The organism is Colwellia sp. MB3u-8 (assembly GCF_014076985.1).
GTDB lineage: Bacteria > Pseudomonadota > Gammaproteobacteria > Enterobacterales > Alteromonadaceae > Cognaticolwellia.
On record NZ_JACGVA010000068.1, the window covers coordinates 403,700 to 461,370 of the forward strand.

The 57,671-nt window shown below is 40.6% G+C and carries 42 protein-coding genes (2 of these 42 running past the window's edge); 20 read left to right on the forward strand and 22 right to left on the reverse strand.

The features are described from left to right. The 6 genes from H4J54_RS14250 to H4J54_RS14275 form a co-directional block, all read right to left on the reverse strand. Window positions 1–719, reverse strand: the 5' portion of a protein-coding gene (locus H4J54_RS14250; protein WP_404851909.1) for a prepilin peptidase. It extends 163 nt beyond the left edge of the window; only the first 719 of its 882 coding nucleotides appear in the window; it begins with the start codon at window positions 717–719; its stop codon lies beyond the left edge, outside the window. A gap of 140 nt (window positions 720–859) precedes the next feature. Further along, complete coding sequence (locus H4J54_RS14255) at window positions 860–2,116, reverse strand: type II secretion system F family protein (RefSeq protein WP_182191646.1); 1,257 nt, start codon at window positions 2,114–2,116, stop codon at window positions 860–862. A gap of 249 nt (window positions 2,117–2,365) precedes the next feature. Beyond that, window positions 2,366–4,072, reverse strand: a complete 1,707-nt coding sequence (gene pilB / locus H4J54_RS14260) for a type IV-A pilus assembly ATPase PilB (RefSeq protein WP_182191647.1) — start codon at window positions 4,070–4,072, stop codon at window positions 2,366–2,368. 130 nt (window positions 4,073–4,202) lie between these two features. Beyond that, window positions 4,203–4,649 (reverse strand): prepilin-type N-terminal cleavage/methylation domain-containing protein, encoded by a 447-nt coding sequence (locus H4J54_RS14265; RefSeq protein ID WP_220464249.1) that lies wholly within the window; start codon window positions 4,647–4,649, stop codon window positions 4,203–4,205. A 253-nt stretch (window positions 4,650–4,902) separates the two neighbouring features. After that, window positions 4,903–5,790 carry a carboxylating nicotinate-nucleotide diphosphorylase gene (gene nadC, locus H4J54_RS14270; RefSeq protein ID WP_182191648.1) on the reverse strand — a complete coding sequence of 296 codons (888 nt, stop codon included), beginning with the start codon at window positions 5,788–5,790 and terminating at the stop codon, window positions 4,903–4,905. Continuing rightward, window positions 5,791–6,312 (reverse strand): TIGR02281 family clan AA aspartic protease, encoded by a 522-nt coding sequence (locus tag H4J54_RS14275; protein ID WP_182191649.1) that lies wholly within the window; start codon window positions 6,310–6,312, stop codon window positions 5,791–5,793. It abuts the gene before it with no gap. A 98-nt stretch (window positions 6,313–6,410) separates the two neighbouring features. Between H4J54_RS14275 and ampD the strand changes: the two genes are divergently transcribed. The 7 genes from ampD (at window position 6,411) to H4J54_RS14310 (ending at window position 16,109) form a co-directional block, all read left to right on the forward strand. Next, window positions 6,411–6,992, forward strand: a complete 582-nt coding sequence (gene ampD, locus H4J54_RS14280; RefSeq protein WP_220464268.1) for a 1,6-anhydro-N-acetylmuramyl-L-alanine amidase AmpD — start codon at window positions 6,411–6,413, stop codon at window positions 6,990–6,992. A gap of 149 nt (window positions 6,993–7,141) precedes the next feature. Continuing rightward, window positions 7,142–8,023, forward strand: coding sequence for a beta-lactamase regulator AmpE (gene ampE / locus H4J54_RS14285; protein ID WP_182191650.1), 882 nt, complete (start codon window positions 7,142–7,144; stop codon window positions 8,021–8,023). 396 nt (window positions 8,024–8,419) lie between these two features. Further along, on the forward strand, window positions 8,420–9,190 hold the full coding sequence (gene pdhR, locus H4J54_RS14290) for a pyruvate dehydrogenase complex transcriptional repressor PdhR (RefSeq protein ID WP_182191725.1): 771 nt from the start codon (window positions 8,420–8,422) through the stop codon (window positions 9,188–9,190). Window positions 9,191–9,339: 149 nt separating this feature from the next. Further along, on the forward strand, window positions 9,340–12,015 hold the full coding sequence (gene aceE, locus H4J54_RS14295; protein ID WP_182191651.1) for a pyruvate dehydrogenase (acetyl-transferring), homodimeric type: 2,676 nt from the start codon (window positions 9,340–9,342) through the stop codon (window positions 12,013–12,015). Between the two features lie 25 nt (window positions 12,016–12,040). Continuing rightward, complete coding sequence (gene aceF / locus H4J54_RS14300; RefSeq protein WP_182191652.1) at window positions 12,041–13,714, forward strand: dihydrolipoyllysine-residue acetyltransferase; 1,674 nt, start codon at window positions 12,041–12,043, stop codon at window positions 13,712–13,714. A 241-nt stretch (window positions 13,715–13,955) separates the two neighbouring features. Further along, complete coding sequence (lpdA, locus tag H4J54_RS14305) at window positions 13,956–15,386, forward strand: dihydrolipoyl dehydrogenase (protein WP_182191653.1); 1,431 nt, start codon at window positions 13,956–13,958, stop codon at window positions 15,384–15,386. A gap of 378 nt (window positions 15,387–15,764) precedes the next feature. Next, window positions 15,765–16,109, forward strand: coding sequence for a hypothetical protein (locus tag H4J54_RS14310; protein ID WP_182191654.1), 345 nt, complete (start codon window positions 15,765–15,767; stop codon window positions 16,107–16,109). Window positions 16,110–16,395: 286 nt separating this feature from the next. Here H4J54_RS14310 and H4J54_RS14315 read toward each other — a convergent pair whose 3' ends face one another. After that, window positions 16,396–19,200 carry a bifunctional aconitate hydratase 2/2-methylisocitrate dehydratase gene (locus H4J54_RS14315; protein ID WP_182191655.1) on the reverse strand — a complete coding sequence of 935 codons (2,805 nt, stop codon included), beginning with the start codon at window positions 19,198–19,200 and terminating at the stop codon, window positions 16,396–16,398. A gap of 464 nt (window positions 19,201–19,664) precedes the next feature. Between H4J54_RS14315 and acnB the strand changes: the two genes are divergently transcribed. Beyond that, complete coding sequence (acnB, locus tag H4J54_RS14320; protein WP_182191656.1) at window positions 19,665–22,256, forward strand: bifunctional aconitate hydratase 2/2-methylisocitrate dehydratase; 2,592 nt, start codon at window positions 19,665–19,667, stop codon at window positions 22,254–22,256. A gap of 216 nt (window positions 22,257–22,472) precedes the next feature. Here the strand turns inward: acnB and H4J54_RS14325 are convergent, their stop codons facing one another. From H4J54_RS14325 to H4J54_RS14340, 4 genes are all read right to left on the reverse strand, one after another. After that, window positions 22,473–23,618, reverse strand: a complete 1,146-nt coding sequence (locus H4J54_RS14325) for an ABC transporter permease (protein ID WP_182191657.1) — start codon at window positions 23,616–23,618, stop codon at window positions 22,473–22,475. Further along, window positions 23,615–24,571: an ABC transporter ATP-binding protein gene (locus H4J54_RS14330; protein ID WP_182191658.1), complete on the reverse strand. Its 957-nt coding sequence runs from the start codon at window positions 24,569–24,571 to the stop codon at window positions 23,615–23,617. Before H4J54_RS14330 ends, H4J54_RS14325 begins: the two co-directional genes overlap by 4 nt. Then, window positions 24,571–25,554 (reverse strand): HlyD family secretion protein, encoded by a 984-nt coding sequence (locus H4J54_RS14335; RefSeq protein WP_182191659.1) that lies wholly within the window; start codon window positions 25,552–25,554, stop codon window positions 24,571–24,573. The genes H4J54_RS14330 and H4J54_RS14335 overlap by 1 nt, the downstream gene beginning before the upstream one ends. Before the next feature lie 298 nt (window positions 25,555–25,852). Then, window positions 25,853–26,578, reverse strand: a complete 726-nt coding sequence (locus H4J54_RS14340; RefSeq protein WP_182191660.1) for a hypothetical protein — start codon at window positions 26,576–26,578, stop codon at window positions 25,853–25,855. Window positions 26,579–27,213: 635 nt separating this feature from the next. Between H4J54_RS14340 and H4J54_RS14345 the strand changes: the two genes are divergently transcribed. The 3 genes from H4J54_RS14345 to H4J54_RS14355 all read left to right on the forward strand — a co-directional run bounded on the left by H4J54_RS14345 (window position 27,214) and on the right by H4J54_RS14355 (window position 32,137). After that, entirely contained in the window at window positions 27,214–27,591 is a 378-nt protein-coding gene (locus H4J54_RS14345) for a YacL family protein (protein ID WP_182191661.1), read from the forward strand. Window positions 27,592–27,719: 128 nt separating this feature from the next. Beyond that, a complete protein-coding gene (locus tag H4J54_RS14350) occupies window positions 27,720–28,985 on the forward strand; it encodes an efflux RND transporter periplasmic adaptor subunit (RefSeq protein ID WP_182191662.1) in 1,266 nt (421 codons plus the stop codon). Continuing rightward, the gene (locus H4J54_RS14355) at window positions 28,982–32,137 is read left to right on the forward strand and encodes an efflux RND transporter permease subunit (protein WP_182191663.1); all 3,156 of its coding nucleotides are present in this window, start codon (window positions 28,982–28,984) and stop codon (window positions 32,135–32,137) included. Before H4J54_RS14350 ends, H4J54_RS14355 begins: the two co-directional genes overlap by 4 nt. A gap of 199 nt (window positions 32,138–32,336) precedes the next feature. On the opposite strand, the gene H4J54_RS14360 is transcribed toward H4J54_RS14355, so the two are convergent. The 3 genes from H4J54_RS14360 to rapA form a co-directional block, all read right to left on the reverse strand. After that, window positions 32,337–33,314, reverse strand: coding sequence for a DUF3530 family protein (locus tag H4J54_RS14360; protein WP_182191664.1), 978 nt, complete (start codon window positions 33,312–33,314; stop codon window positions 32,337–32,339). A 195-nt stretch (window positions 33,315–33,509) separates the two neighbouring features. Continuing rightward, on the reverse strand, window positions 33,510–34,193 hold the full coding sequence (locus H4J54_RS14365) for a pseudouridine synthase (RefSeq protein WP_182191665.1): 684 nt from the start codon (window positions 34,191–34,193) through the stop codon (window positions 33,510–33,512). A 121-nt stretch (window positions 34,194–34,314) separates the two neighbouring features. After that, window positions 34,315–37,227, reverse strand: coding sequence for an RNA polymerase-associated protein RapA (gene rapA / locus H4J54_RS14370; RefSeq protein ID WP_182191726.1), 2,913 nt, complete (start codon window positions 37,225–37,227; stop codon window positions 34,315–34,317). Window positions 37,228–37,661: 434 nt separating this feature from the next. Between rapA and H4J54_RS14375 the strand changes: the two genes are divergently transcribed. Both H4J54_RS14375 and H4J54_RS19725 read left to right on the forward strand, forming a co-directional pair. Continuing rightward, complete coding sequence (locus H4J54_RS14375) at window positions 37,662–39,041, forward strand: PhoH family protein (protein WP_182191666.1); 1,380 nt, start codon at window positions 37,662–37,664, stop codon at window positions 39,039–39,041. A gap of 170 nt (window positions 39,042–39,211) precedes the next feature. Continuing rightward, the gene (locus tag H4J54_RS19725; RefSeq protein WP_182191667.1) at window positions 39,212–42,541 is read left to right on the forward strand and encodes a response regulator; all 3,330 of its coding nucleotides are present in this window, start codon (window positions 39,212–39,214) and stop codon (window positions 42,539–42,541) included. Window positions 42,542–42,552: 11 nt separating this feature from the next. On the opposite strand, the gene H4J54_RS14385 is transcribed toward H4J54_RS19725, so the two are convergent. Continuing rightward, complete coding sequence (locus tag H4J54_RS14385) at window positions 42,553–43,512, reverse strand: hypothetical protein (RefSeq protein WP_182191668.1); 960 nt, start codon at window positions 43,510–43,512, stop codon at window positions 42,553–42,555. A gap of 315 nt (window positions 43,513–43,827) precedes the next feature. Here H4J54_RS14385 and H4J54_RS14390 point away from each other — a divergent pair, with 315 nt between their 5' ends. The 6 genes from H4J54_RS14390 to H4J54_RS14415 all read left to right on the forward strand — a co-directional run bounded on the left by H4J54_RS14390 (window position 43,828) and on the right by H4J54_RS14415 (window position 49,516). Next, window positions 43,828–45,606 carry an acyl-CoA dehydrogenase C-terminal domain-containing protein gene (locus tag H4J54_RS14390; protein ID WP_182191669.1) on the forward strand — a complete coding sequence of 593 codons (1,779 nt, stop codon included), beginning with the start codon at window positions 43,828–43,830 and terminating at the stop codon, window positions 45,604–45,606. Window positions 45,607–46,015: 409 nt separating this feature from the next. Then, window positions 46,016–47,311: an alpha/beta hydrolase gene (locus H4J54_RS14395; protein WP_182191670.1), complete on the forward strand. Its 1,296-nt coding sequence runs from the start codon at window positions 46,016–46,018 to the stop codon at window positions 47,309–47,311. Further along, window positions 47,311–48,066: a VacJ family lipoprotein gene (locus tag H4J54_RS14400; protein WP_182191671.1), complete on the forward strand. Its 756-nt coding sequence runs from the start codon at window positions 47,311–47,313 to the stop codon at window positions 48,064–48,066. Before H4J54_RS14395 ends, H4J54_RS14400 begins: the two co-directional genes overlap by 1 nt. 153 nt (window positions 48,067–48,219) lie before the next feature. Beyond that, on the forward strand, window positions 48,220–48,993 hold the full coding sequence (locus tag H4J54_RS14405) for a 1-acylglycerol-3-phosphate O-acyltransferase (protein WP_182191672.1): 774 nt from the start codon (window positions 48,220–48,222) through the stop codon (window positions 48,991–48,993). Further along, window positions 48,993–49,343, forward strand: a complete 351-nt coding sequence (rraB, locus tag H4J54_RS14410; protein WP_182191673.1) for a ribonuclease E inhibitor RraB — start codon at window positions 48,993–48,995, stop codon at window positions 49,341–49,343. The genes H4J54_RS14405 and rraB overlap by 1 nt, the downstream gene beginning before the upstream one ends. Window positions 49,344–49,369: 26 nt before the next feature. Continuing rightward, window positions 49,370–49,516, forward strand: coding sequence for a hypothetical protein (locus tag H4J54_RS14415; protein WP_182191674.1), 147 nt, complete (start codon window positions 49,370–49,372; stop codon window positions 49,514–49,516). Between the two features lie 115 nt (window positions 49,517–49,631). Here the strand turns inward: H4J54_RS14415 and H4J54_RS14420 are convergent, their stop codons facing one another. After that, window positions 49,632–52,721, reverse strand: a complete 3,090-nt coding sequence (locus H4J54_RS14420; protein ID WP_182191675.1) for an efflux RND transporter permease subunit — start codon at window positions 52,719–52,721, stop codon at window positions 49,632–49,634. Then, window positions 52,718–53,884 (reverse strand): efflux RND transporter periplasmic adaptor subunit, encoded by a 1,167-nt coding sequence (locus H4J54_RS14425; RefSeq protein ID WP_182191676.1) that lies wholly within the window; start codon window positions 53,882–53,884, stop codon window positions 52,718–52,720. The genes H4J54_RS14420 and H4J54_RS14425 overlap by 4 nt, the downstream gene beginning before the upstream one ends. 316 nt (window positions 53,885–54,200) lie before the next feature. On the opposite strand from H4J54_RS14425, the gene H4J54_RS14430 reads away from it, so the two are divergent. Then, window positions 54,201–54,809, forward strand: a complete 609-nt coding sequence (locus H4J54_RS14430) for a TetR/AcrR family transcriptional regulator (protein ID WP_182191677.1) — start codon at window positions 54,201–54,203, stop codon at window positions 54,807–54,809. Between the two features lie 180 nt (window positions 54,810–54,989). On the opposite strand, the gene ccmE is transcribed toward H4J54_RS14430, so the two are convergent. The 5 genes in view from ccmE to ccmA are tightly spaced (at most 11 nt apart) and all read right to left on the reverse strand, a layout consistent with a single transcriptional unit that may run on beyond the window. Continuing rightward, the gene (gene ccmE / locus H4J54_RS14435; RefSeq protein WP_182136432.1) at window positions 54,990–55,502 is read right to left on the reverse strand and encodes a cytochrome c maturation protein CcmE; all 513 of its coding nucleotides are present in this window, start codon (window positions 55,500–55,502) and stop codon (window positions 54,990–54,992) included. Window positions 55,503–55,513: 11 nt separating this feature from the next. Further along, entirely contained in the window at window positions 55,514–55,747 is a 234-nt protein-coding gene (gene ccmD, locus H4J54_RS14440; protein ID WP_182191678.1) for a heme exporter protein CcmD, read from the reverse strand. Beyond that, window positions 55,737–56,492: a heme ABC transporter permease gene (locus tag H4J54_RS14445; protein WP_182191727.1), complete on the reverse strand. Its 756-nt coding sequence runs from the start codon at window positions 56,490–56,492 to the stop codon at window positions 55,737–55,739. The genes ccmD and H4J54_RS14445 overlap by 11 nt, the downstream gene beginning before the upstream one ends. A gap of 4 nt (window positions 56,493–56,496) precedes the next feature. Next, the gene (gene ccmB / locus H4J54_RS14450) at window positions 56,497–57,180 is read right to left on the reverse strand and encodes a heme exporter protein CcmB (protein WP_182136430.1); all 684 of its coding nucleotides are present in this window, start codon (window positions 57,178–57,180) and stop codon (window positions 56,497–56,499) included. A gap of 11 nt (window positions 57,181–57,191) precedes the next feature. Then, on the reverse strand, window positions 57,192–57,671 hold the 3' portion of the coding sequence (gene ccmA, locus H4J54_RS14455; protein WP_182191679.1) for a cytochrome c biogenesis heme-transporting ATPase CcmA. Its footprint extends 192 nt past the window's final position; only the last 480 of its 672 coding nucleotides appear in the window; the start codon falls outside the window, past its right edge; it ends in the stop codon at window positions 57,192–57,194.

Sequence of the window (57,671 nt, forward strand, 5' to 3'; positions counted from 1 at the left end):
ATTAAAATCAGTAAGGGTAATAACTGCCAGCCTAACCAAGCACCAAAAAGCGCAACCAGTTTAAAATCACCATGGCCCATACCTTCTTTGCCGGTCATTAACTTAAATAACCAAAATATACTAAACAAGCTCAAGTAACCGGCAACCGCGCCAATAACCGCCTCGTTTAATGGCACAATACTGCCATTAATGTTAACCAATAGCCCTAGCCATATTAATGGCAGCGTTATTTGATCAGGTAATAGCATGTGATCAAAATCAATTAAGGTTAAACAAATTAAGCCCCAAGTTAATACTAATAGCATGAGTGTGGTGAAGCTAACGCCATAATGGGCGGCAATAACTACACTTAATAGCGCAGTGGTTAATTCAACTAACGGATAACGCAGCGCTATTTTTTCCTGACATTGACTGCATTTACCGCGTAAACATAACCAACTTATGACTGGAATGTTTTCGTAAAAACGAATTTTATGTTGGCAAGATGGGCAGCTAGAGCTTGGCGTTGACAGGGTAATAATCGCTTCTACAGGCTTGACAGGTTTAGCAAGTTCATCAGCTAAAAACTCGCGACATTCTCTTTTCCAACCTTGTTCTAGTATTTTAGGTAAGCGATAAATAACCACATTTAAAAAGCTGCCTATCAGTAAAGAAAAAACGATGATAACACCATAAAAAAATGCGGGTGAGTTGGTCATTAGCGTAATAAAGTCAGTCAAAAGAATAGGCCTCAAAATGTAGGTGATTTATGTTAATGGCTTTGATTAAATAATGCCAAGTGAACAAAAAAAACGATGACAAGCATCGCGTTAATTTTATTGTGTTAAGTCAAGGTATATGGCCAGTGCTTTTAGGTAACTTAAACCACCATACCAATTTGAAAAATAGGTAAATACATGGCAATTATTAACCCCCCGATAACCACACCCAGTACCGCCATAATCATCGGCTCAAGCAGTGTGGTTAAATTGTCCACCGCATTGTCAACTTCTTGCTCATAAACCGTAGCAACTTTCGCCAGCATATCGTCAACTGAACCAGACTCTTCACCAATGGCGACCATTTGCACCACCATATCAGGAAAAATAGCACAATTGCGCATAGCTAAGTTCATTTGCATACCTGAGGTTACTTCAGCACGAATCTCTAAAATAGCCTCACGAAATACCGCATTACCTGAGGCGCCAGCAGCAGACTCTAACGCATCGGGTAAAGGTACACCAGCGGCAAAGGTGGTTGATAAAGTTCTGGCATAACGAGCAACAGCTGCTTTTTTTAGCACGTCACCAATAACAGGAATTTTTAATATTTTTCTATCAAGGCTATCGCGAAAAGTCTGACTATTGCTATGAGCTTTTTTAAACAAGTAACTGCCAATAAATAGCCCAGCAAGGCCAAAATACCAATAGGCCTGCATAAATTCAGATATCGCAATAACCAGTAAAGTAAAGCCGGGTAGCTCTGCACCAAAACTAGCGAAAATGTCTTGGAATACCGGCACCACAAAAATTAATAACACTGAGGTAACAATAAAGGCGATAACTAAAACAGAAATAGGATAAGTCATGGCTTTTTTGATTTTTGCTTTTAGTGCTTCTGCCTTTTCTTTATAGGTAGCAATACGTTCATAGATAGTTTCAAGTGAACCAGATTGTTCACCTGAGTTAACTAAATCACAATATAAGTCATCAAAATATTTTGGGTGCTCGCGCAAGCACTCAGACAGCGGGATACCCGATTGTAATTTGTGAGCGATAGTGGCGAGTAATTTTTGCATATTGCTATTGTTGTGGCCAGAGCCGATCATTTCAATAGTTTGCACTAAAGGTACGCCAGCCGATAACATGGTGGCAATTTGGCGAGTAAGTACCGCAATATCAACCGGCATGATTTTTTTATCGCCGCCCAGACCAAATAAAGGTTTAGCTTTTTTGCTAATTTTACCTGGGGTTATACCTTGTTTACGCAGCTGGGCTTTAAGCTCTAAGATGCTGGTGGCATTAAGCTCACCATCGATTTTTTTACCTTTGCGGTTTAGCCCTTGCCATTTATAAACATCAAGCGCTTTAACTTTACTTTTTCTGTTTTGTACTTTTATTGTTGAAGAAACAGCCATGGGCTTAACCTGATTTTTTATTGTCTAGTTATTGTCTAGCTATGGTTAAGCTTATTACTAGCCATAGCATTAGGTTAATTATTATTGTTATAACATTGAGCTTATCGCTATTGTCTACACTTGGCAATTTTTAGCCAGCCATTGGCAGGTTAGCGAACCGCACTTATTGGCTAAGGGGTAATAAACAACGCTGACCTTTTTCAATCAACCAACGCTATTATAATGCTAAGTGGCGTAGCAGTAAAATTGTTAGGCATTGGTTACCCGATTCACTTCTTCTAAACTGGTTACCCCTAAAGCGGCTTTCTCTAGCCCTGACTGGCGTAAATTATTGTAGCCTTCACGTTGGCATTGGGCGGCAATATCTAAGGAGTTAGCGCCGTTCATAATTAAGTTCGCGGTAATGTCACTAATTTTTATCACTTCATAGATACCCACTCGACCTTTATAGCCGCCGGTGCAAAAATCGCAACCAATAGGTTTAAACAATGTTATTTCGCTAACTTGTTCAGGTAAAAAACCTTGTGCGAGGAGTTCACTTTCAGGTATGTGTTCTTCTGCTTTGCAGTGGGTACATAATCGTCGGGCCAATCGCTGAGCGATAATAATGGTGACTGAACTGGCAACGTTGTATGACGGCACCCCCATATTTAATAAACGGGTTAAGGTTTCTGCTGCTGAGTTAGTATGTAATGTTGATAAGACTAAATGGCCCGTTTGCGCGGCTTTAATGGCAATTTCTGCGGTTTCTAAATCACGAATTTCACCGACCATGACAATGTCGGGATCTTGGCGTAAAAATGAGCGTAATGCACTGGGAAAGGTTAAGCCGGCGCGGGTATTAATTTGTACTTGGTTAACGCCTTCAAGGTTAATTTCAACGGGATCTTCGGCGGTAGAGATATTTCGCTCTTCGGTATTTAAAATATTTAAGCCGGTATAAAGTGAAACCGTTTTACCTGAGCCGGTTGGCCCAGTGACTAAAATCATACCTTGGGGTTGTGCTAAGGCGTCCATGTAAATTTGCTTTTGCTTGGGCGCATACCCCAGCATGTCGATGCCTAACATGGCACTTGACGAGTCAAGAATACGCATAACCACTTTTTCGCCCCACATGGTGGGCAGGGTACTGACACGAAAATCAATCGACTTCCTTTTAGATAAGGCTAATTTAATACGGCCATCTTGTGGCACACGACGTTCAGCAATATCTAATTTTGACATCACTTTTAAACGTGCGGCCATTCGAGCGGCTAGTGATACTGGAGGCCTAGCCACCTCATTTAAAATACCGTCAATACGAAAACGAATGCGGTAAGACTTTTCGTAAGGTTCAAAATGTAAATCTGAAGCACCTTTGCGAATGGCGTCGAGCAGTATTTTATTGATATAGACCACAATAGGTGCATCTTCTTTATCGCCAAGACCAATGTTTGTTTCTTCTTTTCGCTCTTCTTGAACATCAATGCCAGATAATTCTTTCGCGTCGATATCAGAAATATCAAGCGCATGACTGTCGGCTTCTAATATTTTTTCTATACAATGGTTTAAAGCTGTTTCGTTGGCAATCACTAACTCGGTAGCATAGCCAGTATTAAACTGAATTTCTTCTAGGGCATCAAGATTAGTGGGGTCAGACATGGCAACAAATAACACTTTGCCACGTAAATATAGCGGCAGGGCGTGGTGTTTACGGATCAGTTTTTCGTTACGTATACCCTCAGGAATTAGCGAGGTATCAAAATGTTCTAAGTCGATTAAGGGACAACCAAAACTACGCGATAGTGTGCTAGCAATGTCTTTAGCATTAATCTCTTTGTCTTCAACTAAATAGCGCAAAAAAGGCTTGTGTTGCCGAATAAAGTCAGCACTAATTTTCTCTGCTTTTTCAGTAGGGACGACGTTATGCTTAGATAGCGCAGAGAGTAGGCTAGATTGTTGGTGCAGTCCTTTCATAAGCCTCTAAAACTCAGTAATAACCAACAGTTACAGTGTAACTATTCTAGTTAGGGAAAACAAAAAACAACTATTATAAAATCTAAGATAAAAAAAGCTCCCGTAGGAGCTTTTTACTAATTTATATTTATTAACATAAACCACTTGCTACACAAGTACCTGTAGTTCTATCCCAAGTAACTTGTCCAGCTAACCATGTACCTTTTAAAATATAGGTTTCGTCATTGGGGAAGGTGGTAGCATTTCCAATCGCTGTAATTATTATGTTTGGAGATACGGCCGTAACTATTACGCTAAGTACTTCGCCTGTTGCTCCCGCATTTGCAATGCCATTTTTTCCGTCAATGCATTCAGTGACAAAAGTTGCTACAGATGTAGCTGCTGTTTGACCACAAATTTCTACAGCAATTTTTTGTGATGATGCAGCCAGAACTACTTCTGAGAACTTTGCTTTTTGGGTATAAGTTTGATAAGCCGGTAATGCAACCGCGGCTAAAATACCTATGATCGCGACAACGATCATTAATTCAATTAGGGTAAAACCTTGTGATTTTTTGATGGTATTTAGTTTTTTCATTACGTTTAACTCCAAATATGATTATGTTAGCTAATTTAATATTGCGGTAAAAATGACTAAATGTAAAATACTTGAGAGATTTTTTTTAAAATGTTTTTTTAAGCTGCTGTGACTAATCTTTAAGCTATCAGTTTTAAGTTTTCAGCTATCAGCTTTCAGTTATTAGAGCTTAGCTGTATTTACTAGTGATTAACTTGGCTTTAGTTTTAAACTGACCGCTTTGAACTGAGAGCTGAAAATTTCTTTTTCGTTTTTAACAAAAGCGCATTGACAGATCAACCGCTTGTACATGTTTGGTTAATGCTCCTACCGAGATAAAGTCGACACCTGTTTTTGCATAATCTGTTAGTGTTGCCAGTGTCATATTACCCGACACTTCTAACTTGGTTTTACCGGCCGATATTTCTGCGGTTAATTGCACCGCTTGTTCAATCATCTGGGGGCTAAAGTTGTCTAGCATAATAATGTCAGCGCCTGCATGCAGTGCTTGGGTTAATTCAGCGATGCTTTCTACTTCGACCTCAACAGTTTTGTCAGGGTGATTAATGCGCGCTGTGCTAACGGCTGGGTTAATACCACCACAAGCGGCAATGTGGTTTTCTTTAATTAAAAAGGCATCGAACAAGCCTATTCTATGATTGACCCCACCACCGCAAGTGACGGCGTATTTTTGTGCGCTGCGAAGGCCAGGTAAGGTTTTACGGGTATCAAGTAGCTTAGTGGTGGTGCCTGTTAAGTGTTTAACAAAGCTACTAGTAACGGTTGCGGTACCTGAAAGACTTTGTAAAAAGTTTAAGGCGGTGCGCTCACCGGTTAATAAAATACGTGCGTTACCCGTTAATTCAAATAAGGTGGTATTGGCTTTTACGCTTTCGCCATCATTAACAAACCAAGTGATGTTGGTTGTGGTGTGGTAAATGTTATCAAGTTGTTTAAACACTTCATTTACCCAAGCAACGCCGCATATAACACAGTCATCGCGACTAATAATGTTAGCTACCGCTTGGTTTTCTAACGGAATAAGTTCGGCGGTTATATCACGGCTAGTGGCGAGTTCTTGGTAGGTATTAACGCCTAGGTCTTCACATAATGCCCAGGTAACGGTTTTGCTGATGTCGTGTAATAATGAGGCTGATAACATTTAAAGCTGCTCTCGTAAAATTAGTTGTTTTCCGGTTTGGCTAAATTCTACTCTTTTTAGCGCGCTCATGCCCAAGAGAATTTCATCAGCGGTCATGCTGGGGTTAATATTTGCTGCTATATCATACAAATAGATATTACCTATGCGTAACTCGTTTATTTGCGTGGTAAAGACGGTAATAATGCCATTAGCGGTTTGCACACGTTGTTGTCCTTGCGCTTGCAGGGCTAGGTTTTCTGCAACATGGGCCGGAATTGACACTTGTGTAGCGCCAGTATCCAGTAAAAAGGTAACCTTGCGGCCATTAATGGCACCGTTGGTTACATAATGCCCTTGACGGTTTTGTTCTAAGGTAACGGCGGCTTTACCATTGGCTTGCATTGAAAGTTTAGGGTCTTGATTGGGATTATATTGTCCGTCTAACAAGTCTTGAAAAATAAAAACCAATAAGGCGATGCCAAGCACCCAAGCTATCCAGACAAAACCTTTGCCAAAATTTGCTGTTGTGTCATTTTTAGTCATTTATGTCCAACTCTTAGGTTAATCTGTTTGGTATATCTTGTTCTGTTGTCCACTTTACTATGTAATAGTACAAGGATAAACAACCGGTGAATTATTGTATGTCATCTTTGCCAAAGGATCGAAAAAATAGCGCTGAACTGATCATTAAAAAGGGTTGGCTCAGTGACGTTGAAATTCAACCGTCGAGCCACTTTGAGCCTAGAGCCGAAAATGAAGCCGTGAGCTTATTGGTTGTGCATAATATTTCATTGCCACCGGGGCAATTTGGCGCTGACCACATCACTCATTTTTTTCTGGGTAATTTAGACCCAAGCATAGATCCTTACTTTGAAAGTATATATCGCCTACGCGTATCCGCGCATTGCCTTATTCAACGTGACGGCAATATTGTGCAATATGTTTCGTTTAACGATAAAGCTTGGCATGCTGGCCTGTCGTGTTATCAAGGTCGAGAAAAATGTAATGACTTTTCAATCGGTATTGAGCTAGAAGGGACTGACGATATTCCTTATACTGAAGTACAATATCAGCAGCTTAGCCGCGTGAGTCAGAGCTTAATCGGCACTTATGCAGGCTTAGAAAATAACATTGTTGGTCACTGTGACATTGCGCCAGGACGTAAAACAGACCCTGGCCCCGCGTTTGATTGGCCAAGTTTTAGAGCATTATTAATAAAATAGCTGTCAGTATGAAGCTATCAGCTATCAGCTTTCAGTCAAGAAACACCAACTGTGAGTTGGGCGTAACTGACAGCTGACTGCTTAAGACTTACAGCTAATAAAGCGTAGCTGAAGAGCTGAAATTTTTTAAAAATAGAGGATAATTAAACATGAGCTTGATTAGTTTGTTAATTGCACTAGCTGCTGAGCGTTACTTGTCGTCAAGTGCTTGGCAATTTAATACCTTGTACCAACGATATATGGCGGTAATTAAGCAGACTAAGTTGCTGGCTAATTATCGACATTCTGCATTGTTAAGCTATGCAGTAATTTCTATTCCTGTACTTGGTTGTCATTTTTTATTGGCACAAGTGGATAACGCTTTACTGTATTTAATTGCCTCAACCTTAATATTGATTGTTTGCTTTGGTTGCATGAAAACGCGCGAGGTCTATAAAAGCTATTTACAATCAGCTTTTAAGGGTGAATTAACCAATTGTGAGTTACATCACCTGCAACTACAACAAGATAAAAACATTGCTGACATGGGCTTTGGCCAAACAATGGTTTGGTTAAATTATCGCTACTTTATCGCGGTTATGCTGTTTTTCGTTTTATTCGGTGCCGCAGGTGCATTGTTTTATCGCTTATTAACTAGGGTAAATGAAAGTGTTAACGCAGAAAGCTCTGCTGTGGATGTTGAGGATGAAAATAGCGAAGAACTGGCTACTCACGATGGCGATGACGGTAATAAAGCAACGCAACAATTATTATTTTGGGTTGATTGGCTACCGGTTAGGCTTGTTGCTTTTGGTTATATGTTTGTTGGCCATTTCTCAAAAGCCATGCCGGCTTGGATAGATAACTTATTTGAATTTGACAAAACGCCAAGCCAAGTCTTAATCAGTGTTGCTCAAATGTCGGAAGACTTTATGGTTGACGCTGATGACTATACTGCAGAGCCTTGTTTATTAGTAAAATTAGCCAAACGTACCTTGTTACTATTTCTAGCGGTAATAGCGGTATTAACCTTAACCGGCATTATTTCTTAGCTTTAAAGAAAAGTTTTAAGCTGTCAGTGCTCAGCTGTCAGCTTAAAACCAAAGCCAGATTTAATTGTCTACCCATATAACTACACGCTTGTTACTGATAGCTGACAGCTCAAAACTTACCGCTTAAAACATAAAACTACCTGTTATAATTTTCATTTCCACGAAGTGAAATCGAAATCGTTTATTCACGCTTCCACACTGATATTACGAAAATCCTTAAGTAGGTAATTGATTATAAATCACCCACAGTGTTTACAATGCTATAAGCATTTGTTACATTATATTCGAAATTATCAAATTGGTAAGACCAATTTACCAAGGTATTTGAAGGTAAAGCCAGTGGATTTAGATACCTAATAGCGCAATAATAAAGGATTTTATATGTCGATTCCGAGTATTAAAAAGCCGGTAAAGCAAGCTAAGTTGTCAGATATTATTTTGGCTCAGCTTGAGACTATGATCCTAGAAGGTAGTGTGAAGCCGGGCGAAAAATTACCGGCAGAGCGAGAACTGGCTAAACAGTTTGATGTTTCTCGTCCTTCGTTACGTGAAGCCATGCAAAAGTTAGAAGCAAAAAATTTAGTCACCCGTCGTCAAGGTGGCGGCACTTACGTTAGTGATAAAATTTTGAGTGGACTGTCAGACCCACTATTTGCCCTAATGGCGAACAATAAAGAATCGCAATTTGATTTATTAGAGTTTCGCCATGGTATTGAGGGTATGTCAGCCTATTATGCGGCGATGCGTGGTACGCAAGCTGATTTTGAAGAAATTCAACGCAAACATGACAGTATTGGCACCGCGCAATTAGATGACAATTACCGGCTTGAAGCTGAAGCGGTTTTTGGTTTTTACATCGCTATATGCGCCGCAAGCCACAATGCGGTTATTCTGCATTTAGCCCAGAGTATGGCGCCATTGTTGATTGACAATATTGAAAAGAATTTAACTATATTGGCTAAGCGACCTGACGTGTTTAGCCAAATATCTGATTATCGTACCCGTTTAATGAGTGCGATTGTCAGTGGCAAGCCCCAAATTGCTTGGGGAGCTAGCCATCGCCATTTAGCCTTCATTGAAGAAGTGCTATTAAAAATGTCGCAGGAAAATAGTCGTATGGAACGCTCAATACGCAGAATTAAACGACCGAAAACTGTCAGCAATTAAAAAATGAATGCTTGCCAAGTGCATGATGCATTAATTGAACGGTATAGGTGTGATAAAAAATTACTACGAATTAAGGTTATCTGTTTAATAACAGCTATCTTTAAACCACTAAATTTACTTAACAAACAACAACTGGAGACTAAGTAATTATGTCTGAGCTCCCAAATCTAGATATTGATTCAATGGAAACCCAAGAATGGTTAGAATCAATGGAGTCTGTGTTAGAAAACGAAGGGCCGGAACGCGCTCATTTTCTACTTGAAAAGTTAATCGATAGAGCCCGTCGTAGCGGTACACATTTACCGTTTGACGCCAAAACGGCTTATGTAAACACCATTCCTCCAGGGTTAGAGCCGCATATGCCGGCTGACCAAACCATAGAGTCACGTATTCGTTCTGCTATTCGTTGGAATGCGTTAGTCTTGGTATTGCGCGCCTCTAAAAAAGATTTAGATCTTGGTGGCCATATTGGCAGCTTTGCATCTTCTGCCATGTTATACGATGTTGGCTTTAACCATTTCTTTAGAGCCGCTTCTGAAAAAGATGGTGGCGACTTTATTTTTGCCCAAGGTCATATCTCTCCAGGTATTTACGCTCGTGCTTTTATGGAAGGACGATTAACCGAAGAGCAGATGAATAATTTCCGCCAAGAGTGTGATGGCAAAGGCTTATCGTCATATCCTCATCCGCATTTAATGCCAGACTTTTGGCAGTTTCCTACGGTTTCAATGGGCTTAGGTCCACTACAAGCTATTTATACCGCACGTTTTCTTAAATATTTAACGGACCGTGGTATTAAAGACTGTTCAGACCAACGGGTTTATTGTTTCCTAGGTGACGGTGAAACAGATGAGCCTGAATCACTAGGTGCTATCGGTTTAGCAACACGTGAAGGTTTAGATAACTTAACCTTTATTATCAACTGTAACTTACAGCGCTTAGATGGCCCTGTTCGTGGTAACGGTAAAATTATTCAAGAGCTTGAAGGCACATTTCGCGGCGCAGGCTGGGAAGTGGTAAAAGTTATTTGGGGTTCTTACTGGGATGCGTTAATTGCCCGTGACACTTCAGGTAAATTATTACAGTTAATGAGTGAAACCGTTGACGGTGAATACCAAAACTGTAAAGCCAAAGGGGGTAAATACACCCGCGAGAACTTCTTCAATAAATACCCAGAAACTGCTGCACTAGTGGCGAATATGTCAGATGAAGATATTTACCGTTTAAACCGCGGTGGTCATGATCCAGTGAAAGTTTATGCGGCTTATAAAAAAGCCCAAAACACTAAGGGTCGCCCAACCGTTATCTTAGCTAAAACGGTTAAAGGTTTTGGTTTAGGTGCTTCAGGTGAAGCCTTAAATATTGCCCATAACGTGAAGAAAATGGACCTTGATTCGCTGAAACATTACCGTAATCGTTTCAATATTCCAGTCAGTGATGAAAATATTGCTGATTTACCTTTCTTCAAGTTCTCAGAAGACAGTGAAGAATTTCAGTACATGAAAGCACGCCGTGAAGCCTTAGGGGGTTCATTACCTGCACGTCGTCAGCAAGCCGAAGAGTCACTTGATATCCCAGCATTAAAAATATTTGAGCCGATTTTAAAAGGCTCAGGTGAACGCGAAGTATCTTCAACCATGACTTTTGTTCGGGTACTTAACAGCTTATTAAAAGACAAGAAAATCGGTAAGCGTATTGTGCCTATTATTCCTGACGAAGCGCGTACTTTTGGTATGGAAGGTTTATTCCGCCAAGTGGGTATTTATGCTAGCGAAGGTCAAAAATATGTGCCACAAGATGCTGACCAAGTCGCTTATTACCGTGAAGACAAGAAAGGCCAAGTGTTACAAGAAGGGATTAACGAGCTAGGTGCTATGGCGTCTTGGGTTGCTTCAGGTACTTCTTATTCAACCTGTAACGCGACCACTATTCCATTCTACATTTACTACTCAATGTTTGGTTTCCAACGTGTGGGTGATTTAGCATGGGCCGCGGCTGATAGCCAAACGCGCGGTTTCTTATTAGGGGCTACTGCCGGTAGAACCACGCTTAATGGTGAAGGTTTACAACATCAAGATGGTCATTCACACGTGCAAGCGGGTTTAATTCCTAACTGTGTGACTTACGACCCAACTTACGGTTATGAAATTGCCGTTATTGTGCGTGAAGGTTTACGTCGTATGTATGAAGAGAATGAAAATATTTTCTTCTACTTAACGCTAATGAATGAAAACTATCAACATCCGGCTATGCCAGAAAACAAAACGGTTGAAGATGAAATCATTAAAGGTATTTACCAACTTGAACGCGTTGAAGCTAAAAAAGCTAAAGCGAATGTGCAATTAATGGGCTCAGGTACTATTTTACAAAAAGTGCGTCAAGCTGCACAAATTTTGTCAGCAGACTATGGTGTATCAAGTGACGTTTATTCAGTGACTTCGTTTAATGAATTAGCCCGTGAAGGCCAAGCAGTAACGCGCTGGAATATGCTACACCCAGAAAGTAAGCAACAAACAGCCTACCTTTCTAAGGTGATTACTAGCGATAAAGGCCCTGCGATTGCCGCAACTGATTATGTTAAAAACTATTCTGATCAAGTACGTGCTTATATCAATACTGAGTATCGTGTTCTAGGTACTGACGGTTTTGGTCGTAGTGACAGCCGTGATAACTTGCGTCAACATTTTGAAGTAGATCAAAACTACATTGTTGTTGCTGCGCTTTATGAACTGGCTAACCGTGGTGATATTAAACACGCCGTGGTGAGTGAAGCGATTAAACGCTTTAATATTAACGCTGACAAACTTAATCCGCTTTACGCGTAATTAAGACTAGATAAGGAATTAACAAATGTCTGATATTGAAAAAATTCTAGTCCCAGATGTCGGTGGCGATGAAGTAGAAGTTATCGAAATATGTTTTGCGGTCGGTGATAGTTTAGAAGCTGACGAAGGTATTATTACGGTTGAAACAGATAAAGCCTCAATGGATATTCCAGCTCCGTTTGCTGGTGAACTTGTTGCCCTGTCAGTTAAAGTGGGCGATAAGATCAAAGAAGGTGATGTTATTGGTGAGATGAAAGGTACGGCAACAGAATCGACTGCAGCGCCAGCAGAAGTTGAAGTTGAAGCTGAGCCAGAAGCTGAAGCAGTAAAAGCACCTGCACCTGCAGCCGAACCAACGCCAGAAAAAGCGCCTGTTGCGGCTGCCAGTAGTGAAGTGATCGACATCGTGGTACCTGATATTGGTGAAGATGGTGAAGTTGACGTGATTGAAGTCTTGGTAGCTGTTGGTGATGTTATTGAAGCTGAAGATGGCTTGATCACCTTAGAAACTGATAAAGCGACTATGGATGTACCGTCACCGCATGCTGGGACGGTAAAAGAAGTCTTCATTAATACCGGTGATAAAGTTAAGCAAGGCTCTATTGTTATTAAACTTGAAACTTCATCGGGTGCATCGGGTGCACCTGTTGACCTTGATGAGCCAGTAGCAGAACCTGTAGCAGCACCAGTAGCGGCTCCTGTAGCAGCACCGGCGGCTAAAAAGCCAGCGCCAGTGCCACATCACCCACAAGTGGGTCTAACCAATGCGGGTGCTATTTATACTTCACCTTCAATTCGTCGTTTAGGGCGTGAATTTGGTGTTGATTTATCAGTAGTTAAAGGTACTGGTCGTAAAAACCGTATTTTAAAAGAAGATGTGCAGTCATATGTTAAATATGAATTGTCTCGTCCAAAAGCGAATGCGGGTAGTTCAGTAGCGGCTGGAGAAGGTGGTTTACAAGTTGTTAGCGCGAAACAAATTGATTTTTCTAAGTTTGGTGAAGTTGAAACGAAGGCACTAACACGTATTCAGAAAATCTCTGGACCATTTTTACATCGTAACTGGGTCACTATTCCACATGTTACCCAATTTGATGAAGCTGATATCACTAATGTTGAAGCCTTCCGCAAAGAGCAAAACGTTATTTGTGAAAAGCAAAAGCTGGGTTTTAAAATTACGCCACTGGTGTTTATTTTAAAAGCGGCGGCAGATGCACTGCGTACTTTCCCAGTATTTAACTCTAGTTTGAGTACAGATGGTGAAAGTTTGATCCTTAAAAAGTATATTCACATTGGTGTTGCAGTTGATACACCTAATGGCTTGGTTGTGCCCGTTGTACGTGATGTTGATCAGAAAGGTATTCACCAGTTGTCACGTGAATTACTTGAAATCAGCATGAAAGCACGAGACGGCAAGCTAAAAGCAAATGATATGCAAGGCGGTTGTTTTACTATTTCAAGCCTTGGCGGTATTGGTGGTACAGCATTTACGCCAATTGTTAACGCGCCAGAAGTAGCGATTTTAGGTGTTTCTAAATCAGAAATGAAACCTAAGTGGAATGGTAAAGACTTTGAGCCTAAGTTAATGTTGCCACTGTCTATGTCTTACGACCATCGTGTAATTGACGGCGCGTTAGCGGCGCGGTTTACTGTGCACCTAGCGGGCGTAATGAGTGACATCAGAAAACTCATTTTATAAGTTACCTGAATAAGTCAGTGAGATAAGATAAAGTGGGTAAAGTCATTAATTTTCACTTTACCCACTTTTTGCTAATATTTACTGATTTAAAGATGGCGATCTTAGTGCGCTTTAAGTAAGATCGTAAACAAGTATAATAGAGTAATATGCTGAAAATATTAATGGTTAACGCTGTTAATAAAAGCTCGGCAAATATAGGCTGGCAACACCAGCAATAAACACATAAATTTTTGAGGTTAGCATGAGTAACGATATTAAAACTCAAGTAGTAGTTTTAGGTGCAGGTCCTGGCGGCTATTCAGCAGCATTTCGCGCAGCAGATTTAGGTTTAGACGTAGTGATAGTTGAAAACCGTGAAACGCTTGGTGGCGTGTGTTTGAATGTGGGTTGTATCCCATCAAAAGCACTTTTACACGTAGCTAAAGTTATTGACGATGCAGCAGCAATGGCATCTCATGGCGTTACTTTTGGTGCACCTAAAATTGATTTAGACAAAATTCGTGGCTGGAAAGAAAGTGTTGTTGGTCAATTAACCGGTGGTTTAGGCGGTATGGCTAAAGCACGTAAAGTTAAAACGGTATTTGGTTACGGTAAATTTACTTCAGACAAAACCGTTGAAGTAGAAGGCGCTGATGGTAAAACGACGATCACTTTTGATAATGCGATTATTGCCGCAGGTTCATCAGTGGTTAATTTACCTTTCGTCCCTACTGAAGACCCACGTGTTATAGACTCAACCGGTGCTTTAGAGCTGAAAGATATACCCGGCGAAATGTTAGTACTTGGTGGTGGCATTATTGGCCTAGAAATGGGTACAGTTTATAGAGCCTTAGGTTCAAAGGTTTCAGTGGTAGAGTTTGCTGACCAGTTAGTTCCCGCTGCCGATAAAGATATTGTTCAAGCTTACACTAAGTTTAACAGTAAAAAGTTCAACATCATGTTGTCAACCAAAGTGGTTGCCGTTGATGCGAAAGATGACGGCTTGTATGTTACTTTTGAAGGTAAAAATGCTCCGAAAGAACCAGTACGTTACGACAAAATTTTAATGGCTGTTGGCCGTAAGCCAAACGGTCACTTAGTTGCTGCAGATAAAGCGGGTGTTAATGTTGATGAACGTGGCTTTATCAACGTAACTAATGAGTTACGTACTAACGTTGCTCATATCTTTGCTATTGGTGATGTTATTGGCCAACCTATGCTTGCGCATAAAGCGGTACATGAAGGACATTGCGCTGCTGAAGTTATCTCTGGTAAGAAACATACTTTTGAACCGCGTTGTATTCCATCAGTGGCTTATACCGACCCAGAAATGGCTTGGGCTGGCGTAACAGAACGTGAAGCAAAAGAGCAAGGCTTAAATGTTGAAGTGTCTAACTTCCCTTGGGCTGCTTCTGGTCGTGCTATTGCTTCTGCGCGTACTGAAGGTAAAACTAAAATGATTTTCGACAAAGAAACTGGCCGTGTTTTAGGTGGTGCTATTGTCGGTATCAACGCCGGTGAAATGTTAGGCGAAATTTGTTTAGCAATTGAAATGGGTGCAGATGCTGAAGATGTTGGTTTAACTATTCATGCTCACCCAACCTTAAATGAATCAATTGGCCTAGCGGCAGAGATTTTTGAAGGTTCAATCACTGATTTACCGAACGCGAAAGCAGTGAAAAAGAAAAAATAATTAGTTAATGTAACCTTTAACTTAACTGTTAAGTTCATTAATTGAAAAGCCAGCAACACTGCTGGCTTTTTTGTGTTTTAATTTTGGCTATAGCCATAGGCTTTATCTGTGATTATACTTATACCAATCTCACTAATTATCTGATCATTTTTACGGGTGAAAATAACCCACTACTGCGTTATTTATTTAATAATTAGCACAACTAGTTATTAAATAAATGCCTTATATTTGGCCATTTTTCCTGCGTATAAAGTAGACCACCTAATTAATGAAATTGGTATTATAATGTTTTCGCTTAAAAATACATTAGCCTGCATTTTTAAGTGGAACAGGTATAACGGCTGGTGCTAAAATTAACTTTTTTATAAGGAGATTTAGATGATGAAAAAATCAATCTGCCTATTGTTAGCTCTTTTGTTAACGGCATGTGCGAACAATATTAATACCCCCAACGGCGCCTCTCAGTGGGACTTTGATCATCAAGTGCAATTTAAACAAACCGACTTAAAAAATGGTAAATACCACCTACAAGTCATCACAAAACAAAGTACAGAATTTAGTAAATTAGCCACTTTTCTTATGCGACAATCATTACGACTATGCAAAAGTTATGGTTTTAAAATTGAAGTGCTAGAAGGTGTTGAGCGCTTTGATGATAAATTGTCATTTCCTAATATGATCATGCCGTCTTTATCAGCCAATATTGAATGTCCTGCTTCATAATATAATGCCACCAATCGCACTGATTTTATGATCATTTTACCTGGTTAAAACAACTCACTACTGCGTTATTTACTGACTAATTAGAACAACTCGTTAGTACAGTAAATAGCTTATATTGGTTTGTTTTCGCTGCCTATAAAGTAGAGCAGATAATTAATGAAACGGGTGTTAGCAAATAATAATTACTGAATAGGCATAAAAAAAGGGCTACTTTAGCGCATGGTAAAGTAGCCCTTTTGCTTAATCGTTTTTAGCTATTTGCTTTCAGCTCTTAAAAGATATGAGCCTAGCTAGGATCAGCAATGTTAACAGCAACTGATGCTGGCGTTGTTAATGCTTCAAGCGGCGGAGCAAAGTCTGTTAGGTTAATACCGTCTACAGCGCTTTTGTACTCGGCCAAGGTAGGGAAACGACCCAGCATAGACGAAAGTACAACTAACGGCGTAGAACCTAATAATGACTCACCTTTTTTCTCAGTGGTATCGGCTACCACACGACCTTGGAATAAACGTGTTGACGTTGCAATAACGGTATCACCAGGTTCAGCTTTCTCTTGGTTACCCATACATAAGTTACAACCAGGGCGTTCTAAGTACATAATGTTTTCATACTTAGTACGGGCGGTATTTTTAGGCACAGCATCGTCAAATTCGAAGCCAGAATACTTCTGTAGTATTTCCCAATCACCTTCCGCTTTAAGCTCATCAACAATGTTGTATGTTGGTGGCGCGATAACTAAGGGTACTTTGAATTCAATTTTGCCATTTTGCTTTTCAATATTACGGAACATTTGCGCGATAATTTGCATATCGCCTTTATGTACCATACAAGAACCAACAAAAGCTAAATCAACCGTTTTATCTTTGTAGAAAGAAACAGGGCGAATAACGTCATGCGTGTAACGCTTAGAAACGTCGTCGTTATTTACATCTGGATCGGCAATCATAGGTTCGTCAATTAGGTCTAAATCAACAACGACTTCAGCGTAATATTTAGCATTTTCATCTGGTGTTAATGCCGGTGTTTCGCCTGACTTAATGCCGGCAATACGTTGGTCAGCTAAAGCGATTAAACCGTTAAGGGTTTTCGCTGCGTTTTCCATACCTTTGTTGATCATGATTTGGATGCGTTTTTTCGCTAATTCAAGAGAGCCAATTAAGGTGTCATCTTGAGAAATACAGATTGAAGCTTTTGCTTTCATTTCTGCAGTCCAATCGGTAAAGGTAAAGGCTTGGTCAGCTAATAAAGTACCAATATGTACTTCAATAACACGGCCTTGGAAAACGTTGTCGCCAAATTGCTTAAGCATTTGCGCTTGCGTTGAATGCACAACGTCACGGAAATCCATGTATTTTTTCATGTGACCTTTAAAGGTCACTTTTACTGATTCAGGGATTGGCATAGACGCTTCACCTGTAGCAAGTGCCAGTGCAACAGTACCTGAGTCGGCACCGAAGGCTACACCTTTTGACATACGCGTATGTGAGTCACCGCCAATGATAATGGCGCGGTCATCAACCGTGATATCATTTAAAACTTTGTGAATAACGTCAGTCATTGCATGGTATTCACCTTTCGGGTCACGGGCAGTGATAAGGCCAAAAGCATTCATAAAGCTCATCAGCTTAGGAATATTAGCTTTTGCTTTACTATCCCAAACAGACGCTGTGTGACAACCTGATTGGTAAGCACCGTCAACGATTGGAGAAATAGTTGACGCAGCCATTGCTTCTAGCTCTTGGCATGTCATTGGGCCTGTTGTGTCTTGAGAACCGACAATATTGACTTTAACACGAACGTCAGAGCCTGCATGTAATGCATTTTTAGAGGTTACACCGACCGCGTTTCTATTGAATATTTTTTCAACTGCGGTTAAGCCTTGACCTTCGATTGACATTTCCTTGGCAAGTGCAAAAACTGCTGGCGCTGTAATACCTAAGGTTTCAGCGGCGAAAGTTTGAAGTTTTTTACCAAAGACAACGGCGTAAGAACCGCCTGCTTTCATGAATTCTACTTTCTGCGGCGTAAAAGCTGAAGAAACATCAACAAGCTCTTTGTCGCCGTTGTATAGCTTCATCGCTTTAGTATCGATAGTTAATACTGTTCCGGTCGCTACTGAGTAAGCTTGTTCTAATACAGAATCGCCATTTTCGTCAACAACAGCTTTGCCACTTGCATCGACTTTCTTAACCCAGTTTTTAAGATCAAGACCAATGCCGCCAGTAACATCTACTGTCGTTAAGAAAATGGGAGAAATACCATTAGTACCAGCAACCACAGGGGCAATATTAATAAAAGGTACGTATGGACTGCCTTGTTTACCTGCCAACAGTGCCACGTTGTTAACACCCGACATACGAGATGAACCGACACCCATAGTGCCTTTTTCAGCAATTAACATCACTTTCGCGTTAGGATACTTAACTTGTAATGCTTTTATTTCTTCTTGAGCTTCTGGAGTGCTCATGCATTGGCCGTGCAATTCACGGTCAGCACGAGAGTGAGCCTGATGGCCAGGAGATAATAAATCTGTTGAGATATCACCTTCACCAGCAATATAAGTCACTAGGTCAATTTTTTCTGCTATTTCTGGTAACTTTGTAAAAAACTCAGCTTGTGCGTAGCTTTCAAGAATGTCTTTGGCAATGGCATTATTGGCTTTAAATGCTTCTTCAAGACGAGCAGTATCTGCTTCATATAAAAAAACTTGAGTTTTTAATACTTCTGCTGCAGGTTTTGCCACTGATAAGTCGTCAGAAAATGCTAAGCTAAGTAGCACTTCTACTGAAGGACCACCTTTCATGTGAGAAAGTAATTCAAAAGCAAAGGCTACTGGAATTTCAGCAACAACACATTCACCCAGAATAATTTCTTTTAAGAACTTGGCTTTTTCACCCGCAGCACTTGTTGTACCTGGCAAGGTATTATAGATAAAGAAATTAAGTGAATCAGCTCTGTGCGCATTATCTTGATCTTTAATTTGTTCGATAATTTCAGCTAATAACTCAGCACCATCAATTGGCTTAGGTGCTAGTCCTAATTCGTTTTTACGATTTTCAATCTCTGCTATATATTCTAGATACAGGCTCATTAAATTCTCTCTTCTTTAGCGATATTATTACTAATAACATTTACTAATAATTGTTATTAGTAGGACAAATTATACCCCCTAGTTTACCTGATTTTATGCTGACTACGAATCATTAGATTAAATAAGCATTATTCACCACTGTTATAGTTAATAGACGATATAGTTATATTGGTTATGTTGGTGTTATTATCAGTTATTAGCCGTTGTTAGCAGGATAAAAAAGCACGGCAATGGCATTAGTTAGTAGAAAAGTCTAATTTGCTAGCGGCTGATAATTTCCTATATTAGAGACTAGTTATAGTAAGCATCTATTGACGCTGTTTAATTTTGACCTAACCATCAATAGATAGAACATTAAATTTTAATCTCAGATACTTAACAACGCTGTCCTAGCCTTGATAATCAAATTATCGAGTCAAACCAAAAGTCATATTAAGTATCACTTATCTTATTAGGTGAATATTGTGCTTCAAGAATATCGCAACCATATAGCAGAACGTGCCGCTGAAGGTATTGTACCTAAAGCGTTAGACGCGGAACAAACCGCAGCATTAGTCGAATTAATTAAAAAGCCACCGGCAGGTGAAGCCGCATTTCTTATCGACTTATTAACCAACCATATACCCGCGGGTGTTGATGAGGCGGCCTATGTCAAAGCCGGTTTTTTAGCGGCTGTTACTCGAGGTGAAGTGACTTCAGCAATTTTAAGCCCTGAACAAGCAACGCAATTATTAGGCACCATGTTGGGCGGCTATAACATTCAACCCATGATTGAGCTGTTAGACCATGATAAATTGTCGGTCACTGCGGCGAAAGGTTTATCCAATACCATATTAATGTTTGATGCTTTTCATGATGTGCAAGAAAAAGCTGAGGCGGGTAATGTGGCGGCCAAGCAAGTGATGCAGTCTTGGGCTGATGCCCAATGGTTTACGAGTAAAGAAAAAGTAGCGGAAAAAATCACCGTTAAAGTCTTTAAAGTCACAGGTGAAACTAACACTGATGACTTGTCACCTGCACCTGATGCTTGGTCTCGCCCTGACATTCCATTACACGCTAAAGCCATGCTTAAAATTGAACGTGAAGGTATTACACCTGACGAAGATGGTGTGGTGGGTCCTATCGCGCAACTGGCAGAAATGCAAAAAGACGGCATTCCATTGGCTTATGTTGGTGATGTTGTCGGTACGGGCTCTTCACGTAAGTCTGCCGCCAACTCAGTGCTCTGGTTTATGGGCGACGATATCGCCTATATTCCAAACAAGCGCAGTGGTGGTATTTGTTTAGGCGGTAAAATTGCCCCTATTTTCTATAACACTATGGAAGACTCAGGTGCGCTACCGATTGAATTAGACGTGCAAAAAATGCATATGGGTGATGTGATAGACATTTATCCTTATGAAGGTGTAGTTAAAAATGCCGCTGGTGAGGTAATTTCAACATTTACATTAAGCGCAGTATTGTTAGATGAAGTGCGGGCTGGTGGGCGTATTCCCTTGATTATTGGTCGTGGTTTAACCGGCCGTGCGCGTGAAGCATTAGGTTTGGAAATAACAGATTTATTTGCCACACCCCTTGACCCTGCTGTTTCGACTAAAGGTTATACTTTAGCGCAGAAAATGGTTGGCAAAGCCTGTGGTGTTACTGGTGTTCGCGCGGGTCAATACTGTGAGCCTAAAATGACGACCGTAGGCTCGCAAGATACTACTGGGCCAATGACCCGTGATGAGTTAAAAGATTTAGCCTGTTTGGGCTTTTCTGCTGATTTAACCATGCAGTCTTTTTGTCATACCTCGGCTTACCCTAAACCGGTTGATGTAGTGACTCATCACACGCTACCTGATTTTATGATGAATCGTGGTGGTGTCTCGCTTCGCCCTGGTGACGGCGTTATTCACTCGTGGTTAAACCGTATGTTGCTACCTGATACTGTAGGTACAGGTGGTGATTCACATACCCGCTTCCCTTTAGGTATTTCATTTCCTGCCGGCTCTGGTTTAGTGGCATTTGCCGCGGCAACCGGTGTTATGCCATTGGATATGCCTGAGTCGGTTTTAGTGCGTTTTAAAGGTGAAATGCAGCCTGGTATTACCTTACGTGACTTAGTGCATGCCATTCCTTATTACGGTATTAAAAAGGGTTTATTAACCGTTGCAAAAGCCGGTAAAGTTAATGAATTTTCTGGTCGTGTGTTAGAAATTGAAGGGCTTAAAGGCTTGTCGGTTGAGCAAGCCTTTGAATTGTCAGATGCCTCAGCTGAGCGTTCAGCGGGTGGTTGTTCAATCAAGCTAGAAGAGGCAGCGGTTAGCGAGTATTTAAACTCTAATATTGTGATGTTAAAGTGGATGATCAGTGAAGGTTATGGTGATGTTCGTACCATTACGCGTCGTATTAAAGGCATGGAAGCTTGGTTAGCCAATCCTTCATTAATGGCAGCAGATAGCGATGCTGAATATGCCCACATTATTGACATTGATTTAGCCGATATTAAAGAGCCAATTGTTTGTTGTCCCAATGATCCTGATGATGCGAAATTATTATCAGAAGTGGCGGGGGTTGCCATTGATGAAGTTTTCATCGGCTCATGTATGACCAACATTGGCCATTTTCGCGCAGCAGGAAAACTGATTGAGAAATTTGGCAAAACCTTACCGACCCGTTTATGGGTGGCTCCACCAACGAAAATGGATAGAGACCAACTTACGGCTGAAGGTTACTATAGTATTTATGGTAAAGCGGGCGCACGTATCGAAACGCCAGGCTGCTCATTGTGTATGGGTAACCAAGCACGGGTTGAAGAAAAATCAACCGTGCTTTCAACCTCGACACGTAACTTCCCTAACCGTTTAGGTAATGGCGCTAATGTTTATTTAACCTCGGCAGAATTAGCTGGTGTGGGGGCAATTTTAGGTAAGCTACCTTCAGTTGAAGAGTACATGCAATATGCGTCACAAATCGATGCAACGGCCGCTGATACTTACCGTTACTTGAACTTTCATCAAATGGAAAGTTATACGAGTAAAGCCGATAAAGTCATTTTACAAGTAGAAGCCTAATTTGATACCTGTTTGTTGTGATAGCAATAAATAACGGCGTGAGCCGTGCTTATCTCGTACCAATATAAGTACGCTAGGCTCTGCGCTTTTACTGGGTTATTTCACCCTATAGCTTATATTTCATAGTAAACAGCCCATGCAAACCCCTGTTGATGATTATAATCAACAGGGGTTTTTTTATTGATAGCTTAAGTTGAACAGTTGATAAATTTATCGCTAATCTAAGGTCTTTTTAAAGCGCAGTACCGCCAGCATTAAGCCTAGCAGGGTAAAGCTCATTAGCCATAACATGTCAAAAGTCATATCCACTACCGCAACATCACGTAAAACTACCCCACGAATTAATCGAATGAAGTGCGTGGCAGGTAAGCCCTCAGCGATATATTGCGCTACTTCTGGCATACCTTCGTAAGGAAACATAAAACCAGATAATAATATCGAAGGCAGTAAAATAAACACCGTCATTTGCATCGATTGTAGTTGGTTTTTTGCCAAGGTAGAAATAACTAATCCTAACACCAAGCTAGCGCAAATAAAGAGTAAAGTAGCGAAAGTTAATTGCCATAAACTGCCATTAATAGGCACGTTAAAAAAGAAATGTCCTAAGCCTAAAATAATGCTCACTTGAATAGCGCCAATAAAAATATAAGGAAATATTTTCCCTATCATGAGCTCAGTCGAGGCTAAGGGTGTGGTAATTAATAGCTCCATATTACCGCGCTCTCGTTCTCGTACAATCGCGGCTGAGGTGAACATGATCATGGTCATGGTGAGTATAATCGCCACCAAGCCAGGAACAGTATTGACCACACTACGTTGTTCAGGATTATATAATAAAGTGACTTCAAAGGTTGGGATATTACGATTCACCGGCTTGTCTAATAACTCGGCTAAGGGCATGTTGCGTAAACTTTTTATGCTGCCAGCAATGGCGGTGTCAGAGCCATCAACTAACCACTGCGCAATAGGGCGGCTGGTTTCTTCATCGCTTGCGGGGGGTAATCCAAAGCCAATAGCAGAATGGCGTACTAAGCGCTGAGCAACATCTTTGGGGATAATTAATACCGCCCGCACATCGCCTCTGTCAATGGCTGCTTGCGCTTGGGGTAACGAATGATAATGGCGGGTAAAATTAACGATACTCGTCGCGGTAATGGTTTGTTGTAAGACACGACTTAAGGCGGTTTGGCTTTGATCGACTATGCCGACGGGGATATGGCGAATATTGCTATTAATGGCAAAAGCAAATAATAACAATTGCACTAAGGGGATCATGATCACCATGCCAAAGGTCATTCGATCACGTCTAAGCTGAATTAATTCTTTGATAATAATGGCTTGAATTCTCAATAAGGATATCATAACTGAGCCTTACTGGCCTGTGATGCTGGCATAAGATGCTTATTTGTTGATAAGACAAAAACATCTTCAAGACTGGCTCTAACGATGTTGAGTTCTGCCTTGCTAGAGATAATACGGCTATGCTTTAAAAAGGCGATAGGGTCAACAATGCTTTTATTGATTAATACCCGTAAATGAGCGCCAAGCTGTGATGCAGACACCACCTCAGGTAAGGCGATTAATTGTTGTTTTAACTGCCTAAGATTATCGGTTGATACTTCAATCACATTAGCCGGCATGTCAGCCATTAATTGTGCCGGTGAATCATCAGCGCGTTTAATGCCATTGTCTAAAATAGCTAATTTATGGCAGCGTTCAGCTTCATCCATATAATGGGTTGATACTAAAATAGTGATGCCTTGATCGCATAAATCAAATAACTGCTCCCAAAATTCACGACGATTTTCAGGGTCTACCGCAGATGTTGGTTCATCTAAAAATAATAATTTAGGTTTATGCATTACCGCACACGCCAGTGCTAAGCGTTGTTTTTGTCCACCACTTAAGCTGCCGGCTAATTGCTTTTTAAGTTTTGCTAATTGATAAATACTGATGAGCTCATCGAGGCGAGCTTTTTGTTCTTTGGGTGTTAAACCGTAAACGCGAGCAATAAACTGCATGTTTTCCTTGATGGTTAAGTCATCATACAAAGAAAATTTTTGTGTCATGTAACCTATTTGTCTCCGTAAGCTTTCTGCATCTTGAGGTAAATGACAGCCTAAGACGTTAACTGTGCCAGCACTAGGTTTCAATAAACCGGTAAATAAACGAATTGCGGTGGTTTTTCCTGAGCCATTAGGGCCAAGAAAACCATAAATACGTTGCTTTTCTACCTGTAAATTCAATGAAGAAACCGCGGTCACTGAGCCAAATTTACGGGTTAAATTATTGGCATCAATCGCTAACTCAGTCATTAGCGCTCACTTAGGGAGGTTTTTTGTCGTGAAACTTTACTGGGTAAGACGACTTGTGCAGGAATGCCACTAGGTAAATCAGCGGCGTTATCAGGCAGTATAATTTCAGCCAAGTACATTAAGTTAGCGCGCTCGGCTTGATTAAGTGCGTAATAAGGGGTGAATGCTGGCTCGGTAGCTACCCAGCGAACGTGACCCAGTAGCGGTTGCGCTAAACCGTCAACGTAGACAGTTAATTGATCACCAATATGGACATGAACGCGGTAAGGCTCAGGTATATAAACGCGTGCAAAAGGTGCTTTACCCGCAAGCACAATAGCCACTGGGCTACCTGCAGTGACTCGTTCACCTAAGTTCCACGGTAAGTTATCTAAAATACCATCACGTTTTGCGGTAATGGTTAAATTACTGAGATTTTTTTGCTCACGGGTTAACATCGCAATATTGGTTGCTAACACAGCTTCAGCAATGGCTAAATCTTCAATGCGGGTACCATTAACTAATTGTCGTAATAGCTCTTTGGCACTGTTAAGCCTAGCTAAACTTTCATCGCGCAGCGCTAGATCATTATCAAGCGTCGCTTGACTGGTTAAATTAGACTTTATTAGGCTTAGTGTTCTGGTGTAATTTGCCTTACTTTGTATCAATGCCGCTTTAGCGCCAGCCACATTAGCTTGTGCCGCAGCAACTTCTTCTGCACGAGCACCATTATGCGCTTTGTTTAAATTTGCTTGTGCTTGTTGTACCTGTGCTTGTGCTTTGGCGACTAAGGCTTTTTGTAAGTCATTATCAAGCTTTACCAGTACCATGCCTTTAGTGACCTGACTACCTGCGCTAACAGGTAGGTCGGTGATCACTTCACTAACGGTGGCGGTATGAGCAATGCGGTCGCGCTCTAATGTGCCTAATGCGACATTTTTTTGATCCTTGTTACATGCGATTAAAAGTAAAAAAACAAAGCTGACTACTATTTTATTAGACATGGCTATTATCTTCCTGAAACAGCTGATGAATTTGATGATGAATATTTAGTATACGCTGTAAGCTTCTTAGTTTAAGGACTTATTGTTTAAGGACTTATTCTGGAACTACTTTTGAGTGTAACTGTGATTAAAAGTTGTGCACAATAAAAGTTTGGTTTGATGTTTACTGGCGCTGAAAAATTTTGCTTGAGGGTTAATGCGATTATCGCAGCTAAGTTGACAAAATTATCTCGCTTGTTATCTACCTAGCTTATTTCTTATTTAGCTTAGTCCTTAGTTAGTCTAGCTCTTAGTGAATCTATTTTTTACCTAGTTTAACCTTGACTTTTTTCATGTGCTCGCGAAAGCTTTTATCAAATTTTGACTCCCCACAGCTAAAAAACTGTCTTGATGATCCTTCACTTAGGCCATAGGCGCTCAAATCCTGAGTTATCGAGCATCTGCCGTCGTCACCCTTGGTAATGGCTATACCTGCGCCCATATTTTTAGTATTTTTTTCACGTGTTTGTGCTTCATCTTTTAATGGTACTGAATGAGGCACCGTCTTTACGTCGGTATTAAAGATAGAAGGCGGTTGATCGCTTTGATAAGGATTTTCGGTATTGGATACTGAATCTTGATTAAGTTTACTGCGCAGCCTTTGTAATTGCATGAAACTATCTAGCTTTCTTCTCGTGGGCTCTGGTAACGGCTTTGGTTGTGACCTTTTAGGCCGCACTTTAGGTAATTCGATTACCTTGCTTATTGTATCGTTAAAGGGTTTTTCGAGTGCTTTATCAAGTGTTTTATCGATAAGTTTTTCTGTGTTTTTAGGTTTTGATGCATGTTTCGTTTTCGCATTTTCATGATCTTTTTTGGCCGCAGTAAGGTCTTCAATGAGTATTTCTTTTTCTAGCGGTTTTGTTTTAATGGCCTTTAGCTCGGTTTTATCTAACTTGGGTGCATAATAGATGAAGCTTTTTATTGGCGCATGCTTCGAGGGTGATTTTACTATTTTTTGTTTGTCCGACGGTGTTACGAACATAACAAAAAGTATTAGGCTATGAACAATTAGAGATAATAAAACGGCGGTGAAAGTTCCTTTTTGCACAACAATATAAATATCAGATAAATAGACTGGTAATTTATAGACGTTGTAACCCAATTTAAGTTCAATGGTAATTTACCCGAGTGACTGCTTGCTAATATAGGGGCTAGATGTATCAGATTGAACCATAGATAAGAAAAATATCATTGCTAGAACATGTGTTTTAGCTCATGGCGGCTTTACCAACGAGATATAGCCGTCTATAGCACTCATCTGTACTAATTATACTCAGCGATACTGGTTGAATTACCATTTTTAATGTGATGATAAAAAATAGTAAACAAGTGCGCGTAATCTCGTGTTAAAAACTATGATTTTGCTACAATTAAGCTGCGACAGCAATTCGCTAAACATCGTAAAGTTAAGGTGTAGCTTTTCTTGAAAATATGGTGACTATTTTATTAATAGCACTGGTGTTTTTAAGCCTAACTGGAAGCACTGCTGCTGGCGCAAAGTAACCATTACCCGTCTTAATACTAAATTGGCTTTAATCACTCTTGCTAAGTGGCCAGTGATATAATCCGTTTGTTATAAATAGGGCTTTCCCAAAGATTTTTCAAAATGAGGTATGTATGGAATATCAATTTATAAAGGATCCAATAACCGGTGGCGCCATGGCTAAGTTTTCACTTGAGCATGAAGTCATCGGACCTTGGTTAGAAGTTGAAGTGGGCGCTGACCCGGTAAAGTTGGCAAATTTATTATCTGCACTTTCCGAGATTGAACAAGAGAAAAAATTGGAGGTCACCATAGCCGGTAGTGAATATACCGTGGTTTTTAATCGTGGCGATGTCACAGTGCAAACCAATGCCAGCATGAATGGGGTCGAGGTGTTGCCAGAGGACCTGATGGAAGAAGACATTGATTTTGATCAACATGACTCATCGTCTTGTGGGCGTGAAGATTTTCGTGAAATATTATTGTCTTGGGCAAAGTTTCTTAATAAATAGTTATAACTTATAGCCTGGTTGACTTATCAGGCTATAAGTTATTATTATTACTATCTTATTAAGATAGTAATAATAATAATATAAACGTCCTTGGCATAGCCTTTATTAAACTTGAATTGAGAATTGTGATGAACTCTGCGCTTGAAAATAACCACAAAAAAAACCAACGCATGATCCCACTACGCTTCGTATTAGCCCCCATCGCTATCATTTTAGTCGCTGTTATCGGCTTAATTATTTTTACGGTTTTGTCACCTAAACCGGCGAAAAAACCTGTCATTATTAAAGCGCCGCTGGTGGAAGTTAAAAATATTGCCAGACAAGATGTTGGTTTTGTTATTGCCAGCCAAGGTAGTGTTTTACCTAGTACACAAACTCAGCTAATTTCGGAGGTTTCTGGACAAATAACCTTTGTAAACGAGAAGTTTAATATCGGTGGGTTTTTTACTCAAGGTGAGGTGTTATTGAGTATTGATGACATTAATTACCAAGTGGCATTATTACAAGCACAGTCGCAATTAGATGCTGCTAAAGCGCTGTTGATTGAAGAGCAAGCGAAAAAAGATCAGGCAGAAGAGCAATGGCTGTTAACCAAAAGAGCTTTGTCTGAAGCGCCAGTACTTGCTTTGCGCTTACCGCAATTACAAAAAGCGCAAGCTGATATCAAAGCCGCAAAAGCCAATGTTATTGGCGCAGAAGTCAAGCTAGCGCGTACTAAAATAATCATACCTTATGATGCAATAGTAAAAGAAAAACAAGTAGATATAGGTCAATATGTCTCTATGGGTTCGGCCTTAACAACCATATTTGCCGTTGATTATGCTGAAGTTAGGTTACCCATCAAGCCGCGTGATGTCGGCTTTTTGAATTTACCAAAAATTAATGCCAAGCAAAGCAGTCGCTCAACCGTTGATATTTACACTAAAGTCAATGGCACTGAGCATCGTTGGGCGTCAAACTTAACGCGTTATGAAGGCGAGGTGGACAGTCGAAGTCGTGTGCATTATGTGATTGCTCAAATTGATGACCCCTATAGTGTTTTATCATCGAGTAAACACCAAGAACTGCGGGTTGGCAGCTTTGTTAATGCCAAGATTTCAGGCAAAGAAGTGAAAGATATTGTCACTATTCCCCGTGATGCCTTACATGGCGCCAATAGAGTTTACTTAGTAGACAAAGACAATAAACTGCATATTCAAGAAATTAATATCTTACGCAACGATGCTACTTATGTTTATAGCCATGACACCTTTGGCGCCGGCTTTCGATTGGTCACCACTCAAATGGAGACTCCTGTCGAGGGCATGGCGCTACGTGTGTTGGAAGAGCTAAAAGATACGTCAAAAGCCCCAAGCGAAGATAGCATTACCAAGGTGCAAGGTAACGACGAATGAGCGAGTTGACTCAAGCCCATAACGACGAAAAACACACAGGTATTATTGCTTGGTTTGCGCACAATAGTGTCGCGGCTAATCTCTTGATGGTGTTTATTTTAGTGGCAGGGTACTTTTCTTATCAGGGCATTAATAAAAAAATGTTTCCTGAGTTTAACGCTAATAGTATTCAGGTCATGGTGCCTCATTTAGGTGCAGCACCAGAAGAAGTTGAACAATCAGTCATTTTAAAAGTTGAAGAAGCATTAGAAGATATTGAAGGTATAAAGCGTATTAAAGCAACGGCTAGAGAAGGTGTGGGTATTGTCACTATTGAATTGCAATCAGGCTATTCAATGTCAGAAAAACTTGATGAAGTGCAAATGCAAGTCGACGCCATTACCACCTTCCCCGAGCAAGCTGAAAAACCGATAGTCACTAAACAAGAGTTTAAAGGTCAGGTGATGTGGTTGTCGGTTAGTGGCTCAATGGAGCGACGCGCCCGACAAGTGATGGCGCAAAATATTCGTGATGAAATCATGGCATTACCCAGTGTGAACAGCGCTGAAATTGTTGGTAACCGTGACTATGAAATTAGTATTGAAGTGTCTGAAGAAAAACTACAAGAGTACCAACTGACCTTTGACGACATTACTCAGGCGGTGCGTCTTTCATCGTTAGACATGCCCGGTGGCACGATTAAAGCGCGCGGTGGTGATATTTTGCTGCGCACAGAAGGCCAAGCCTACACAGGACATGAATATGGCGACTTAGTGTTGCGTACCCATGTTGATGGTACGCGCTTAGTGCTTTCAGACATTGCTAACATTAACGATGGCTTTGTTGAGCAAGCAGACTTTGCCACCTTTGATGATGAAAACACGTCAAGCATTATGGTGCAGTCAACCGGTGATCAAAATGATTTAGAGATTGCTGCCCAAGTGCGAGGCTACGTTGATGAAAAAAATCAGCAATTACCTAAAGGCGCGAGATTAACCGTTTGGGGAGATAGCTCATATTATCTGTCTGAGCGCTTAGACATGATGATTGACAATATGTTGATGGGAGCGTTTTTAGTCTTTATCGTATTAGCGCTGTTTTTAAGAATAAAAATCGCTTTTTGGGTGATGTTAGGGATTCCCATTAGTTTTTTTGGTGCCTTGTTAATGATGCCATTATTAGGTGAATGGTCGGTATCAATTAACATGCTGAGCTTATTCGCCTTTATCATGGTACTGGGGATTGTGGTAGACGATGCCATTGTGATTGGTGAAAGTGCTTATGCCGAAATTGAGAAATATGGTCATTCTCGCGATAATATTATTCGCGGTACCATGCGCGTAGCCATGCCAGCAACTTTTGGTGTGCTAACTACCATAGCGGCATTTACACCGTTATTGTTTATTGATGCCACTTTCGCCGCCTTTTTCCGTTCTATTTCTATTGTGGTGAGTTTTTGCTTAATATTTTCACTGATTGAATCAAAGTGGATATTGCCAGCCCATTTATCGCACATGAAATATGTCCCGTTAAGCGCTGAAAATTCAAATTTTCTTGAGCGTTTTCAAATGCGCTTTAAGGAAAAACTTGAAAACTTTATTCATACTGTTTACCAGCCTTTTCTTGAAAAGGCCTTAATTGCCCGTTACAACACCATGGCAATATTTGTGGCGACTTTAATCTTGTCCATTAGCCTTATTACCGGAGCGTTTGTTAAATTAGAAGTGTTCCCTAATATTCCAAGCGACTTTATTCAAGGCAATCTTATTATGGTGGACGGCTCTCCTGCGCATCAACGTAATAAAGCGATAGCACAAATAGAGAAAGCGGTTAAGACCATATCGAAACAAAATAAGTATAATGGCATCAGTTTTATTAAGCATAAAATGATCTTCACTAACGGTAATACCGTTGCCAATGTATTGTTAGAATTAGTCAAACCCGATCAACGTGAGCTCGACGCTTATCAAATAGAGAAACTTTGGCGAGATGAAATTGGTGAAATTCCAGGCGCTAAAGAGTTACGCTTTTTTGCCGGCACTAATGCTGGCGGTGGTGCCGCGATTGAGTTTCAGCTAACCGGTCAAAATGATACTGAACTTGAAGCGGCCGCTGAGGCTATTCAGGCGCAACTGAATAGTTATGATGGTGTTTACGATGTCCGACATTCTTTTAGCCGGGGCAGCCAAGAAATTAAACTTAGTATCAAGCCAGAAGCAGAAGTACTGGGCTTAACCTTGTCGAACTTAGCCAAACAAGTCAGGCAAGCATTTTATGGTGATGAAGCACAGCGTATTCAACGTGGCCGTGATGAGTTGAAAGTCATGGTGCGTTATCCTGAAGCTAGCCGTTTATCGGTATCTGATCTAGAAGATATGTGGATTAGGACACCTCAAGGTGAAAAAGTGCCATTTTATCAAGTGGCTGATATTGAAATAGGCCAAGGTTTTTCCACTATTACCCGTATTAACCAGAAGCGTTCAATCACCATTTCAGCTGATATTGACAGCGATAAGGTTGAATCAAGAAAAGTGGTCAGTGAAATGAATGATGATTATATTCCTGAAATTTTAGCGGACTATCCCAGTGTGGAATACGGTGTTGAAGGGGCGAGTAAAGATCAAGCTGATTTCTTATCTCAACTCGGCTTTGCCGCCATTGGTGCGATGTTTTTGATTTATGGTTTAATCGCTATTCCAACTAAGTCATATAGCCAACCCTTGGTGATTATGTCGGTGATCCCTTTTGGTATTATCGGTGCCATTATCGGCCATTGGTTGCTGGGTCGTACGATCAATATGATGTCGATGTTTGGCTTTATTGCTTTAACTGGGGTTGTTGTTAACGACAGTTTAATCATGGTCGACTTTATCAATAAAGCGAAAGGGTCGGGTATGCGAATGTTCGACATTGTGAGTCAAGCGGGTACTCAACGATTTAGGGCGATATTACTCACCTCACTGACCACTTTTTTTGGTGTTTTTCCGTTATATTTTGAACAAAGCTTACAAGCCCAGTTTATTATACCTATGGCGATTTCATTAGGTTTTGGTATTGTTTTTGCAACTGTGATCACACTGTTTTTGATCCCGGCGCTTTATTTGATTAAAGAAGATATCGCTAGTCTCTTTAGAAAGCGACCAGAGATCGGGGTTGAAACAACGCCGAATTAATAGTTTTTAGCGGTAAGTTTAAAGCTGTCAGCTGTCAGATACTGCTAACTTGCAGTTGGTTTTTATTTTTACTAATAGCTTGAAATTCAAATAGACAGCTGCTTTTAGCGATAAGTTTAAAGCTGTCAACTACTGCTAACTTGCAGTGGTGTTTATTTTTACTGACAGCTTATCACTTCAAACTGATAGCTGCTTTTAATTACCAACCCATCGCACTAAGCCAACTGATAATAGCTTTGGTTAAGGTTTGTTTCGGATAGTAACCCGTAGCTTGATTACTTAACTGTCTTTGTCGGTAATATATTTTCATGGCTCTTTGGGCAAAATCTTTTCTCATTTTTGCGCTTGCCAGTACTAAACGGTGATCGCGCTGCAAATATAGATCGAGTATAGGATAATCAGTTAGTGCTAGTTGTTGAGCAATTTTATCGTTTTCGGGTAAGGTCGGCATATAACTACTGAGCATCACTAAAGCACTGGGTGCGGCCACCAATGCTTGTTGATAGATATTCAGTAATACGGCGCTATGATTGCCTTCTGCTACCACAATAATGACGCCTGGGTAGCTTTTCGCTTTTGTAATGAGTGCTTGCATAACATCAGCAAATTTTTTCTCATAATTTGTTAAGGTCTCAATATTTTCACTGCTACGCTCTTGCGCTGTGAAGGCTTGTGAAGGGTAGCTTTGCGGTTTATGCGGGGGATGCAAGGTAATGGTGGTCCAGCCATGTTGTGGCATATTGTTACTTAGCTGATTGAGTGCATTAGGCGTTGCTATGCTTTGTTGCCAATCAGGAATTAACACCATCACGCCTTTATTAATTGCCGTGGTGTGTTCATTAATGACAGTAAGGTAGCTGTCAGGACCAACAAGTAATGGGTCTATTTTTTCTTGCGCTAAGTAGTGCTTAATATCTTGCTGCTGCTGCTCAAAAGCATCAACAGGTGCCTTGATCATGACTTTATTTTGCTGGCTATCTTCTGTGGACTTTGTTGGCGCAGTGCTAGCTTCAGTGTTAGTGTCAGCTTCAGTGCTTTTTGGCGCTGATGAGCTCGTGTTATCCGTTGGCTTTTTAGGCTCAGCCGTCTCCATTGCCCATGAGTGCGCGCTGTTAACTAATAGACTTAAGGTCGTTAACGCGATGAATAAAAATAGTGGGCGTATGTTTAAGCGCATAAAAAGTAAACTTCCTCAAATGGGTGGCTGAGCAATAACTGCACATTGAGTATCAGTAACTGATGGTCGATAACTGATCATTAATAACGGATTATTAAGAGCGAAAAACGCGCTCTAGTGATATTATCGACGCTATTGGGGCTTTCTTTAATTAGCTTTTAACTAACTTTTAATTAGCTCTCGCCGTTCTTGGTGTTAATCAAACGGACAGGCTTTTGAAAATGTTAAGGTTTGCGCTGTCACTGGGTGGCTTATTTGTAGCATTTGGGCATGCAATTGTAAACGGCTACTCATCGCCAAGGCTTGTTCGTGGGCATAAAGTCGATCACCGAGTATTGGGTGGCCAAGCCATAGCATATGGACGCGCAACTGGTGAGAGCGTCCTGTTATGGGTGTCAGCTCAACTAAGGTGCTGGTTTGACCATCAATATCTTTGCAATAACTTAATACCTTATAATGCGTTAATGCCGCTTTACCTTGTTGATGATCTATTTTTTGTTTTGGTCTATTAGGCCAATCACTCATTAGGGGTTGCTCAACAGAACCTTGTGCTTTTTCAATCTTACCAAAGACCCGAGCGATATAGCTTTTTTGCGTTAAGCGTTTTTCAAACTGGCGACTGATAGCCACATGCGCAGGTTTATTAAGTGCCATAACCATAATACCCGATGTCGCCATGTCTAATCGATGCACTATGCTTGCTGTGGGCAATACTTTGTGCACTCTACTTTCTAAACAGTCTTGATGCTCAGGTAAACGGCCAGATACGGTCAATAAGCCGCTGGATTTATTGACGACCACAATATCATTGTCGTGATAAATAATATCAAGGTAGGGGCGCATTTGAGGCTGATAAATAAAGTCAGGGTTAGCAGCCATTTTATTGTTTTCCTTTTAAACTGTTGTATTTTTGAACCTTGGTAAGCCAACCATCAGGTGACACAATATGCCCAGCCTGATGGCCTTTATCAATAGCTTTTAGTCTTTAGTCTGTAATGACCTAGTTGCTGACCACAATTAAACGTACCGCTTCAAATTGAATTTTGGCTTTTTCAATATATTCAGCCAAAGCCTTTTTTTGCATAAGAATAAAGTCAATTTCTTGCTGACGCACACTTGGGTTGATCGCTTTTAACGCGGTTAAGCGTTGATGCTCTTCATCCATAGCTAGGTGCATAGCTTTCAGCGCTTTTTGTTGAATCGAATCCACTTGCTGCTCGGCATGGTCTTCTGCTTTGGCGACTAACGGAGCCACTTGGCTTCTAAGCGCCTTAACTAACTGCAATGCCACTTGCTTTTTAACGGGCGATAATTGTTGATCCAATACGGTTTCGCTAACCTTATCAGCAAGGTTATTGCCATTTTTGTCGACTAATATCCGAATAGGCGTAGTGGGTAAATAACGCCCTAGTTGTAAGTTGCTCGGTGCAATGGCTGCCAAGGTAAATATGCACTCTAAGAAAAATGTGCCGGTAGGTAGTGCTGGATTTTTCAAAACACCAATACTAGCGTTACCAATTTCATCACAGAGTACCAGTTCCATCGCGCCGCGCACCATAGGATGATCCCAAGTGATCAGCTGATAATTTTCAACCGCTAAGGCGGTGTCACGATTAAAGGTAATGGTGGTGCCGTCTTCAGGTAAGCACGGAAAGTTGGCACATAACATATGTTCAGAAGGCTGCAGGGCAATGGCGTTATCGGCTTTATCATCTTGTTGAATACCAAAAACGTCTAGGAGCTGAAACATAAATTGTGGCAAATGAATTTGCTGATCTAGTTGTGCTATTTTCTTCACTAAAGCATGCGCTTTACCTTGACCAGAAGAATGTAACTCAAGCAGTTTATCACGACCGGTTTCTAAATCTTGTTTGATGGTCAGATGCTTTTCATGGCTTTGCTCAATCAAGCGCTGTGCTTCGCTAGAGTCCCAGTTGGCACTAAGCGCAAGCTCAAATAAGCTTTCACCAAAGGCTTTAAACACCGAGTGACCCGTAATGCAGGTATGTTCAAAGGCGTTCAACGCTTGTGTATACCAATTAAACAGTAAGCTCTGCGCTGACTCTTCAAAGTATGGCACATGGATACGAATAATTTCTGTTTGACCGATACGGTCTAAACGCCCGATACGTTGTTCAAGTAAATCAGGGTTAAGCGGTAAATCAAATAACACTAAATGATGAGCAAATTGGAAGTTACGTCCTTCACTACCAATTTCAGAACACAGTAGCACTTGGGCGCTATCTTCATCTTGAGCAAAATAAGCGGCCGCACGATCGCGTTCAAAAATACTTAAGCCTTGATGAAATACTGCCGCACGCATACCTTCTTTAACACGTAAGGCGTTTTCCAAGTCGATTGCTGTTTGCGCATGGGCACAAATCACCACCACTTTTTCTTTTTTCAATGACTGTAATAGCGCGATTAAATAGTCAACGCGTGGGTCAATATCAACCCAGTCTTCATGGCTATCTAAGCTGAACAATATTTCGGGAGTAAACAAGAGTTTTGCTTGTGCTTGCGATTTTAAATCTTCAGTTGTGCCCGACAATAATAGTTCATTGACTGATTCTTGATAGGCTTCTGGCATCACCAGTGGCGTGGCATGTAATTCACGACCCGGAAAACCTTTAATGGTGTTGCGACTATTACGAAATAATATACGGCCAGTGCCATGACGGTCTAAAAGCTGGTCAAGAATGTGCTGGCGAGCATTTTTTTTAGCTGCTTCTTCCAGATGATTTATCGCTGCGATATGTGCGCTAACGTCAGCTTCGTGCAATAAGTTGGTCAAGGTGGTTATTTGTTCAGTCGCTAATGGCTCATCGGTAACCAAAGTATTGGCCGCATTGGCGACTTCGGTATAATGCAGCTCTTCTTCGGTGAACGTTTGATAGTCGAAAAAGCGATCAGGATCAAGTAAACGCAAACGGGCAAAGTGACCTTCATGGCCTAATTGATCGGGTGTTGCTGTTAACAATAAAACCCCAGGAATAGTTTGCGCTAACTGTTCAATACATTGGTATTCAATGCTGACATTATCTTGCTGCCAGTTTAAATGGTGCGCTTCATCAACCACCATCAAGTCCCATTCTTCATCCATAATAGCTTCATACCAACGAGGGTTTTTGGTAATAAAACCCAGATTGACCAGCACCAGTTGTTCAGAACTAAAGGGATTTTCATCTTCGCTGTTCGCAGTAATTTCTTCACAGCGACTTTCATCAAAAATACTAAACGACAAATTAAAACGGCGTAACATTTCAACCAACCATTGATGCATCAATGACTCAGGTACTATGATCAGCACACGTTTAGCGCGCCCTGTGACCAATTGTTGATGAATAATTAAACCCGCTTCGATGGTTTTACCTAAGCCGACTTCATCGGCTAATAAAACGCGTGGCGCAAAACGACTACCGACTTCTTCGGCAATATATAATTGGTGTGGGATCAAGCTCACACGGCCACCGCTAAGGCCGGTTAAATCAGATTGTTGTTGGCTAAATTGGTGCTGTAAGCAATCTTTGCGTAAGCGAAACCAATCTAGGCGATCAATCTGGCCGTTGAGCAGACGGTCATGAGGTTTATTGAATTTAATGAAATGATCAATCATCATTTCTTTTAACGAGCAGGCTTCACCTGTGTCTTGTCGAGTACCAAAATAAGTCAGTAAGTTTTTGTCTTCTTGAGAAGATTCGACATTAAGTGACCAGCCTTCATGGCTTGGAATACTATCGCCAGTATTAAAAATGACTCGCGTTAGAGGGGCATTATCTATGGCGTATTGTCTTGCATCCCCTGTAGCCGTAAACACGATAGTAACAAAACGACCTTCGACAGCGGTAACCGTACCTAGTCCTTGATCTGACTCACTATCACTAATCCAGCGTTGTCCAGGGTAAAATGACATAGAAAAAAACTCCAACTCAATAACTCGCGCAAAAAATGCACGCCAAAAAAAGGGCGTTATAGTACCGTTAATCATAGAAGTGATCATTAAATAAATCCGTAAAAGGCGACTTTTTTTGCTTTAAATTTATAGAATTGAGTTTTGTTTTTAGTAATAGAGTCTTTCCAGTCCAATAATGATGGATATGACTTAGCGCTTAACCCTTAACAAGCCGCTTGCTTGCGGGCAAGTAAACTGTCAAAGTGGTTGTAATCTTAATAGCATAAGCTTTATTAGGATTATTTTTATCGTGGCTTTTTATGATGGTAAGGCTATGGTAAAAAGAACAAGTAATGACATTGTTTTGGTTAGATGAATTATCAACTTTTGTAGTTTCTAGCAGCAGTTTTGAGCAACAATACTGTGCCGCCTTCAACTTGGGAAAGGACTTTCATATGACAGCAAATAAAATTATTTATGTTTTAGACACCAATATTTTATTACACGACCCCTTCGCTTTCCTCTCTTTTAAAGAACATGATGTAGTGGTGCCTATGACGGTACTAGAAGAATTAGATTCTATCAAAGACCGCCACAAAGATGTTAGTCGTGATGCGCGAGTAGCGATCAGAGCGCTTGAAGATACCTTAGTTAATGCCACGCCAGAACAAGTGCTAGCAGGCGTTAAATTACCGCAAAACGATGACCTGCACCCCAGTGGCTGTTTATCCATTTTCAACGATTATGCTTTAGACGAGAGTCAGGTGAAATTGTCTTTTAATGAAAATGATAATCGCATTATTAGTAGCGCGATTTATTTACAAGCCAAAAATCCAGATAATAAAGTGGTGCTAGTCACTAAAGATATCAATATGCGCTTAAAAGCAAAAGGCGCTGGACTTGCTTTTGTTGAAGATTACCGCACGGATCAGCTCATTGATGATATTAAGTTTTTAACCAAAGGTTATCATCAATTTCCGGGTGATTTCTGGCAACAGGTCCATGACTGTGAAAGTGAAACAGAGGGCCGTAATACCACGCACTATATCAAGCGTGATTTACTGCCTAATAGTTATATCAATGAATACCTGATTGACGAAGGCGAACACTTCGCGGGTAAAGTTACCGGGTTGGATGATGAAAACTTAGCGATCACCGACTTGAGTCGTGAACGTTTAATGGCAAAACAAGCGTGGGGCATTCATCCAAAAAATATCTATCAGGGTATGGCAATGGATGCTTTGCTTGATCCCATGATTGATTTAGTCATTCTTACCGGTCCAGCTGGCTGTGGTAAAACTTTACTTGCCTTGGCAACCGCGCTAGAGCAAGTGATTGAGCGCGGGCTCTATGATAAAATTATTGTCACCCGTAGCACCCCTGAAATCGCAGAGTCAATCGGCTTTTTACCGGGTACGGAAGAAGAAAAAATGGCACCTTGGTTAGCCGCCATCACCGACTCGCTAGAAGTGTTGCACAAACAAGATGAAAATATGAATGCTAGTCTTAACTATATTATTGATAAAGCGAACATTCAGTTTAAATCAGTCAATTTTATGCGCGGTCGCAGCATTCAAAATACTCTGGTGCTACTTGATGAATGTCAAAACCTCACGGCTTCACAATTGAAAACCATTATTACCCGTTGTGGTGAAGGCACAAAAATAGTGTGTTCAGGTAACTTAGCGCAAATAGATAGTAACTATTTAACCGCAGTAACATCCGGTTTAACCTACATTGTTGAGCGTTTTAAAAATTTTCCGGGTAGCAGTAACATTAACTTAAATGGCGTTGTGCGTAGTCGATTAGCGTCATTTGCGGAAGAAAATCTATAAAGGTTTAGCGCGGCGGTGATATTATCCATTTGTTACAATATCACCGTTAACCTTTTCAGTGCTGTCCTCAGTCAGTACTTTGATTTAATATTATTTCATAAAGTTAAAGGTAACTTGCCGATGAGCTATATTTTAGCGCACCGCCTTTATATCATTATTAGGACTTGTTAGTGTTAGCAGAAAATTCAAAAGAGCAACTTCTTCAACGCTATAATAAATCAGTCATTGTGGTTTTTTTCAGCATTATGCTGCTGACTTTTATTATCATCTCTTATAATTATTATCTCGCCCGCCAAGATTATCGAGACTATAAATTAGCTAAGCTGGGTGAATATAGTGCGCAGCTCAATAATAAACTGACCGATACGGTAGAAACCCTCGCCGGCCTACGTGATTTAGCTGAATATTATTTGCGTTTTCCAAAAGAATTGCCCAGTAAGACGCCGTCTTTGCGACAAGAAGGTCAGTACTTTTACCTTGATAAAAATCGACAAAACTTAAGCACTAATAACCATATGATGAGTGGTAATATTACCGGCGTTGGTCGTATTGACACTTTTAATCAATCCTTGCTGTATGAGCTCACTATGGCCAATGCTTTAACGCCGGCATTTGTTACCGCAAAAAAGTCAATCAAAGAAGCTAACTGGCTGTATTACATATCAATGCAACGCTTTGTTAATTTATATCCTTGGGTACCCAGAAGTATCTGGCAATACAATGATCAAAGCTTAAGTAATGATTTAATGCTGAAGATAAAAACTTCAAAGCACAAGGATGAAAAGCTTTGGGCGCGGCCTTATCTTGACTCGGCGAGTAAAGGTTTAAATACCATGCTAGGTATGGGGGTGTATTTAGACCATGAGATGAAAGGGGCGGTGCTCATTGATATGAATACGGCGGGCTTATATAACTATTTGCCTGAGGTAACCGAAGTAGACCACGGCTATATTATTGTTGATAAGCAAAGTCATGTTTTGTTGCATAAAAATAACAGCAATCTTCCGCTAAATGCACAAAGCGCTTTTAGTGACACTGCACCGTCACAATTAAACCAGTTCAGTTATCAATCGTTACTCAATATTATGCCAAGTGCTGAAATTGGTGATTGGGTTGTCCAGCAACAGAAGTTGGTTATTAATGATTGGATTTTATTGGAGTACCATCGCAAAGGAAGTTTTTATACTACGATTAATCAGCGTTTTTTGTCGATCTTGATCAGTGTTTTCTTTGGCTTTTTAAGTTTATTAGTTGTGATCTATTACGTTACCTATCGCTTATTTATTGGGCCCTCTAAAAAATTCATCAAGCATATTGAATATTGTTCAGCGGGTGATCCCGGTAAAATAAAACCCTCTGCCGAGTGGCGCCACTGGTTTAAAATTGTCGAAGATTTATTTGGCCAAAATCGCAGTTTAATGCAGCGTTTAAAGGACCAAAATATTGAGCTAGATTCGAGAGTAAAAGAAAAAACTCAAGCGTTATTGCATAAAAGTGAGCAACATCAGCGTGACTATGCGCTGTTACGCTCAGTGATGGATGCGATTCCAGATTACATTCTATTTAACGATCAACAAGGCGCTTTAATTGGCTGTAACCAGGCGGTTGAACAGTTGGTCTTACGAAAAGAAGTTGATATTTTAGGCGGCCAAATTAATGATTTTATTGCGGCTGATATCAGCAAAAAAGTGGCGCAGAGTATTAGTCAAATGCAGCGAGGTCATTCATTTTTGGCGCATCATCAAACGGTGTCGACTGAACATCATACCTATGAAATTTATCAAGCGCCGTTTTATGGTGAGTTGAATGAATTACTTGGCAGTATTATTTTAATTCGTGATGTGACTGAGCAATTTAAGATTAACCAAGCCCTGCAGCGCGCAAAAAATCAAGCCGAAGAAGCCAACCAAATTAAAAGCCAATTTTTGGCAAATATGAGTCATGAAATTCGCACGCCAATAAATGCCATGCAAGGGATGTTTTTTCTGTTACAGCAAACGCGTTTAAATAAGGCTCAGGAGCAATATTTAGGTAATGCTCAAACCGCTTCAAATACTTTGCTTTATTTAGTGAACGAATTGCTTGATTCGGCCAAGGTAGAGTCAGGAAATATGTCTGTACATAAAGAACTGACTGGACTGGAAAGTATTGTATCGCAAGCACTTAATCTTAATGTTGGAGCACTAGTTGGCAAAGATTTAAGTTTAAGTGTTGCCATTGATAGCCAAGTGCCATTAGATATTCATACTGACACTATGCGTTTAGTGCAAGTGCTGAGTAATTTACTTAATAATGCGATTAAATTTACTGAGCGGGGTAAAGTTGCTCTTAGCGTGTCATTATCTTGCTCCACCACCGAACCGGCCGATGCAAAAAATATCTCCGTGTTATTTACGGTGAAAGATACCGGCATTGGTATAGAAAAATCAAAACAAACTGGCTTATTTGAAGCATTTAAACAAGCTGATGAGTCGATGACCAGAGTTTATGGTGGCACAGGGTTAGGGTTATCAATATGCCAACATATTGCGCATTTACTGGGTGGAAAAATCACCATTGACAGTGTTTTAGGCCAGGGCGCTGAATTTACCTTAGCTTTACCTATGGATGCACCGAATATGCTGGTTTGCGATACCGGTTACTCTGAACGTTGCTTAACTAAGTTTCGACCACAATTTTCGACCAGTAGTGTGCTGAATTTAGCGGTAAATATACCTGAAAAATTACGAGAGAACTTTACTGATATTGCGCAAGCTGTGATAGATATCTCAAGTTTTTCAGGGCTAAAAACGGTTAATGCTAAAGCCCATAAAATATTACTTATCGATAGTAGCAAGTATCCGCAAGGTTTGTTGAAAAGTGAATTGGATATAATAAAGCAAGAGGTCGCCGTACTGGGGTTATGTCAGCCCATAGCCAGTGTTATTTCAGCTGAGCTACTTGAGCAATTAAACCGCAATAGTATTAATTACTTGTTGCTTGAAATGCCGTTATACCGAAATGTTATTGCTAAGTTGGCCAAGGAGCTTTGTCGGCTCTCATCAAATGGCGCCATAATGGATAATCCAATGTCGACTAACCGTCATGATCTTGATGTGGTAAATCCCACAGTAGGCTGCCTAGCTGGATTGAAAGTATTGTTAGTTGAAGACAATCGGGTTAATCAATTGGTGGCGGTTAAATTATTGCAGTCCATGCAGGCGCAAGTGACTGTTGCACAAAATGGTCAAGAGGCGTTAGAAAAATTACCACTGGAAAATATTGATATTGTTTTGATGGATATTCAAATGCCCATCATGGACGGATTAACCGCCACTAAGCATATTCGCGCTCAACCAGAATATAACCACTTACCTATTATCGCCATGACAGCTCATGCTCGGGAAGAAGATAAGCAGCAATGCTTAGCGGCGGGTATGAACTTGCATATTGCTAAGCCTATTAGCCTAAAGGTATTACGCGATAGTATTTTGTCGCAACTCGTCAACACACCCCATTAATTGAGCTTATATTAAGCACTAGGGTCGGCAAAAAAAGCTTCGGCATAATAGCGGCCATTGCGTATGGCAAACTCAGCACTTGCTGATAATTCACCAATGCGCATCATCGCTGGGCCAGTGGGCTCAGCTAAAATGTAGTCTAGGCCATCGATAGTGATGGTTAGCTCATCGCCTTCGCTTGGGATATTTATCGCGAGTAGGGCATGATTATCGATAAAAACTAGCATCATTTTCATACGTGGCATTAGCGCTCTAAAAATAGCGGCGGTCAGGGTTACTTTACTGTCGCAATCACCTTGGTTTTGCCAAAGTATTTGCAGCGGCGGATTAAACCCCGCGCCGGTTGATGTCACCCTAGATTCTAACGTAGCATAAGGAATGCTTTGGATAAATCCGAGCACATAATTACTAACTTTTCTTACACTTTCCTCACCAACACGGTCTAAAATAAGGCTTTTTAGTACGGAAAGATCAGTAAATGACTCTTGTGCGAAGCGAACATGGTCGGGCTTAATGGCTACGCTGTTATCATAAGCAACAAATTGAGTATAGTAGTTACGGGTTAAATGCTCATTCATAAAGTCTTTTTCAAGTTGCGCTATGCTGAGATACGCTTGGTCAAGTGCTGTTTTATTTTCACTTTTGAGTTCCATTTGTAAATTATTACCACGACCTAAAAATGTAACTTTGACATCAGTGATAGGGTGTTGTGTTAGTTGTTTTCTCATCTGCTGATCAACGTATTTTCTAGCGTGGTTGGCTTTATAACTTTTAAAGTTTCTAAAGCGATCAAATAAGGGCATTTTATTAATAGAAAAACTCAACGCTTGTGGTTGCTGAGCTTGGTCTAACCATTGGTAGTTAAATTGCACATGCTCATCGGTTGTTGTTTTATTAAAATCAAGCTGCTTCGCCGACGTCATAGTCGCAAAGCATAATATTAAAATAACCACTGCCCCAAAAAATCTCACTACTCACCTTTATCGCTAAATATTAACGCCTCAAGCTTATACCAATTTCACTCACTTTGTGAGCATTTTTGCTGGTTAAAATAAGCCACTATTTTGTTTTTTATTTAATAATTATAACAAGCAGTTATTAAAAAACCCTTGGTATTTAGTCATTGTTACTGGCTATAAAATCATTGATCTAATCAATGAAAAGGCTATGAGGTTGATTTTTAATGACAGGCGAATTTATCATTTTACTTTTACTTTTACTGTCTTTGCTATATATTCAAACGAGTGTTTTAATTAATTGTTTAAATTACCTGTTTGGAGAATGTGATGGCTGACTATCAAGTACCTTTAAAAGATATGAATTTTTTGTTATATGACGTATTTAATGCTGATAAATTATGGCAGTCATTACCGGCATTAGCTGATCGGGTTGACCGAGATACCGCCGAAGCAATTTTGGAAGGTTGTGCAAAAATTGCAGAGCAAGAAATAGCACCATTGTCGCGCAATGGTGATGAAGTAGGGGTTAGTTTCGATGCGGGTAAAGTCACCACAGCACCTGGCTATAAAGAAGCATTTAAGACTTATGCTGAAGGTGGTTGGACCTCATTAGGCGGAGACCCTGACTTTGGCGGCATGGGCATGCCTAAAATGTTGACCGCATTTCATGAAGAAATGTTATGTTCGGCTGATATTTCATTTTCACTTTACCCAGGATTAACTGCTGGCGCTGGCTTGTCGTTAGCAAAACATGGTAGTGAAGCATTAAAGAACCGGTATTTAACGCGCATTTATGCCGGCGACTGGTGTGCAAGCATGTGCTTAACTGAAGCACATGCCGGCACTGACCTAGGCATGATCAGAACGAAAGCGGTGCCACAAGCTGATGACAGTTATTTAGTGTCAGGGACAAAAATATTTATTACCGCTGGTGAGCATGATCTGACGGAGAATATTATCCATTTAGTGTTAGCTAAATTACCTGATGCTCCCGCCGGACCTCGTGGAATTTCATTATTCTTGGTACCAAAATTCAATGTTAATGATGATGAGTCAATCGGTGAACAAAACAATGTTAGCTGTGGTTCTATCGAACATAAAATGGGTATTCATGCTTCAGCTACTTGTGTGATGAATTTTGACGGGGCTAAAGGTTATTTAGTCGGTGAGCTCAATAAAGGCTTAGCTTGCATGTTTACTATGATGAACTTTGAACGAGTTGGTGTAGGTATCCAAGGTTTAGGTGCAGCAGAACGCTCGTATCAAAATGCTTTAGAATATGCCAAAGATAGAATTCAAGGGCGTTCTTTATCTGGTGTTAAGTCACCTGATGCCCAAGCTGACTCGTTATTAGTACATGGTGATGTTCGTCGCATGTTGTTAAACATGAAGGCGTTAAATGAAGGTTCACGTGCCTTATCAACTTATACGGCTATGCAATTAGATATTGCGACTTATGGTACGGGTGAAGCGCAAGTCAAAGCGGATCAACTTGTTGCTATAATGACCCCGATTGCTAAAGCGTTTTTCACTGATCTTGGCTTTGAAAATACCGTTGCTGGTCAACAAGTTTTCGGTGGTCATGGTTACGTTAGAGAATGGGGACAAGAGCAGTTAGTGCGAGATACCCGTATTGCACAAATTTATGAAGGCACTAACGGTATTCAAGCGATGGATTTGTTAGCCCGTAAAGTGGCCGGTAGTAAAGGCAAATTTGTGGCCGTCTTTCTTGAAGAAGTACGTGACTATATCCAAGCGGATAAAGTGGATGCTATGCAAGAGTTTACTCAACCTTTGGCTAAGGCCACAGATGAACTTGAAGCGTTAACGCAATACTTGTTAACCGCAGCACAGACTTCGCCAGAAGAACTGGGTTGTGCGGCCAATGACTATTTACACATATTTGGTTATACGGCGATGGCTTATGTTTGGGCTAGAATGGCAGAAGTTTCGCTGGCTGCTAACGATGATAAAATTTTCCATGAAAGTAAAGTACGCACTGCTCGTTACTACTTTGCCCGGTTATTACCGCGTACTCAGTCGTTGATCGCCTCAGCGAAATCTGGCCAAAGTGCGATGTTTGATATAGCTGAAGAACTTTTTTAAAGACCCGCTTTAATCGCCATTAAATACCTGATAAAAAAGCCAATTCAATCACCTTGAATTGGCTTTTAATTTTTGATGGCTTAAATCAACCATCAGTGGTTCAAATTCGCATCAGTAATGTGAGACAATAAGCGACTTTATAGCTATTTGAGGTATCTATCATGTAGGATATTCAGTAGCATTCAGTGAACTAACTATTGATCAGTCTGCACCAAATTTCACTGAAGAGTTTACTGAAAAGTTCACTGATAAAATGATAAGACACTTCACAGCGAATGCTCGACTTTATAGCCCATTCATTATGTTAGCAACCACTTAGAAAACTGATTGGCATGGCTAGGTTTATGGCTAGGTCATAGGTGTTTGGTAGATATCAAATTTTTAAACACACAGGATTAAGGAGAAATCAGTGCGTATTTTGAGTGTATTACTCATCATAATGCTAGCAGCATGTAGCAGTAAACAAGATGAAGTTGTTGTGAGCAAACCGGTATGCGATTTAGCCTATTCGTCTTATCAAGCAACCGTTACCGGCTACTGCCAAGAAGTGGCTGCTGACCTACCAGAGTCATTAGACATTATTAATAAAAGTATAACGATTAAACCGTTAGATGAAATTTCTGAGGTATTTTGGTTTAACAAAAAAATGAAATACTCGTTAATAAAGCAAGAGGCGAGTGCACCCTTGATTTTTATTATTGCCGGTACTGGAGCAAGCTACGATAGTGTGAAAATGCTCAGTCTGCAAAAAAGTTTTTTTCAGCAGGGTTATCATGTCATCTCATTGTCATCGCCAACCTTTGCTAATTTTATTGTTAACTCACCTAACACTCGTTACATGCCGGGTGATTTAGCGCATGACGCAGAATATTTATATCAGGTGATGAATTTAGTTTGGACACAAGTTCAAGCTCAAGACGCAGTAGAGGCCTTGTCATTTTCTCTTACTGGTTACAGCTTAGGTGGTGCGCATTCAGCATTTATATCGCTACTTGATGAAGAAAAACAGGCGTTTAACTTTGAAAAAGTTCTTCTGATTAACCCACCGGTTAGTTTATATAACTCAGTCAGTATTTTAGATAAATACTTTGATCTAGGTGACAATCGACAAGCGGCGGTTGCTATGTTTGATGATATTTTTTCCCGCTTTTCCATTGTTTACGCAGCACAACGGTCTTCAAGATTTGATCAAGGCTCAATATTCAGTTTATTTAAAAATGTCGCCTTAACTGAAGCCGAATTAAAACTGTTAATTGGCGCCTCGTTTAGAATATCGTCATCAGATATGATATTTGCCATCGATGTTAGTTTTAACACGGGTGCAATCACCTATAAAAATCACAGGATAAGCAAACTTGAGAGTTTAACTCATTCACTGCAACGTGCCAGTGATATCACCTTTGGTGATTATTTTGACCGTGCCATGTTACCCAGAGCCCAGCGCGAAGATGCCAGCATTACTAAAGCCGATTTGATCGAACGTTACAGCCTACATGCCATTGAAGATTATTTAACCGCATCGGATAAAATTTATTTGGTCACCAATCAAGACGATATCATTTTACAGGCGGGTGAGGTCGAGTATTTGCAGAGCATTTTTACCGATAGGGCGAAAATTTTTCCTCGTGGTGGACACTGTGGCAACCTAGATAGACTCAGTTTTGTTGAGCATCTACAGACTACGTTTCAAGGAGGGCTAAATTAATGCCAATGCTTGCCAATAAGTGTTCTAAGTTATTCCTTATCGCCCTGTGTTTTTTATTGTTAGCCTGCTCCTCACAGCCAAAATTAGAGAGTACGGCAATAAAACCGATCATTGCGATACCAGATAATCCGGCAGAACTTGGTGTGATGAGTGCTTATTCCGACCCTTGGGAGGGGTTTAATCGCCGTATGTATTATTTTAATGCTAAAGCCGATGAATACGTTTTATTACCCATAGTGACTCGCTATAAGCAAATCACCCCTGATGTTGTTGAAACTGGGCTGAGTAATTTTTTTAATAATATGGCGGAAATATCAACGTTTATCAATTCGTTATTGCAGTGTAAATTATCAGTGGCTGGCGAAACATTAGGTCGTTTCGCGGTTAATACAAGCTTAGGTTTAGCAGGATTAATCGACATTGCAACACCCATGGGTTTAGTCGCGCAAGATGAAGACTTTGGTCAAACACTAGGATTTTGGGGCGTTAAGGCCGGACCATATCTCGTTTTACCTCTGTTGGGACCCTCGTCATTGCGTGATGCTAGCGGTCTTGTCTTTGATGGCTTAGCAGATCAACAAGTTATGGATGAGCTGGGGATGAAATCTGAAGAGGAACTTTATCTCTCACTACTGAACAGTATTGATGCGAGAGCCAGATTACCTTTTCGCTACTACGGCTCGGGTTCAGCATTTGAATATGACTACTTAAAATTACTTTATAAGAAGTATCGTGAAATTCAGGTTGCTCGTTAACCCAGTTTACATAAACTGCAGCGACCAAATTCAGCTGAATCAGCCCAGTGTTAGGTATCTTAATGTAGCTTAGCGATAACAATTAATGGTAGATTTAGCTATTTTATTAATTACAGGTATAATCACGCCTGGTAAATTTTATAGGAATGTCTTTTGTTAGCAGTTATTCGTGTCATATTGATGACTTTTGCTTTAGTTATCATCTGTGTTTGTTCAATTTTATTCTGTTTGATTAGGCCATTTCATCGCGACAATGTTCATCATACAGCTAATTACCTTGGCAAAGTCGCAAAAATTTTAGGTTTAGAGATTGAGGTTAGAATACCTGAGTCGTCAAAAAACATGGGCCCTGTTGTCTATATTTGTAATCATCAAAATAGCTATGATATTTTCACCGTCAGTAATGCTGTTCAACCCGGAACGGTTAGTGTTGGCAAAAAAAGTTTAAAATGGATCCCCTTTTTTGGTCAAATGTATTGGCTAACGGGTAATATTTTAATTGATAGAAAAAATAAAAATAAAGCCATGAATACTATCGATACTACCGCTAGAAAAATTCGTGAAAAAAAGTTGTCTGTTTGGTTATTTCCAGAAGGTACGCGCAGTTATGGCCGTGGTTTATTACCCTTTAAATCAGGCGCATTTCGCACGGCGGCAAAAGCTAATGTACCGATTATTCCGGTTTGTGCAAGCAACACTCATAAAACCATAGACTTAAATCGTTGGGATAACGGTAAAATGATTATTGAATTTTTACCACCGGTATATTTATCTAGCGAAGATAAAGATAAAATTCGTAACATAACTAATAAAACCCGCAGTGGCATGCTAGCGAAAATTGAACAATTGAATATTGAAACAGGCCGTAAGCTACCACAAGTAGATGACCAAAATTCGCCAGATAAGCAAACAAGTGAGATAAAATAATGATTGATGAAGCATTGCAACAATGGCAAGAACATACCGAGCAATTGATCGCTACACTAGTTGAAGATGGCACAAATGAAGAAGTTCACCATACAATTGAACATCATTTTTCCAGTGTAGACTTTGATACTCTAGAAAAAGCGGCGATTACAGCATTTAAAAGCGGCTTTGAAATTGAAGAGCCAGAAGAGGCCGAATTAGAAAACGGAGAGAAAGTTTTTGCTTTCGATATTGTGAGCGAACAAGCTTTAGACTTTGATATTATTTTTGATGAAACAAAAACGATGTTCGAATTAGCAAAAAAATGCAACGTGGATTATGATGGTTGGGGTACCTACTTCGAAGAATAAGTAACTCACGATAAAAAGGTTATCCAATGGAATGGTTAAATACTTTATTACAACCTGAAATTTTAGCGCTATTAATTGCGATTGTAGCTGTGTTTTTAGTTGCCACACGCAAGGCGCATCATCGGCATCAAGAGCGCATAGAGAATATTAAAAACGGCTTTAATCCTGATTAATAAAAAAACGCAAAGTGTTACACTTTGCGTTTTTTTATTACTGATATTTATGGCCAACAAAGCTTTATTAACGATAACGCTAGCCATTTTGTCAAGTGCATTTTATCAGAGCGTATTAAGTTAACACGGGTTGTTTTGTTAATTCAAAGGCATTACGTTGACTTAATAGTGAAAACGCTGCCGGGACAAAGATAAAGGATAACAGTGTGGTTAACACTGTACCACCGGCCACCGCGACAGCAAAAGGTGGCCAGAAGCCGCCACCCGCAAGAATTAACGGCAGAAAGCCACCAACAGTAGTAATAGTCGTTGAACTAATATGACGGGCGCAACTTTGTACGCAGCGAATAATAGCTGTACGGTCACCTTGTATCGCTTTCTCATCCATTTTTAGTTCAGCTACGATAACAATAGCCGCATTAATAGCCAGTCCCATTAAACCTAATAAAGCAATGATAACGGTAAAGCCAAAGGGATAATCAAAAATATAAACGCTCAGTAAGCCTAAGCCAATGGATTGAAATGCGGACAAAAATATAATCGCACTGAGCCTAAAAGAATTAAACGACAGCACCACAACTGTAAGTAGCAGGGTTAATATCAAGCCAACACTGGCCATGAGTTTACCCACTGCTTTATTGCGCTCTGCCGACTCACCACCGAATTCTATTTGATAACCATTAGGTAATTTGTAGTCATCCTTAGCCATATTGTCTTTAATTCGATTAAGTACGATGGACGGTAAAACGCCTGCACGAATATAGCCCTCAATAACATTCACTCGTACCCCATTGCGATGCGGAATGGCGCCGCGACTGGGTTTAATCTCTAAATCTGCGATGGCAGTTAGGGCAATTGGCTGTTTTGAGCTTGGATTAATAATGTTGATGTTGGCTAATGCCGCTAAGTCATCTCGTTGTTCGTTACCAATTCTGACCCTAACAGGAATTGATTCAGTTGCTTCAATAACCGAGCCGTTAGTTTGACCTGACAGTGTGGTATTAAGTTGCTTGGCGACCTGTACTAACGACAAGCCAGCTAAGTTAGCTTTTGCTTCGTCAATATTAACCCAAACTTTTGGCGTGCCAGGTTGTAGTGTTGAACGGCTATGGGTAATGTCTTGGGTCGCTGACATAAAAGCGCGAATATCATCACCAATTGTTTTTAAACGGTCAAGATTTGGGCCAAAAACACGCAATTCTACCGGTGCGTTAAAGGGCGGGCCTTGTTCAAGTTTTCTGACTAATATTTGCGCTTCAGGCAACATATCATCAAGTGTTTGTTGAATTTGGGGAATTAAACGATTTGCCGCCGAAAAATTTGTTGCGGTTACCATGCCTTGGCCATAATACTGTGCACCATCTTTGGTTGGCATTAAATTATAGTAAAAAGAAGGCGCATTTTTACCGATAAACCAACGCACCGATTCAATGCCATCGAGTGCTTCAAGGTAGTTGGTAAGCACTTTACTAACTCGCTCAGTATTAATTATGCTGCTTTGTGCGGGTAAAAAAAGTTCAACCTGAAACATGTCACGATCTGAGGAGGGGAAAAATTGCTCTTGCAGCTGTTTAGCGGCAATAAAACCTAATAAAGGCAAACAAACTACCAAGGTGATCACCAGTTTCCTGTGTAGTAGTGACCAGTTAAGCAAACGCACAAAGCCACGATTTAATGCCGGTAACCTAATCCCACTTTGATACCAAAAAGTCGAATTTTTATGCCTGTGTCGGCTAATAAAACGACCGGCTAAGCCAGCAACAAGGGTGTGAGATATAATATAAGAGCCCACTAAAGAAAATATAACACTGAGCGCAATACCGCCAACAAACTCACCGGCAGGCCCTGGCATAAGCACAATCGGCATAAAGGCTAAAATGGTGGTTAATGTTGAACCCAGCAAAGGTAACCATAAGTGATTGACTGCATTGGCTATCGCGTCAAGCCTACGTTGGCCCTTTTCGATATTGTTTTTTACTGTATCAGCCATCACAATGGCATTGTCCACCATAATACCCAAAGCAACCACTAAACCCGTCACCGACATTTGGTGTATGGGGAGGCCATAAAAATTCATCACGGATAAGGTAAACAACACGGTTAATGGCAGCGATAAGGTTACAATCAAAGCGGCTTGCCAGCCTAAGGTAATCAGTAATACTGCCGCAATAATGGCAAATCCTAATGCGATATTGCCCACTAAGTCGCTTAAACGCGCTTCGGTATAGCTGCTTTGATCGAATATCACCTCCAAAGTGACATTATTAGGTAGCGTTTGTGTAAATGCGGTTAACGCTTTTTGCACCGACGCACTCCATTGGTCGATACGCAAGTTTGGCAACATGCGGGTAGCAACAACTACCGCTTGTTGATTGTTGACCATGGCTATTTCGGTTGGCGGGTAATTGACTGTTTTTCGAATATCAGCAATGTCTCCCAAGCGCACCAAGTTGCCATTATCATCAGCTTTTATCGAGATGTTACTAATGCGGTTGGTATCATGTAATGCACCAACCAACTCTATTTGCATTTGATTGAATGCGTTGGTGAGCTTTCCTGCCGATACTTTAGCATCGGCATTAAGAATTTTTTCTGAAATATCATTGATTGAAAGGTTTAATTGGCTGCTAATAACTGGGTCTATCTCGACCAGCACTTCCTCTGAGCCTTGGCCGAATATAGTGACTAAATCTGTACCATAAACCAGTTTTAGCTGATTTTGTAATTCATTAGCATAGCGACCTAAAATAGCAATGTTGGGTGTATCGCTACCTTGCCAATTTAGGGCAATTATTTGGGTGTAAGCATAACCTCTGTCGTCTTCTAGTACCGGTGTTAGTGTGCCGTTTGGCAAGCTCGGCCTGAGATCGTTCAGTAAATCTCTAACCCGTGACCATATTGGTTTGGGATCGGTAATTTCATCTTGTAATTGCACTTGGACAATTGAAATACCCGCACGAGAATTTGACTTGAGTAGATTTATTTCTGGTAGTTTTCTAAGACTTTGTTCTATTTTCTCGCTGATCAGTACTTCAACTCGCTCAGCACTAGCACCCGGTAATTGCGTAATAACGCTAGCGATTCTATTGGTTATTCTTGGATCTTCGGTACGGGGTAAATTACTTAACGCCCCTAAACCCGCCACCACTAACAGCGTGATCATCAAGGACATTAAACGACCATTTTTAACAAATGAACGTATCATAAAATTTGTCCTGTGCTAACCACTTGCTTGATAGCTTCGCTGGCCCGTTTCACTACTTGTCTTGGCACATAGCGATGCACACCACTAGCAATGACTTCGTGTGTCACTAAGGGTAAACCAGTAATATAGGCGGCATCTAGTGTGGTGTATTTCACCTCAACTGTAGTCGCTGATATGGTCAATAAATCATGGGGGGTTGCCGTAACCTGATAAACATTCCATTGGCCACGAATACCGTCAGTTAAAGCCGACAAAGGTAGCCAGAAACCGGCTTGTTCAACACGTTGTTCAATATTGACTTGTGCTAACTGGCCATTATAGAAAGTTGATGTTTGCTTAAGGCTAAGGCGCAGTTCAATGGTGCGGCTAACTTGATGCACCTGTTTACCAATCGCTAATATTTGTCCGGTGAGCGTTTGTTTATTTAAAGTAACAGAGAGTGTTTGCCCTACCATTAATTGGCTGGCTACCTTAATAGGTACGCCAACAGATACTTCGTGATCAGCCTGTTGGATAAGGTTAAATGCGTTTTGATTGGGGCTGAAATTTTCTCCTTCGGCTACGGTACGGCTGCTGATCACTGCCGCGAAAGGAGCGTGGAGTTTCGCGTGTGATATTTGATATTCAATACTGGCTATATTTGCTTGTTGACGGGAAATATCAGCATTGATGATTGTTTTTTCAGCTTCTAGCTCATCTACGGCTTGTTTAGAACTGTAACCTTTAGTCCTTAAATTATTGATACGAGATAAGTTGAGACGATTGAGTTCGGCCCGTGCACGAAACTGCTCAATGGTTGCCACTATTGCTTGGCGTTGAATGCTGAGGAGTTCAGTATCAAATTCTGCTAGCAATTGGCCTTGACTAACAAGGTCACCACTATCGACATACACTTTAGCAACTTTACCGGCATATTCAAAACTTAATGACGTCAGCTGTTTACTGACCACTTTGCCAATATAGGCTCGTTCAATGTCGTAAGACATACTGGGTGATATGGTGCGAATGTCGGCGCTTTGGTGGTAATTAGCACTTTGTTTGTTTGCTTGTGTCCTTGTTGGCTGAGTTTCTTGACTAGGTTCAGAGCAAGCAGTGAGTAAGGCGAAGAAAAAAACTAAGCCATAAACGCGAAAAAACCTTGTAGTACGCTGATCTATAAACACGGAATGCACCTTAAACGTATAACATATAAACTAGACCGGTTAGTCTAGTTTAGTCAAACTAGACTGTCTAGTCTAATTTGAGGTATGTTATGTGATATAGCAATAGTTTTTACGGCCACTGAAATGAATATCTTGAGATGGCCTGCGCATAACAAGATCACAATCTTAATGGAACTGTTATAATAGTAAATCGAACTGTAGGCGTTTTATGTAATTTTCATTACTAAGTATTGAGCTCGTGAGCTAAGTATAAAGTAAATGTATAAAGTAAATGTATAAAGTAAATGTATAAAGTTAATATGGGTAATAGGGGTGTATGGCAAATATTCGAAGTAAAAGCGAAAGTAAAAGAAAACAAATTCTTGATGCCGCTACCATGTTGTTTACTGAGCAAGGCTATAGCTCAACTAGTATGGCTGAAATTGCCCAAGATGCTGGGGTTTCAAAACAAACTGTCTATAGCCATTTTGGTAATAAAGATGAATTGTTTGCCGCGTCAATAAAGCAAAAGTGTGATTCATACCATATGACTGAAATTGGCCTAGATACCGCCAATGAGCCGGCAGAAATTTTATTTGTTTTGGCGAAACGTTTTTTGGCTATGCTGACCTCAAAGGAAGCACTGGCTATTCATAAAATCTGTGCTTATGAGTCAAAATCATACCCCCAGTTGTCAGAGCTATTTTATCAAGAAGGTCCAGAACGTATTGTTAATGACGTGGCAATACTGATGGCCGACTTCGACACCAAGCAACAATTAGCTATTCCAACACCTAAATTTGCTGCACTACAGTTTTTAAATATGGTGAAAGGAGAATGTTGGATGCGTGTGGAATTTAATACCAAAAAACAACTATCTGAAACAGAAATTAATCGCTATTTAAAATCGAGTATTGCCATGTTTACTAAGGGCTATTCGCTTTAGTTTTTAACGACTAATGCTTAATTTATCGTTTAGGTATTTACACGGCTAATATGGTTGGCAAAGCCAGTAGTGAAAGCCAGTAGCGAAAGTAAGTAGGGAAAAATAGCCGTATTTACCAAAATAGAAAGCGAACCTAGCTAGAGTGAGTTCGCTTTCTTTGTCGTTATGCGTTTGTTTGTGCTAGTAAGTTGTTTCTAATAGATTCTTGCTATAACTGGAGTTAACTGGCTTTTCAGTCGCATCGTCAAGCAGCTCTCTTGGCATATAATTTTCATCATGCTTTGCTAATACTTCGCTCGCTTCAATGACATTACCATTCACTAAAATACCATTAGCGACAATACCTTGTCCTTCACGAAACAAGTCAGGCAAAATACCGTCATAGCTAACGGTAACGGTTGGATCAGTCTCAGAGAAGCTAATAGGCATTCTCATATCGGCGAGTTTAAAGCTTACTTTTAAGCTTTCGCTATTACGATGCACACTGCCTGGCACCACTAAACCACCAATACGCAAGCGTTGGCCGTTAATGGCTTTAAGACCGGTATCTTGTTTGCCATTATATATTTCAGAAGGCTTATAGAATAAATCAATATTTTGACTTAACGCGTACAAAACAAGCCCGGCAACAACGCCTAAGCCGATGATTATTGACGTGACTATAGTTAATCGCTTCTTACGACGGGGATTCATACTGTTACCTCTTAAGTTTTAGGACTGATGTCAGCACGGGTTTGTGCGTTTTGTAGCTCGGCCGCCTGACGTAATTTTGTTTCGCGTTTTTCACGTTGAGCTATTTGCTGCTTAATTTTTTTATGATCAGTGATACTCGAAAAAACTAATAAGGCTAAAGCTAAAATACTAACACCATAGGATAACCAGACATAAAAGCCATAGCCGCCCATAGCGATAAAAGCACTGAAACTATCAAACTGCATGCGCTTTCTCCTCAGTAGCCACTAATTCACGTACCCAAGGGCGCATACTGTTGCGATTGAGTATTTCGCTGCGAAAACGCAAGCAGATTAACGCTGTGACTAAAAAAGAAAAACCAATAAAACAAACCAAAAATGGCCAAAACATATCTGCAGTCATCGAAGGTTGGCCTAGTTTACTCACAGTTGCCCCTTGATGCAGGGTGTTCCACCACTCGACAGAATATTTAATAATCGGTAAATTAATCACCCCCACTAAGGCAAGAATGCCAGCTGCTTTGCCTGCTAAATTTTTATCTTCAAAAGCATTATGTAAAGCAATAACACCCAAGTATAAAAATAATAATATCAGCTCAGAAGTCAGTCGGGCATCCCAAATCCACCACGTACCCCACATAGGTTTGCCCCAGGCCGCACCGGTAATGAGGGCGATAAAAGTAAAAGTCGCGCCGATAGGTGCCATGGCAGCCGCTGTAGCATCAGCAAGTCTTAATTGCCACACTAAGCTAGATAACGCTGCAATGGCCATGCCTAAATATATACCCATAGACAACATAGCCGCAGGTACATGTAAATAGAATATTCTAAAGGTATCACCTTGTTGATAATCAGCAGGGGCAAATAGTAAGGCCCAGGTAATACCAATAGCTAAAAAAACAAAGGCTAGGCGCGCGCACCAAGGTAATATTTTACCCGCAAAATGATAGCTAATCTCAGGGTTTGCGTAAGGGTGAAGCCACTTCCACATCATATTAATTTGTACTCACTTTCAGCGCTGCACTTACAGCAAATGGGGCCAAGGTTAACGAGGCAAAAAATATTGCCGCGATTATAGCAAGTTGTCCGTTATAAGGTAAGTTCATTGCCGCAGTATCGATTGCGCTAGTGGCAAAAATAAGTACGGGAATGTACAGCGGCAGTACCAACAAGCTGAGTAATACCCCACCTTTTTTAATGCCAACGGTTAAAGCAACGCCAATAGCGCCAAGCAAGCTCAATACCGGCGTGCCCAGCAATAGTGTTAGCATGAGCGCACCATAACTGTGCTCATTTAAATGCAGTAATACCGCGAGCAGTGGCGCAATAAGTATTAATGGTAAGCCAGTAAGCAACCAATGTGCAACAATTTTAGCCAGCACTAATATAAATATTGGCTGCGGACTTAATAGCATTTGTTCTAGTGAGCCGTCTGCGTAATCAGACTTAAATAATCTGTCCAGTGATAGCAAAGTGGCGAGTAAAGCCGCAACCCAAATAATGCCTGGGGCAATGCGTGATAACGTTGTACTTTCTGGGCCAACGCCTAACGGAAATAGCGTGACGACAATAACAAAGAACAATAAAGGATTAATAATGTCGTCGCGATGACGAAAAGCGATCATCAGATCTCTTTTAACAATTAAGCCAAAGGCCGCGCGGTAAGAAACTTGTGTCATAACTGATGACCCTAATAAAAACGATAAGCTAAAGTGACTTTCTTTACTCGCTCTGCGGGTAATGAGAGATCTTGATGAGTGGTTAATATCACACAGCCACCGTTGTCAGCATGTTGTAAAAATAATTGTTCTAATTTTTCCACGCCTAACTTATCAATAGCGGTGAAGGGTTCATCTAAAATCCAAATTTTAGCTTGGCTTTGCCATAAGCGGGCTAAAGATATTCGACGGTGCTGTCCTGCACTTAAGTGAGCAGCAAGCGCATCCTCAAAGCCAAGTAAGTTAACTTCTGCTAATGTCGCCTCGGCTGTGTCACTATTTAGGCCATGTAAAGCCAGATTAAACTCGAGATTTTCTTGTGCGGTTATCTCGTCTTTAACACCGGGTAAGTGACCTAAATAAAGTAAATCTTGATGGAATGCTTCACGGTGTTGCGTAATACTTTCATCTTGAAAATAAACCGCACCGTCATAGGGCTGAGAAAGACCGGA

Bases quoted from the DNA above. Each gene is read 5' to 3' on its own strand.
- H4J54_RS14255 (WP_182191646.1), bottom strand. From the start codon at position 2,116: ATGGCTGTTTCTTCAACAATAAAAGTACAAAACAGAAAAAGTAAAGTT.
- pilB (WP_182191647.1), bottom strand. From the start codon at position 4,072: ATGAAAGGACTGCACCAACAATCTAGCCTACTCTCTGCGCTATCTAAG.
- H4J54_RS14265 (WP_220464249.1), bottom strand. From the start codon at position 4,649: ATGAAAAAACTAAATACCATCAAAAAATCACAAGGTTTTACCCTAATT.
- nadC (WP_182191648.1), bottom strand. From the start codon at position 5,790: ATGTTATCAGCCTCATTATTACACGACATCAGCAAAACCGTTACCTGG.
- H4J54_RS14275 (WP_182191649.1), bottom strand. From the start codon at position 6,312: ATGACTAAAAATGACACAACAGCAAATTTTGGCAAAGGTTTTGTCTGG.
- ampD (WP_220464268.1), top strand. From the start codon at position 6,411: ATGTCATCTTTGCCAAAGGATCGAAAAAATAGCGCTGAACTGATCATT.
- ampE (WP_182191650.1), top strand. From the start codon at position 7,142: ATGAGCTTGATTAGTTTGTTAATTGCACTAGCTGCTGAGCGTTACTTG.
- aceE (WP_182191651.1), top strand. From the start codon at position 9,340: ATGTCTGAGCTCCCAAATCTAGATATTGATTCAATGGAAACCCAAGAA.
- aceF (WP_182191652.1), top strand. From the start codon at position 12,041: ATGTCTGATATTGAAAAAATTCTAGTCCCAGATGTCGGTGGCGATGAA.
- lpdA (WP_182191653.1), top strand. From the start codon at position 13,956: ATGAGTAACGATATTAAAACTCAAGTAGTAGTTTTAGGTGCAGGTCCT.
- H4J54_RS14310 (WP_182191654.1), top strand. From the start codon at position 15,765: ATGATGAAAAAATCAATCTGCCTATTGTTAGCTCTTTTGTTAACGGCA.
- H4J54_RS14315 (WP_182191655.1), bottom strand. From the start codon at position 19,200: ATGAGCCTGTATCTAGAATATATAGCAGAGATTGAAAATCGTAAAAAC.
- H4J54_RS14325 (WP_182191657.1), bottom strand. From the start codon at position 23,618: ATGATATCCTTATTGAGAATTCAAGCCATTATTATCAAAGAATTAATT.
- H4J54_RS14330 (WP_182191658.1), bottom strand. From the start codon at position 24,571: ATGACTGAGTTAGCGATTGATGCCAATAATTTAACCCGTAAATTTGGC.
- H4J54_RS14335 (WP_182191659.1), bottom strand. From the start codon at position 25,554: ATGTCTAATAAAATAGTAGTCAGCTTTGTTTTTTTACTTTTAATCGCA.
- H4J54_RS14340 (WP_182191660.1), bottom strand. From the start codon at position 26,578: ATGTTCGTAACACCGTCGGACAAACAAAAAATAGTAAAATCACCCTCG.
- H4J54_RS14345 (WP_182191661.1), top strand. From the start codon at position 27,214: ATGGAATATCAATTTATAAAGGATCCAATAACCGGTGGCGCCATGGCT.
- H4J54_RS14350 (WP_182191662.1), top strand. From the start codon at position 27,720: ATGAACTCTGCGCTTGAAAATAACCACAAAAAAAACCAACGCATGATC.
- H4J54_RS14355 (WP_182191663.1), top strand. From the start codon at position 28,982: ATGAGCGAGTTGACTCAAGCCCATAACGACGAAAAACACACAGGTATT.
- H4J54_RS14360 (WP_182191664.1), bottom strand. From the start codon at position 33,314: ATGCGCTTAAACATACGCCCACTATTTTTATTCATCGCGTTAACGACC.
- H4J54_RS14365 (WP_182191665.1), bottom strand. From the start codon at position 34,193: ATGGCTGCTAACCCTGACTTTATTTATCAGCCTCAAATGCGCCCCTAC.
- rapA (WP_182191726.1), bottom strand. From the start codon at position 37,227: ATGTCATTTTACCCTGGACAACGCTGGATTAGTGATAGTGAGTCAGAT.
- H4J54_RS14375 (WP_182191666.1), top strand. From the start codon at position 37,662: ATGACAGCAAATAAAATTATTTATGTTTTAGACACCAATATTTTATTA.
- H4J54_RS14390 (WP_182191669.1), top strand. From the start codon at position 43,828: ATGGCTGACTATCAAGTACCTTTAAAAGATATGAATTTTTTGTTATAT.
- H4J54_RS14400 (WP_182191671.1), top strand. From the start codon at position 47,311: ATGCCAATGCTTGCCAATAAGTGTTCTAAGTTATTCCTTATCGCCCTG.
- rraB (WP_182191673.1), top strand. From the start codon at position 48,993: ATGATTGATGAAGCATTGCAACAATGGCAAGAACATACCGAGCAATTG.
- H4J54_RS14415 (WP_182191674.1), top strand. From the start codon at position 49,370: ATGGAATGGTTAAATACTTTATTACAACCTGAAATTTTAGCGCTATTA.
- H4J54_RS14420 (WP_182191675.1), bottom strand. From the start codon at position 52,721: ATGATACGTTCATTTGTTAAAAATGGTCGTTTAATGTCCTTGATGATC.
- H4J54_RS14430 (WP_182191677.1), top strand. From the start codon at position 54,201: ATGGCAAATATTCGAAGTAAAAGCGAAAGTAAAAGAAAACAAATTCTT.
- ccmE (WP_182136432.1), bottom strand. From the start codon at position 55,502: ATGAATCCCCGTCGTAAGAAGCGATTAACTATAGTCACGTCAATAATC.
- ccmD (WP_182191678.1), bottom strand. From the start codon at position 55,747: ATGCAGTTTGATAGTTTCAGTGCTTTTATCGCTATGGGCGGCTATGGC.
- H4J54_RS14445 (WP_182191727.1), bottom strand. From the start codon at position 56,492: ATGTGGAAGTGGCTTCACCCTTACGCAAACCCTGAGATTAGCTATCAT.
- ccmB (WP_182136430.1), bottom strand. From the start codon at position 57,180: ATGACACAAGTTTCTTACCGCGCGGCCTTTGGCTTAATTGTTAAAAGA.